The sequence below is a fragment of the Saccharopolyspora endophytica genome (assembly GCF_018070075.1).
Taxonomy (GTDB): domain Bacteria; phylum Actinomycetota; class Actinomycetes; order Mycobacteriales; family Pseudonocardiaceae; genus Saccharopolyspora; species Saccharopolyspora endophytica.
Genome location: NZ_JAGPXE010000008.1, coordinates 1 through 57,671, shown reverse-complemented (window position 1 = coordinate 57,671; position 57,671 = coordinate 1). Strand labels below are relative to the sequence as shown.

Here is a 57,671-nt window from a genome sequence, read left to right as displayed (position 1 = left end):
GCCGCCATGCCCGCGCCGACGAAACCGGAACTCCAGAAGACGACGAAGGCGATCGGAAGCAGTGCTCGCATGTCGCTAAGTAACCATACCGGTCGGTATACTCGCAGTGTCCTGTTGGCAGGCGAGGGAGTGATGATGGCGAGGACGGCGAATCCGGACACGCCCGCGGGGAGGAAGATCCTCGAAGTCGCTGGGGTGCTGTTCTACGAGCGAGGCATCGGCGCGGTCGGGGTCGACCTGATCGCCGAGGAGGCGGGCACCACCAAGAAGACCCTCTACGACCGCTTCGGCTCGAAGGACGCCCTGGTCGCGGCCTACCTCAGGCGTCGCGAGCAGCGCTGGGAGGAGTTCCTCGATGAGTGGATGCGCGCTCATCGCCCCGAGTCGGGGCTCGACCGGGTGCTGGCCGTGCTCGACGCCGAGGAGGCGTGGTGGGCGGGCAGCAGGAGGGGCTGCGCGTTCGTCAACGCCCACGCCGAACTCGGCGAGAGCGACCACCCCGGCCGTGACGTGCTGCGCGAGGGCAAGCGCCGCGCCCGCGCGAAGTTCGTCGCCCTGCTCGCCGAATCCGGGGTTCCCGACGCGGAAACCCTCGGGGCCCGGGTCCACATGGTCTACGAGGGGGCCATGGTCAACCTCACCGTCGGTGGGATGACGGACGCCTTCGACGAGGCGAGGGAGACGATCCGCGTCCTGGTCGGGGAGAGGTGAGGCCTGCTCAATCGGTCGCGACCTGAACCTTCTCGCCGCCGGTGAGCATCATGAGCTGGTTGAGGTCGAGCGGGAAGACGGTGTGCGGCGTGCCGGCGGCGGCCCAGATCGTCGAGTAGTCGCTGAGCGCCTCGTCGATGACCGTGCGCACGGGCGCCGGGTGCCCCACCGGCGCCACGCCGCCGATGGCTTGGCCGGTCACAGCGCGGACCTGCTTCGCGGAGGCCATCCGGATCTCGCGGGCGCCGACGTTCTCGGCGAGGAGGTCGGTGTCGACCCTGTGGCGCCCGCTGGTCATCACGAGCAGTGGCTGCTCGTCGGCGAGGAACAGGAGGCTGCTGGCGATCGCGCCGACCTCGCATCCGAGCGCGGCGGCCGCCTCGGCGGCGGTCCGCGCGGAGTCGGGCAGTTCGCGCACCTGGGCGGTCACCCCCGCGTCCGACAGCTGCTGCTGCACGACCCGACTCCGCTCGGGCAGGTGCTGGTAATCGATCATCCGCGACGACTCCTCTCGGCGTCAGGTCGTGCTGCTGACTCCCTCGGACGGGCCCGTCGGCACAGCGAAAGGTTCACCCCTGATGCAGCGAAACTTACATCTGGATGTACGAAACGCTGTGTTGAGGTCGTAGGTTTCGCTGTACCTGCCCGCCCGTCGTGATTCCGGTCCTGTTTGGGTTTTGCGGGTGCTGTTGGCCCATATCCTGGGGCGGCACATTCCGCTGAACGGGGGAGCGCAGTTCGTTGGTCGAGACGGTTGGCGACAGGTCCGGGTACTTCGAGCGCACCGGGGAGGGCCGGTACAAGCCGACCGCTCACGTGGGTGGGGCTTGGCGGGCCGATGAGCAGCACTTCAGCCCCCTCGGTGGCCTCATCGTGCACGCCATCGAGCAGGCCCGGGCCGCTGAGGGGCGTCCGGAGCTGCTGATGAGCCGGATCAGCTTCGACATCCTCGGCAAGATCGCGCTGGAGGAGTTCGACGTCCACGTCGAGACCGTCCGGCCGGGCAAGACGATCGAGCTCACCGAGGCCACCGTCGTCATCGGCGGGCGGGCCGTCGTGCGGGCGCGCGCCTGGCTGCTGGCGGCCGTGGACACCGACGTCGTCGCCGGTGGCGGGCCGGACGCGCTGACCCCGCCGGAGCAGTTGGAGCCGTGGGCGATGGGTTCGGTGTGGTCCGGCGGTTTCATCGAGTCGCTGCACACCCGCGTCGTCGGTCGGCCGCAGCCCGGGCGCACCACCGCGTGGGTGACCACCGGCCACGCCCTCGTCGAGGGCGAGGAGGTCAGCCCGCTCGCCTCGTTCGTCGCGCTGATCGACACCGCCAACGGCATCGCCGTGCGCCAGGAACCCACCGAGTGGATGTTCCCCAACGTCGACCTGACCATCCACCTCCACCGCCAGCCCGAGGGCGACTGGACCGGTCTCGACACCCGGGTCACCTTCGGATCCAGCGGTCAGGGCTTGACCAGCACCGATCTGCACGACGTCCGCGGTCCGGTGGGTCACGCCGAGCAGATCCTCACCGTGCGTCCCCTGGCGACCTGAAGCGGCGCCCCGCGCTAGGGGTTGCTGCGGGGTGGGGCGTGGGCCGCCTGTGCCGCGGCGGGTCGGCCGTCTGGACGGCGGGATTCGACCGGAGCGTGGCTTTTGTGGTGAATTCCTGACAGAGCGTCGAGTTCGCCGGTCTCTTCCGGGAGTATCCGCAGCTGCAGATGATCCTTTGCAGCGAGAGGTGTCCCGCATGAAGACCCGATTAGCCGGTGTGACCGCCGCCCTCGTGGCCGGTGCCGTCGCATCCTTCGTCGCGCCCGTGGCGGTCTCGGCCCCGGCCGCTCCCGCGCCGACCGCCGACGGCTGCTACTCCTGGAGCAAGACCCTGAGCGAGGGCGCCTCCGGTGACGACGTGCGCAACCTGCAGATCAGGGTGGCCGGGTACCCCGGCAGCGGCGGAAGCCTCGCCATCGACGGCGTTTTCGGCCCCGGCACCAAGGACGCCGTCGTCCGGTTCCAGCAGGCCTACGGCCTGCCCGCGGACGGCGTCGCCGGCGAGTCGACCTTCGCCAAGATCTACGAGCTGCAGGACGACGACTGCTCGCCGGTCAACTTCGACTACTCCGAGCTCAACACCTGCAACTCCGACTGGTCCGGCGGCAAGCTCTCGGCCGACGAGGCCAAGGCCAACGCGCTGGTGACCATGTGGAAGCTGCAGGCCATGCGGCACGCGATGGGTGACGCGGCGATCCAGGTCAACGGCGGCTTCCGCAGCGTCTCCTGCAACGACTCCGTCGGCGGCGCCCCGAACAGCCGCCACCTCTACGGCGACGCCGCCGACCTCGGCGCCGGATCGCAGGGCTTCTGCGCGTTGGCGCTGCAGGCCCGCGACCACGGCTTCGGGGAGATCCTCGGACCGGGCTACCCCGGCCACGACGACCACGTGCACGTCGCCGGTGGAGCCGACACCTGGTCGGCGCCGGACTGCGGTCTCTGACAAGCGCTTTCGCGCTGCGGGCACCCGGGTTCGCCGGGTGCCCGCGCTGCATCGGTAGGCGAACGACAGGTGTTCGCGCGATGACGGAGAGGTGTTACGCGGGTGTGGCGGGCATGACGTGTGACGCGACTATCCGCGGTCATCGCTAACAACTCCGCGCCATGTCCGACATACTGGTTGAAGCTTCCACGGTGTCGTTGGGAGCGATCCGCGGGAAGCCGGCCACCCGGACAGGTGCGCAACGCCGCTCCCGCCGTCACCACGAACTGCCGACCGCGGTTCGCCGCGCCCGACAGCGGTGGACCGGTGTACGACCCTGCCTCCCCAGACCTCCGCTCCTCGTCGTGCGCCGCTGGCGTGGGGAGCGGAGACGCGGGCCGCCCCGCTCCACCGCGCGGCCCGCCCTGACCGGGCGCGGACCGAACCCCCAGTCGGACCCCCGGTCAGCGGAAACGAGGCGGGACCCTGTTCCCCCGGGGTCCCGGCTCGTGAATCCCCAGTGGGGATTGAGCGGGCCGGACGGAGTGATTCCCCCCAACCTCCGATCCGGCCCGTTCACCTTCAGCGCCGAAATGCGCGGCCGCTTCCCGAAAAAGGGCGGATTCGCCGCTCAAGCGGGGGGTTCGATGCCTCGGATGTAGCCCTTGCCCGTGCACTGGGGGCAGGTGCGCCACTCGGCCATGGTCATGCCGGTCTGCATCTCCTCCGTCGCCTGGATCATGTACAGGCGCGGATCGCTGATCTTCTTGAGGCCGCCGCAGGTGAAGCACAGGGCGTTGGGCCCGTTGGCCTCGATACCGGCGTCGTCGCCACCCTCGTCCGACATGGGGTTGATCCTCACACGGGCGGCCCGCCACCTCGCTGTCGGCCCGGGGTTTCCCGGCAGTAGGGGCAGCGCCCCAAGGCCATCACCGTGGACACCTCGCCGGTGTCGAGCGCCAGGAACCGCCGGGCCACCTTGATGTTGCCCGTGCCGCTGCACCCTCGGCATTCCGAGTCCTCTTCCTCGGACATCCGCGCTCACCTCCGTCGCTCCGACGCTACCTCCGGGTGGTTCACCCCGTCGATTTCGTCAACCAACGGTTGACGAATCGGCGAACGTCAACCTATGGTTGACGCATGACGGACAAGCGGCAGATCCCGGGAACCATCCGACTGGACGACCTCATCGAGGGGATCAAGAAGGCCAACGACGACGCGCTCTCCCAGCTGGAAGGGGCGGTCATCGTCGCGGACCACCTCGGCGAGCTCGCCGACCACCTCATCGGCCACTTCGTCGACCAGGCCCGCCGGTCCGGCGCGTCCTGGACCGACATCGGGCACAGCATGGGAGTGTCGAAGCAGGCCGCGCAGAAGCGCTTCGTGGCCAAGGGCTCTGACGACCCCGGCCTCGACTCCGGCGCCGGTTTCAGCAAGTTCACCCCACGCGCGCGCAACGTCGTCGTGCTCTCGCAGGGAGCCGCGCACGAGGCCCGCAACGACGAGATCCGGGTGGAGCACCTGGTCCTCGGCCTGCTCGGCGAGCCGGAGGCCGTGGCCGCCAAGGTGATCCAGGCCCAGGGCGCCGACCTCGAGGCCGTCCGCGAGGCCGCCGCGGCCGCGCTTCCCGACGGCGTCGAGACCATGCCCGCGCTGATCCCCTTCGACGCCTCCGCGAAGAAGGTCCTGGAACTGACCCTCCGCGAGGCCCTGCGGCTCGGCCACAACTACGTCGGCACCGAGCACGTCCTGCTCGCGCTGCTGGAGCACGAGGACGGCGACGGCCTCCTGTCCGGCTTCGGCATCGACAAGCGGACGTCCGAATCCCGGATCACCGCCATCGTCGAGGAGATCGTGCGCCGGCAGCCCTGAAGCTGGGCCGTTCGGCCGCTTGTTCTCCTCCGCAGGCCGGGTGAGGCTACGCGGTGGAGGGGCGATGTGGGTTTTGCGCGTGATCGGCACCCTGGTGTCGGCAGGTCTGCTGGTCGTCGCGGGACTGGCGCTGCAGCCGACCGAGACCGTGTCGTTGCCGATCATCGACCCGGTGCCGCAACCCGCACCTGAACCGCCGCCGCCACCGCCACCGCCGCCCGGACCTCCGGTGCTCGCGGTCAAGATCGACAACGCCCCGCAGGCGCGCCCGCACACCGGGACCGGTGCCGCCGACGTGATCTACGTCGAACCGGTCGAGGCCGGGATCAGCCGCTTGATCGGCATCTTCGCCTCGCGCACACCGCCCGTGGTCGGTCCGGTGCGCAGCGCTCGGCAGACCGACCTGCGCCTGCTTCCCCAGTTCGGCAGACCCACGCTCGCCTTCTCCGGCGCCGCGCCGGAACTGCTGCCCGAGATCGGGCGGTCCTCGGTCAACAACGCCTCGCAGCAGACGGTTCCCGGTGCCTTCTACCGGGGTTCGGGCGTGGCTCCGCACAACCTGTTCGCCCGGACCGACCGGCTGCCGCTCGGCGCCGGCTGGTCGCCGGCCTCGCCGCTGGTGTTCGGACCCGCCCCGGCGGCCGGCGGGGTGCCCACCGGCCACGAGGAGATCGCCTACCGCTTCGCGCGCGTCGGCTTCGACTGGGACGGCGGGCGCTGGCTGGTGTCGATGGACGGGCGGCCCTACGTGACCACCGACAGCGGCCGCGGGGCCGCGAGCACCGTTGTGCTGCAAGAGGTCCCGGTCTTCAGCTCACCGTTCCAGGACGTGTCGGGCAACGTCTCGCCGTTCGCCGAGACCGTCGGCGGCGGGCGGGCCGTGGTGCTGCGCGACGGGCTGAAGTTCAACGCCCACTGGAACCGCCCGGCGCCGGAAGCGGGCACGTCGTTCACCACCGAGGCGGGGGAGCCGATGTCGTTCGCGCCCGGCCAGGTGTGGGTCGTGCTCGTGCCGAAGGCCCCGTGAGCGCGCGACGAACGCCACATCGCCCGCCCCTGTCGGTGTCAGTCGCTACTCTCGGATTACATGAGCGATCGCCGTTTGCTGCTGGTTCACGCCCATCCCGATGACGAGGCCACCGGGACCGGCGCCACCATGGCCCGCTACAGCGCCGAAGGCGCCACCGTCAGCCTCGTGACCTGCACCAGCGGAGAACTGGGCGAGGTCATCGACGACGGCCTCGCGCACCTGCGCGACAACCCCCAGGCGCTCGGGGAGTACCGGCGCGGCGAGATCGAGCGCGCCCTGGTCGAGCTCGGCGACATCCGCCAGCACTGGCTGGGCGGCCCCGGCCGCTTCCACGACAGCGGCATGGCCGGGGAGGAGTCCAACAACGCCGAGGGTGCCTTCGCCACCGCCGACCCGGCCGAGGTGACCCGCGCGATGGTCGCGGTCCTGCGCGCCGAGCGCCCGCAGGTGGCCGTCACCTACGACCAGAACGGCGGCTACGGCCACCCCGACCACATCGCCGCCCACAAGGCGCTCATGGGTGCCCTCGGCCCCGCCGCCGACCCGGACTACGAGCCGGACCTCGGCGAGGCGTGGGACGTTCCCAAGGTGTACTGGACGGCGATGCCGCGCTCGCTGCTCAAGCGCGCCGTCGACGAGGGCCTGCTGTCCGAGGAGGCGGTCGCCGCCTTCGAGCCGAGCACCGTCCCCGACGAAGACCTGACCACGCAGATCGACGGTCGCGAGTTCCACGCCAACAAGCTCGCGGCCCTGCGCACCTACCGCAGCCAGGTCAACATCGATGACGACGGCTTCTTCGCGAAGATGGTCAACGACCCCGAGTTCGGCCGCGAGCACTACCTGCTGGTCCGAGGTGAGCGGGGACCGGGCGAAGGTCCCTTCGACTGGGAGACCGATCTGTTCTCCGGCCTCGGCTAGGAGCTGTTCGGGAGTTCGGCGGAGCCGGTGTTCCCGGTTCCGCCACTGGCACCGCCGAGCAGAGCCGCTCCTAACCGGCGGCGAGCCGGGATCGGTCGGGTGGGGCGGCGGGCCGCGGCCACGGGCCGAGGTCGGGCAGGTCGCCGGTGGGCAGCCGCTGGGCGGGCCGCCCGGCCAGCCACGCCGCCAAATCCTGCGCCCTGCCGGTGATCTCGGTGTCGGCCACGGCGCTGATCTCACCGGCGGCGGACCAGCGGCGCGGGCCGTCGGTCTGCCGCAGCGCGACACCCGCCGGCAGGCGGGGCAGCAGGAATTCGATGGTGTGGTGGCAGAACTCCTCGGTCCACTCCTGCGGTCCCACGCCCAGGTCCAGGTCCACCAGGTGGATCCACACCTCGCGCCAGCGCATCAGCACGATCTCGGACAGCTCGCCGTTGCGGAAGCGCACCGGGCGCTCCCAGTCGGCGGGGGAGGCGTGCGACCACACGGCTTCCAGCACGCCGATGTGGCGGTTCAGGCCGTCGTGGTGGGAGAAGGCGTTCCCGCCCGACAGCCCTTCGATGATGGCGTCGCGCTCGGCCTGCCCGCCTTCGTAGGCGTCGACGAGTTCGCCGTTCAGCGCCAGCGAGCAGACCCGTGCGAAGGCCCGGGCGTTGTCGGTCAGATGTGCCAGCACGTGCCCGCGGGACCAACCCGGTAGGAGCGAGGGGGCGGCCACCTGCTCATCGGTGAGCATGGCGGTGAGGCCGAGCAGCCGCCGGTGGCCCTCTGCAACAGCTTTCAACGGAGGCATCACGCGGCGTGATCCTAGGGGCGGATCGGGGATTTGAAACCACCTCGGCTCGATCGGTACCCGAAAGAGGCTACTGGGACGGTTATCAAACCGTGTTGTCGCGAAACAGGATTCGTGCGTTCTGCGGTGTCGAAGATCCTCTTCGGATTGTTTGATCTGCGAAAGATCAAGCAGCTGAGAAGAGGAGGGTGCGCGTGGCGAAGCGACGCGTGCGATTACGCAGAGCGCTGGCCGTCGCGGCGAGTGCGCTGGTCACGGGGACCGCCGTGGTCGCGGGTACGTCGGTGGCGCAGGCATCACCGGTGTCCTGGGGACCGTGCGACCGGGCCGCGCTCGACGAAGTTCCGATCACCGAACGGCATCTGTTCAGCTGCGCGAAGTACCCGGTCCCGGTCGATCACGCCGATCCCGGCGGGGGAACCGTCGACATCGCGATGATGCGCCGGGCCGCGACCGAGCAAACCGGACGAATCGGCTCGTTGTTCCTCAACCCCGGTGGCCCCGGCGGTGCCGGGTTCGACATGCCGGTCGGCGCCGTGGACCGCTTCGACCCGGCCGTGCTGAAGCGCTTCGACATCATCGGGTTCGACCCGCGCGGCATCGACCGCAGCACCCGGATGCGCTGCTTCGGCAACGCCGAGCAGGCGGAGAAGGTGCTGGGCCGCATGTCGTCGGTGCCGGTCACCGGCGAGCAGATCAGCAGCACCGTGGACGCCTACGGCGATTACGGCGACGCCTGCGCGAAGAACGCGGGCGAGCTGCAGCGGCACATGAGCACCGCCGACGTCGCTCGCGACCTGGACCTGATGCGCGCCGGAGTCGGCGACGACCAGCTCAACTTCGTCGGCTTCTCCTACGGAACGCTGCTCGGCGCGACCTACGTCGCCACGTTCCCGGAGCGCAGCCGCGCGATCGTGCTCGACGGCAACGTCGACCCGGCGCTGCGCACCACCGACGGCGTGCAGCACGACCGGGAGCGCGCGGGTGGTTTCGAGCTCGCGCTGGACGGTTTCCTCCAGCGCTGCGCCGCTGAGGCGAGCAAGTGCGCGTTCGGTGAAGGCGACGTGCGGGCGAAGTTCGACGAGATCCGCGACGTCCTGCGGCGGGGTCCGATCACCATGCCCGACGGCTCGAAGATCGCCCTGGACCAGTTCACCGACGGCGTCAGCAGCGCGCTGTACGACCCGGAGCGGTTCCGGCAGCTGGCCGGCGATCTGCAGGCCCTGCACCTGCAGCTGCATCCCCGGGCGGGGCTGATCCCCGACCTGCTGCGGGTGCTGCACCTGCCCTCCGGCAAGCACCGCTTCGACGGTGGCGCTGAGGAGTCCTACGTCGACGACTCGTACTTCGCGGTCAACTGCACCGACAAGCCGTTCCCGAAGGCGCCGGAGCGGGTTCCGGCCATCGCCGCGCAGTGGGAGGCCGAGTTGCCGACCTTCGGCCGCACCCAGGCGTTCAGCGATCTCGCCGGCTGCTCGCAGTGGCCGCCGACCAGCCCCGACGTGCACCGCGGTCCGTGGGAGAACCGGGCGGCCCACCCGGTGCTGCTGTTCGGCAACTTCTACGACCCTGCGACGCGGTACGAGTTCTCCCGGCGGATGGAGAAGGAGTTGGGCAACGCGCGACTGGTCAGCGTCGACGCCTTCGGGCACTGCATCCTCGGCGACAGCTCCTGCGCCGACAGCCGCGCCGCCGACTACCTGATCAACCTGCGCGTCCCGCGGCCCGGCGAGGTCTGCCAACCGGACGAGCAGCCGTTCTGACCTCCGGGTCGTGGCAGGAACCAGACGAGGCCGTCGCTCCGAGGAGAAGGAGCGACGGCCTCGCATTGGTAGGGGTCGATGCGCCGGTCGCCTCTCGGCGATAGGCGCGACGCGGCTCCAGCCGGACGGTATTCCGCGAAGGCGGTTGATGAGGCCCGGGGACACGGAACGCATCGACCAACGGGTTCAACGGGCCGGGCCGCGGTGTTGTTCCGGGCTCCTGCGGTGACCCCGCTCTCATCGCTCCGGCGCATTCGACTTTGCGGGACGCCGAAAAGCGCGTTTGGTGAAATGGAAATAGAAATTCCTCCGCGCCCCGCGCTTTTACGATTCCGATGCTTTCGGTAAGGTCATCTTCGATTGAAGGGGAGTAGTCCGCGAATTCGCGGTCGACATGATGGTGCGCCGTTCTCGCACCCGGTCGCGAGCCTTGCGTTCGAGGTGGGCGAGACCTTCGGAATTGCTGGAAGGTGTGTCTCACCATGCTCGGTAGTGTTGCCTTGAGCTCCGCTGCCATTTTCGTGGCAGAACTCGGGGACAAGTCGCAATTGATGGCGATGACGTTCGCCACCCGATATCGGTGGTGGCAGGTGCTGCTCGGCATCACCGTCGCCACCACTGCCGTGCACGCCATTTCGGTGGCGCTCGGATTCGGTCTCGGCGAACTGCTGCCGACCGAGTGGATCGCGCTGATCGCCGGGATCGCCTTCCTGTTCTTCGCGGCCTGGACGCTGCGCGGCGACCACCTCACCGAGGACGAGGAGCGCAAGGCCAACCGCCGGTTCGGCTCCGCGGTGATGGTCGTGACGCTGGCGTTCTTCCTCGCCGAGCTCGGTGACAAGACGATGCTCGCGACCGTGACCCTCGCCACCCACCACGACTGGCTCGGCACCTGGATCGGTTCGACGATCGGGATGGTGCTGGCCGACGCGCTGGCGATCGGCGTCGGGCTGCTGCTCGGGCGTCACCTTCCGGAGAAGGCCGTCCGCTACGGCGCCACAGCTCTGTTCGTCCTCTTCGGCGGCTGGCTGATCATCGACTCCCTCATCGCGCTGAACGGGTGATCGGCGATACGCCGGGCAACCCGTGACTCCGCGCAGCGGTGTTCGTTAGCGGGGTGAGCACGGCGAGAGGACCCGCGATGACCTGGATGATCTACGGCGCGAACGGCTTCACCGGACGATTGGTGGCCGATCTGGCGGTCGAGCGCGGCGAACGCCCGGTGGTCGCCGGCCGCGACCCGGGCAAGGTGGCCGCCTTCGCCGCCCCGCGCGGACTGGAATCGCGGATCTTCGACCTCTCCGAACCGGCGCGGGTCGCCGAGATGCTGCACGACATCGACGTCGTCGCGCACTGCGCCGGGCCGTTCTCGGCGACCTCGGCGCCGATGGTCGAGGCGTGCCTGCGATCGGGCACCCACTACCTGGACATCACCGGGGAGATCGACGTCTTCGAATCGATCTTCGCCCGCGACGCCGAGGCCCGCGACGCCGGTGTGGTGCTGCTGCCCGGCGCCGGGTTCGACGTGGTGCCCACCGACTGCCTCGCCGCCATGGTCTCCGCCGAGCTCCCCGGCGCCACCAGCCTCGACCTGGCCTTTCAGGCGGGCGGGCGGATCAGCCCCGGCACGCTCAAGAGCGCGCTGGAGGGCGCCGCGCTCGGCGGACGCGCCCGCGTCGACGGCGAGCTGCGCACCGTTCCGCTGGCGTGGCGGCGTCGCGAGGTGGCGTTCCCGTCCGGACCGCGCCAGGTGACCTCGCTGCCCTGGGGAGACGTGGCGACCGCCTACCGCAGCACCGGCATCGGCACGATCACGACGTTCACGCGGCTGCCGATCCCCGACCTCGGCGACGGGCTCGGGAAGATCAGCCAGTCGGTGCTGGGGTCGTCCCCCGTTCAGAAGGCGGGCAAGGCCGCGATTGGTGCCTTCGTCAAGGGGCCGGGGAAGGGGATCCGCTCGCACAGCTGGGTCGAGGTCTACGCCGAAGCCACCGACGACGCGGGGCGCTCGGTGTCGGCCGCCCTGATCGGGCCGGACACCTACGACATGACCGCCGACTCGGTGCTCCGCGCGGTTCACGCCCTCGCGGCCGACTCCCCGGCCCCGGGAGCGCACACCCCGTCGACCGCCTTCGGCCGGGACTTCATCCGCCGCCTGCACGGGGTCAAGATCATCGAACCCGCCTGAGGCGCGACCCGCTCAGTGCGAGAGCGGCCGGAGCATGCCGGGGTGGGGTTCCTCGTTGTGCAGGAACTCCAGGTAGGGGCCTTCGCCGGTGGGCGGGCGCAAGGAGGCGAACTCGCCGTGCTCGGCGATGATGTCGTAGTCGAGCTCCTCGGCCCACGCCCTGGCCTGCTCGCGGGGGTCGGTGGTCTCCACGACCACTGCGGCCAGCGGACCGGTGAAGGCGTAGACCTTGCGCGGTTCCAGGACGCACAGCTCGTTGCCCTCGACGTCGGCCATCACCACCCACGGGACCTCGGTGCTCTGCCCGATGTCGGCGAACCGCGCGCCGTGGTTGAACAGGCGTTCCACGAGGTGGGTCTGGTCGCCGTGCGACTCGCTGCGCAGGTCCAGGTGCACGTCGTTCTGCCTGCTCTTGGGCTCGGACGCGGGCACGAACCGCAGCGGGACGCCAGGCCCGTCGGGCCGCACCTCCGTCTCACCCACCATGTTCCAGCCGAGCACCTCGGCCCACCAGCGCGCCAGCCACTCCGGCTCCTGCGCAGCGAACTCCACCACCAACGGCATACCGGGAAACTACCCGAAACGGGCGCCGAAGCCGCGCCGGAAAACGGTTGGCACCCGAGCGGTCGATCGTCGAGGCTGGAGGCATGGAGATCAGGGAGGCCGCAGCGGCTGATTGGGATGCGATCTGGCCGTTCATGCGGAAGATCGTGGTTGCGGGGGAGACGTTCTCGTGGGAGCGGGACCTCGACGAGGAGCGAGCCCGGGAGCGGTGGTTCCCGGCTCCGCCGTGGCGGACCGTGGTGGCCGTCGAGGACGGCCGGGTGCTGGGAACGGCGATCTCCGGTCCGAACCGGGAGGGGCCGGGCGCGCACGTGGCGACCGCGAGCTTCATGGTCGACCCGGACACCGGCGGACGCGGTGTCGGCCGCGCCCTGGGGCGTCACGTGCTGGAGCGGGCCGAGGCGGACGGATTCCGAGCGATGCAGTTCAACGCCGTCGTCGAGACCAACACCCGCGCCGTCGAGCTGTGGAAGTCCCTCGGCATGGAGATCGCCACGACCCTCCCCGAAGCCTTCCACCACCCGACCCAGGGCTACGTCGGCCTCCACGTCATGTACCGGCGCTTCTGACACCGAGCAAGAAGTCCGCTGGGTTCGGGCGTGTCCGCGCAGGTCAGGGTGGTGGCGTTCGAATTTCGCGCGAATTTCGAATCGGCCGGGTCAGAGGCCGTTGCGGAGGTCGGTGAGGAGGGGCTGGAGGGTCTGCTCCTCCTCGATGGCCCTGGACGTGGTGGACATGAGGTCGGCGAGCTGCGGGTCCCACGGTGTGGGGACGGGGCTGCCGATGAGGTTCGGGAGGTCCATGCGGTCCTGGGCCGCTCGGTCGAGGGCCGCGCGGTAGTCGTCGCCGGACATGCGCCACGGGATGGCGCCGTGGCGTTGGGCCGTGAGGGCGGCGGCGATGCCCGGCCAGTCGAAGTCGGTGTGCACGTGCAGGACGGCGCCGTCGCCGGACAACCGGTCGAGCAGTTCGCGGGCCGTCGTCGAGGGCAGGCCCGACAGGCAGATCACCGGGTGGCGCAGGCCCTCCCGGACGGCCGCCTCCAGGACGCGGGGGTGCTCGCAGACCGCGATCGCCGTCCCGTCCGCGACCAGGCTGGCCGGGGCGGCGTCCAGGTCCAGGTGCGTCAGGTGCACCGGCAGTCCCAGTTCGGTGCGGGTGCGGACGCCCGCCGACCAGGCGTCGTCGCCGAAGACCGGCAGCGCCCAGGTCAGCACCGTGGACGACACGGCGTCGGGAGCGACGCCGCAGCGCTCCCAGAGGGCCCTGCGGTCGCGTTCGTTGCCGGGAGGGTCGATGCCCTGCGCCAGGGCGGCGGCCTTGAGCACGACCCTGCTCAGCGCGGTCCCGTCGTCCAGCGAGTGCGGGAACCCGGTCCGCCCCGCCAGCGCCGCCCGCGAGGTCCAGGAGCGCGGCGGTTCGGTCAGCGACATCGCCGTCAGCACCCGGGCGGCGGCGTGCGTGATGCCGGTCAGCTCGGACTCGGCGATCCGCCCGTACTGCCGCACCCACCGCAACCACGGCACCGCCCAGGACGCGCCCGCGAGCCCGTGCTCGTCGAGCACCGGCAGCAGCTCGTCGGCCGTCTCCGGCGCGGGCTCGGCCACCGCGACCGAGCCGTGCAGCGCCTCGATCACCTGGGAGAGCCCGACGCCGAACCGGTTCCGCAGCGCTTCGTCCAGTTTGGACACGCTGATCCGGGTGCCCTCGCCCCACATCGGGCGCCCGTAGAGCTCGCCGACCGCCGCGCGGGTGGCATCGTCGGGCAGCTCCAGCCGGAACGTCGGCTTCGACCCCGCCATCGCCTCCCGCGCAGCCGCCCACAGGCCCTGCAACTCCGCGACGTCGAGCGCGTCCCTGACCTCGTCCATGCCCGCCACGGCGAACCTCCGATCGATTTCCCGGTCAGGCGTTCGGACGCTGCAGGTCCGTGCCCGTCCAGGTGGTGTGCGTGGTCGCGATGCCGTGGCCGCTGCGCGGGCGCAGCACGTCGTAGATGTGCATCTTCGGGATCTTCGGCGACACGCCCCAGCCGCTGGGCCAGGTGATCAGCCAGTCCATGTCCAGATCCACCAGCAGGCCCAGCATCCGCGCGATCGTCGGGTCGTCGAGCCGCTCGAACGCCTCGTCCAGCAGCACCAGGCGCAGCGGACCGCGCCCGTCCGAGGCCACGCTGACCGCGTCGTAGAACGCCGCCGCGGCCGCGAACAGCGTCACGTACGAGATCAGCCGGGTCTCGCCGGAGGACAGCTGCCGCAGGCGGCGGACGCGGGGCTTGCTGTCCGGTCCCGTGTCGCGCACCCGCACCGTGAAGGCGAACCACGACCGGTAGTCCAGCGCCCGCGACAGGATCTCCGCGTAGCCGCCGGAGGCGCTGTCGCGCTCCGACTCGATGAGGTCGGTGAACACCCGGCGCAGCAACGCGTCCTGGTCATCGCTGCGGTTCGCGAACGGCGTGCGCACCAGATCGATGGCCTGCTTGATGTCGTCGCCCAGCGCCGCCGACGGCTGCCAGTCCAGCTGGACGTGCACGCCCTGGCTGGACCGGGCGCCGTCGAGGACCTCGTTCATGCGGTTGCACAGGTCCTCGGCGATGGTCATCTGCCCGCGCAACCGCTCCGCCAGGTCCCGGATCAGGTAGTCCGCGAAGATCGACTGGTAGCGCTCGTTGAGGTAACCGCGCTGCTCGCCGAGCCGCTCGGACACCCGGCGCGCGGCCTCGGCGACCGGCTGCGGGCCCTCCTCGCCGGTGACGGTCACGGTGAGCAGGCCGTGCTGGTCGGAGGCGGTGATGTCGTAGTTGCCGCTGAGCGAGTGCTGCAGGGTCTGCAACCGGTTGAGCACCGTCGATTCCGTCGAGCCCTTGCGGTCGGAACCGGCCAGCAGCTCCGCGGCCTCCTCCGGCTCGCCGGGCACCTCCTCGGCGACGTCGGCCGCGGTCCACAGGCCCGGGATGCCCAGCGCCTGGCGGAAAGCGGTGGTCGCCGACTCGGCGTCCTGCTCGCGTCCGGCCAGCTGCGCCTGCTTGTTCTCCAGCTGCGTTTCCAGCCGGGCCGCGGCCTCGCGCAGGGTGCTGATCCGCTCGCGCTCCTGCGGCAGCCGCTCGCGCAGCTCGGCCCGCTCGCGCTCGAAACCGCTGACCTTGTCGGCGACTTCCTGCGCCGCGCCGCCGACCGCCGAGGTCAGCTCGGTGAGACCGCCCGCCTGCTCGGCGTATTCGGCGCACCGGCGCTCGGCCTGCGACTCGGCCTCCATCCGGTCGGCCACGGCGACGTCGTGGTGCAGCGAGATCTCGCGCAGGTCGGCCAGCGTCGGCAGGCAGCGCGACTCGATGGCCTCGCGCAGCGCGTCGATGCCCGAACGCGCCTCCACGGCCGCCCGGTGCGCCGCGTCGAGCGCCTGCGTCTCGGCGGGCAGCCCGGCCTCACCGGCAGAGCGGACCAGCTCGGACTGCGAGGCCTGCCAGCGCTGCTCGATCTCCAGGTGCTGCTCGCGCAGCTGCACGACCTGGCGTTCGGCGTCCTCCGCGGTCTCGATCGCGGTCGTCAGCTTCGCCTGCGCGGTCAGCAGCTCGCCGTCGTCGGGGAAGACCTCCAGGTGCTGCTCCAGCGCGGCGGCGTGCTCGCCGGTCTCGCGCTGGCGCCGCTCGGCCTCGCCGATCGCCTCGCGCAACCGGGCCAGCTCGTCCTCCAGCTCGGCGATCCGGCGGGACCGGGCGTCCTCCCGCGCACCGGCACCGACGTACTCGGCGGCGTCCTTGCGCCACGTCCCGCTCAGGACACCGGCCTTCCAGGAACCGTCGGTGGACACCGACAGTCCCGTGCCACCGCCGGTCGACACCGTCGCCAGCAGCCCGGCGACCCGCTCGCGGGGCACCGGCGAATCCGCCACGGCGGCGGGGGAGAGCAGCGCCGCGAGCGTCCCCCCGGTCGTGGGATCGACCGGAGCCGCCGGGGCCGCCAGCAGGTCGGCGAGACCGGGCACCTGACCGTCGGCGGTGACCCAGGCGTTGAGCAGCCCGCTGGACTGCAACGCGGCCTCCAGGCCCGCGCGGTCGGCGTCGCTCAGCGACGGGGCGAAGTCGACCAGCTCGTAGAAGGCCCGGCCCTGCGACGGATCGCGCTCGCCCTCGGCCCAGACGGGCAGCTCCGGGCGGCGCTCGTGACCGGCGCGCAGCTCGGCGAGTTCGCCCTCGCGCATGCGGTTCTCGGCGCGCAGCTCGGTGATCTCCTGCTCCACCGCCGACACCGCGCGCCGCGCCTCGTGCAGCTGGGGGCGCGCCCACTGCCGGGCCTGCTCGCGGGCCTTGCGGCTGGCGGCCCGGTCGTTGATCAGGTCCTCCACGTTCGGCGGTTCCGGCGCCGGTTCCTCGGACGCGGCGGGCCACTCGGTGGCCCACTTGCGGGCCAGCTCCACCCACACCGCGGCGGCGTCGGCGAGCTCCTGCTGCGCCTGGTTGCGGCGGCCGGCGGCCTCGGTCGAGGTCAGCTGCGACTGCCGGGCGTTGCGCTGGAGCTCGGCCACCTGCGCCTGCTCGGCGTCGAGCTCGCGGGCCTGCTGGTGCAGCGCGAGCGTCAGCGCGGCGCGCTCCCGGGCCTCGGTGGCGGCTTGCGCGGAACTTCCCACCACGGCGCGGAACTGGGCCGCCAGCGCGTCGGCGTCCAGCTGCGGCGGCTGGTAGCGGTCCACATCGGTCGGTTCGGCGTCCGGTTCCGGTGAGGTGCGCACGGAATCGGACTCGGAGACCAGCTCGGCGGCCGGAACCGGCGGTGGTTGCGGCACGCCCGCGCCGCCCAACCCCGCGGTGCCCAGCTGCTGCCCGGCGCGGGTCGCGGCCTGCCCGGCGGCCTCGGCGTCACCGACGAGCCTGCGCAGCACGCCCAGGACCGACTCCGCCGACCGCGTCTCCTGCGCCCGGTGCCGGGTCGCCGTGTCGAGCGCGGAAACCGCTGCGGCGCGCGAGCTCTCGACGAGCTTCTCCCGGTCGCGCAGGTTCTGCAGCTCCGAGTAGGCCGGGTGGGAGCGCAGCGCGTCGATGCTCGACTCCAGCTCGCTCTCGCGCTGCTCCAGCTCGGCGATGGTGCGCTGCGCGGTCTCCCGGTCCTCGCGCTTGCCGGTGAACTGCTTGTCCAGGCTCGCGAGCTCCTTGCGCAGCGACGCCAGCTTCTGCTGCGCGGTGCGCATGGCCTCCGCGCGGTCGCGCAGCGCGCCGAACGCGTAACCGGAGTAGGTCGACAGGAACGCCGTCAGCGCCTTGTCCGCGCCGGTGAGCCGGACGATGTTCTCGCGGATCGACTCCAGGTCGTCGAACGAGGTCGCCAGCCGCTCGATCAGGCCCGCGTCCAGCGGCGGCAGCGCGTCGGACAGGATCTGCTCCAGCTGCCCTTCCAGCACCTTCAGACCCACGTCGGGGTTGCGCAGCGTGCGCTGCAGGTGCAGCAGATCGCCGTAGCGGGCGGCCGGAACGCCGTAGACCGTGGCCGCGACCTTCGCGCGGAACGACTGGTCGTCGAGCACGCAGTCCGCGCCCAGCAGCTCCCGCAGCTGAGCGGCGCCCAGCGGAACCCGGTCCGCGCCCACCAGGTGCAGGTTGATGCCGACCCGGCGGCTGGTGATGAACCGCCACGAGTCGCTGATCGACTGCGACGTCTTCGACGCCTTCACGCCGAGCCCGCAGGTGAGGAATTCCTCGCCGCCCTCGGGGGTTTCGCGGCGCAGCTCGATCCAGGCGTAGCCGATGCGGTTGGGTCCCCCCGGGTACTCGTCGAGCATCAGCCGCCGGATGCTGACCGTGTCGAAGCCCTTGGAACCCAGCTGCCGCAGGTCGCCGTCGAGGCACAGCGGCAGCAGCAGCTCCAGGGTCCGGGACTTGCCGGAACCGTTGGTGCCCTGGAAGATCGCGCGCCCGCCGTCGAGGTCGAACGTCGTCTCGGCGTACTGCCAGATGTTGACGATCCCGCCGCGGTGCAGTCGCCACCGGTTGGCGGTCTCCGCAACGGCCGCTTCGGTGTTGTGTGCGCTCAACGGGCCGCCTCTTCCATCTCGTCGAACAATGACCAGCCCGGTGCTTCGGGCGCAGGTGGTTCGGATTCGCGCTGCTGCTGCGCCGGTGTCGCGTCCGGCTGCGGGAGCCAGCGGTGCGCCGCCGGGCTGAGCAGCCACGATCCCTCGGACTCGCGCAGCAGGCCGAGCCTGCCCAGCAGGTCGATGACCGAGCGCACCAGGTCCTGGTGGTCCTCGGTGGCCGCCCGCGACCACGCCGACGGGTACGCCTCGACCAGGTCCTGGCAGACGTCGGCGAAGTCCTGCCAGCCCACCGGATGCCTGCCCGCCGAGTCCGGCTCGCCCCGGTCCAGCAGCTCCGGCAGGGCCAGCAGCGCGATGCGCGCCACCGTGCCGGGGCCGGGGAAGGCGAGGTCGGTGAGGTAGTCCTCCGGATCGCACACCACGACGCCCTCGGCGCGGGCCTCGCCGACCAGGCCGAAGAACCGCTCCAGCAGGCGGGATTCGTTGATGACGTGCTCGCGCAGCCAGGTCGCCTGCTCCGGCGGCAGGTCCGCGTAGAGCACCACCGGGTCCTCGATCAGCTTGCGCCGCACCGCGTGCTCGGTCCGGCGCGGGCCCGCCGCCGAGGCCAGCTCCACCAGCTGCTGCGGGTCGCTCGCCTCCGCCAGCGGCCCGGCTACCAGCTGGCCGAGCATGTCGGTGTCGATGGTGATCAGCGCCTCGGCGGTGGACTCGGCGGTCACCGAGCCCTCGGTCTCGGTGATCACGCCCAGCGCGACCAGGTGCCGGAGCGCGGCGGTCAGCGCGCGCCGGTCGGCCGGGTCGTCGGCGATCTCGATGCCGGCTTCGGACGCCGCCGCGCGCACGTCGCTGACCAGCCGCGACAGCAGCACCTGGCGGCCGATGCCGGTCAGCGCGGCCAGGGTGAGCGCGAAGTAGGCGTAGCCGCGCGGGCTCAGCGACTCCACGCCGCGCCCGGCGTCCTCGCCCGGACCCGACTTGTACAGCCGCGCGAATCGGCGCTCCACCACCAGCCGGTAGCCCAGCAGCCCGGAGAAGACGTCCTGCAGCGCGGTCCGCTGGCGGTAGATCATCGGCAGCAGGTCGCCGTCGGGGCCGTCGGCCCGCAGCAGCGGCCTGCGCAGCAGCACTCGGGCGCAGCGCACCACGTTCGCCGCGTCGATGTCGGGGAGCTCTTCGAACGTCGAGATCATCGGGCGGCTCCTCGGGCAGGTGCCTCGGGATCGGGCAGTCCGCCGTCACCGGCCAGTTCCAGGACCGTGTCGCGCAGCGTCAACTCGCCTGCGGCGCTGCTGATCCGGGTGTCCTGACCGGGTTCGGGGCGGATGGTCACGCGCAGCCGGTGCACCGGGTCCAGCGCCGTGCCCTTGTCGTCGGAGTCGTCGCGCTGCGCCATCGCCAGCGTCAGCAGCTCGCACAGCACGCCCAGCGCGTCCGGTGACAGCGTCCGCTCGCCGACGCGGGCACCGGCCTCGGCGAGCTCGGCCACCGCCGCGCTGCGCTGCTGATCGGCCTGGCGGGCCTGCTGCAGCAGCGTTTCCTCGGTCATCGGGTCGTCGAGCACCCGCGAGGTGCGGCCGCGCGCGCCGCGGTCGCCGCGGCTGCGGACGCTGACCGTCACGTCCTGCACCGGGCCGTCGCGCCACGGCACCTTGTCGTTGTCGGAGTCGTAGTCCGGGGCGGGCTGCAGGTGCCGCGCGGAGTGCAGGCCGAACGCCGCCGCGTAGAGCCGGTGCGAGGTGCTCTCGTCGGCGCGGTCGAACCACTTCGCCAGCTTCAGCAGCTCGCCGCGCCTGCCGGGAACCAGGCCGCCGCCGGAGGTGGCCCGCTTGACGCTGGCCAGCAGCGAACCGATGGCGCGCGCGGTCGCCTCGCGCAGCGCGGCGACCTGGCTGGGGCGGCCGGGGGCGTCGACGAACCAGTCCGTCAGCTCCTGCCAGTCGGCCGGGGTGCGCCCGCGCGCCCGCTCGACGTCGGTGCCCAGCTGGTCGGCGGGGCCGAGCAGCCGCAGCAGCTCGCCGCGCACGCCGGTCAGCCCGGCCAGCGAACCGGCGATGGTCTCGGTGTGCCGCAGCACGTCCTCCACGACCATCTGGATGTACTCGACCAGCAGGTTCCGGAACCCGGAGATCTCGTCGGGCGCGAGCTGGTGGCGGGTGACGACCTGGCCGAGGTACGCGTAGAAGTCGCGGACCGTGGCGGCGAGCTCGGCGTGCTGCAGGAACACCGTGGTGACCTGCTCCGCCAGCCGCTCGCGGGCCTGCCGCGCGGGTTTGGTGCTCGGGTCGTGGCGCTCGGCGGCCAGCGCGTCCGACAGGGCCTTGCCGATGCCGGCCAGACCCCGGTCGATCGCGGGCAGCAGCTCGCGGGAGACCTCGCGGGCGCCTTCGGGCACCCGCAGCAGCGCGTCGACGTCCCGCTGGACGCGGACGGCGAGCTTGCTGACCTGGTACCGGACGCTGCCGTGCTGGAACTCGGCGATGCTGGAGGCGATCGTCTCCCGGCGGCCGACGACCAGGTTGCCCCACTTGACGAGCTGCTTGAGCCGGTCGATCACGGTGTCCACATCGGACTCGCCGGCGGCGACCCGGCCCTCGCGCTCGGCCGCGGCCAGCGCGGCGGCTACCTCACCGGCCGACAGGTCCGCCAGCAGCGTCGAGGTGAACAGCCGCATGATCGCCAGGTAGGTGCGGTGCTCCGGGGCCTGCAGGTAGACGAACAGCTGCAGGCGCTGGGCGTCGTCCAGCGGCGTCTCGGCAGCAGGCGGCGGCACGTCGGTCGCGTTTCCCGCGACACCGGCGCGCAGCACATCGGCTTCGTGATCAGGGGCCGTCACGGTCCGCCACGATATCCCGTCGCCCGGACACAGCCGGTCACCTGGGATGCAGTGATCGGTCACAGCCGCTCGCGGGGTAGCGTGCGGTGCTGCTTTTCGAGGTGGTCGAGATCCTTTCCTTCGGGTGCTGGAGGTGCCGGTGAGCGCGGGACGAGCGGTCGGGCTGCTGCTCGGCGTGGCGGCGGACGCGGCGTTGGGCGACCCCCGGCGCGGACATCCGGTCGCGCTGTTCGGACGCGCGGCGCAGACCGCGGAGAAGGCGCTCTACCAGGACCGCCGTTCCTCGGGCATCGTCTACACCGGCGTGCTCGTCGGCGGCACCGCCGTGCTCGGAGCCCTGGTGCAGCGCGCCGCCCGCCGCAGCCCCGTGCTGGAGGCGGCCGCGACCGGGGTGGTGACCTGGGCGGTGCTGGGCGGCACGTCGCTGGCCGACGAGGGGACCGCCATGGCGCGGCTGCTCGACGCCGGTGAGATCGACGCCGCGCGCGACCGGCTCGGCAACCTCTGCGGGCGCGACGCCGCCGTCCTCGACGGGCAGGGCCTGGCCCGCGCCACCGTCGAGTCCATCGCCGAGAACACCTCGGACGCCGTCGTGGCGCCGCTGGTGTGGGGAGCCGTCGCCGGGATTCCGGGGCTCATGGCCTACCGCGCGGCCAACACGCTCGACGCGATGGTCGGTCACCGATCACCGCGCTACCGCGAGTTCGGGTGGGCATCGGCCCGGCTGGACGACCTGCTGAACCTGCTGCCGTCCCGCTTCGCCGCCGCGCTCACCGCGGTGTGCGCACCCGTCGTCGGCGGGTCCGGCAGCGGTGCCTGGCGCACCTGGCGGCGCGACGCGGCGGCCCACCCGAGCCCGAACGCGGGGCAGATCGAGGCGGCCTTCGCCGGTGCCCTGGAGATCCGCCTCGGCGGGCGCACGATCTACGGTTACGTCACCGAGCAGCGCCCGATCATGGGCGAGGGCCGCACGGCCGACGCCGGCGACGTGACGCGCAGCGTCGAGCTCTCCCGCCTGATCGGCACGGTCACCGGAGCCGTCGCGGCCACCGCAGCAGTCCTCCGCCACCGCTGACCCACCGCATCCTGGCGCGTGGTCGCACGCCTCGACGTGCCGGTGGCAGCGATCAGTCGGTGGGCTTGTCGAGGGATTCGGTCTCGCGGCGCTCTTCCTCCGCGATGGCCTCGGCCACCGAGAGCTTGCGGCGGCGCTTCCGGGTCGAGGTGTGCGATCCCGCGTAGCGCGACCCGCCGTCGCGGGAGCGCGCGGGCGAACCGGACTCGGAACCGCCGCCGGCTTCCTCGTCGGCGTCGCGGCGCCACGCCGGGGCCGCCTCGGGCCTCAGCTCGGTGTAGATGAGGTAGCCGATGGCGACGATCGCCATGATGCCGAAGGCGATCCACTGCAGGGCGTAGGAGAAGTACGGCCCCGACTCCAGCCGGGGCAGCGGCAGCGCGCCGAGCACGCCCGGCTGGCCCTCGGCGAGCGCGACGTAGCCCGGGCGCAGCGGGACGCCCGTGCCCTCGGAGATCGTCCCGGCGTTGACCGCGTAGGCCCAGCGGTGGCCGTCGTGGTCGAACAGCGGACGCTGCTTGCTGTCGGTCTCGTCGGCGCGGATCCGCGCCGTGATCGTCACCGGACCAGAGGGAGCGGCGGCGTAGTCGGGCGCCTGGGTGCCGTTGACCGGGCGCACGAAGCCCCGATCGACCAGCACCGTCGTCCCGTCGTCCAGCCGGAACGGCGTGAGCACCTCGAACGCGGGCTCGCCGAGCACCGTGCGCTGCCAGGCCAGCGTCTCGGCCGGGTGCAGGTACTGGCCGGTCAGCAGCACCTGCGACCACTCGGTGGTGACGTCGGGCGCGCGACCTGCGGGCAGCACCTCGTTCAGCGGCTTCGGCGAGGCGTGGAAGGACTCCGCGATGGCCTTGTTGCGGATCTCGGTTTCCTCGCTGCGCCCGAACTGCCACGGCGCGAGCGTTGTGAAGCACAACGCGGCGAACACCACCACCAGCGCGATCGCACCCAGCCACCCGGGCCGCAGCAAGAACTTGAGACGCACACCCACACGGTAGGCGGCCCCGCCAGGGGAGAGTCTGAGACCCCGTCTCAGTGTGACCGCGACGCCAGCGCGCGCCGGGCGGACCGGGCGGCCTGACCGCCGTAGCCCGAGCCGAAGAGCACCGCGTGGACCAGCAGCGGGAACAGCTGGTGCAGCGCGATCCGGTCGCGCCACCCGTCGGCCAGCGGACTGACCTCCTCGTAGGCGGCGACGATGCGCTCCAGGTGCGGGCAGCCGAACAGGTGCAGCATCGCCAGGTCCGTCTCGCGGTGACCGCCGTGCGCCGCGGGGTCGACCAGCCAGGCCCGCTCGGAGCCCCAGTGCACGTTCCCGCTCCACAGGTCCCCGTGCAGCCGCGACGGCGGCTCGGCCGGACCGGCGAGCTCGGTGATGTCCTCGCAGACCTGGTCCAGCACCGTCGCCGACTCCGAGTCCAGCGCCCCCTCGTCGACCGCGCGGCGGACGTAGGGCTGGACGCGGTGCCGGGCGTAGAAGGTCGGCCAGTCGTCCTCGGGGTCGTTGCGCATCGGCGCCAGCCCGATCCAGGCGTCGGCGGGGCCGCCCGGAGGCGGGCTCCCGAACGCCGGAGCCCCGGAGGCGTGCAACCGGGCCAGACCCCGTCCCAGCTCCTCGGCCGCCCGCGCCGTCGGTGACGAGGCGGGGACGTGCTCGGTGACCAGGCAGTTCGCGCCGTCGCCGAAGACCTCGGGCACGGCGACGGCACCGGGCTCGGCGAGCCACCGCAGCGAGGCCGCCTCGGCCTCGGCCGCGCCGGGCATCGACGGCGAGGCCGACTTGGCGAACACCTCGGTGCCGTCGTCGAGGCGCACCGCGAACGCCGCCGCGGTGTCCCCGCCCGACAGCCGCCGGGTCTCGGCGACGCCGCGCCCGGTGATCCGGGAGACCTCGTCGGCGATCACAGCCGCTCCCGCACCCACGCCATCAGTCCCGGCATCGCCGCCTCCACCATCGCCAGCACGTCGTCGAACCCGTTCGGCCCGCCGTAGTAAGGATCGGGCACCTCGGTCCCGTCCGCGTCCGGGTCGAAGGAGCGCAGCAGCCGCACCCGGTCCGGATCACCGGCCAGCCTGCGCACCGCGCGCAGGTGCCCCTCGTCCATCGCCACCAGCAGGTCGGCGCCCAGGTGCCGCTCGTCGATCTGCGCGGCGACGTGGTCGGTGGGGTAGTCGTGGGAGGCCAGCACCTTCTCGGTGCGCGGATCGGCGGGCTCGCCGACGTGCCACGGACCGGTGCCCGCGCTGGAGACCTCGACCCGCGAGTCCAGCCCGGCCCGGCGCAGTTCCTCGGCGAAGATCAGCGCCGCCATCGGCGACCGGCAGATGTTGCCCGTACAGATAAAAGACACATGCACGCCCCGAGGGTACGGATGCCCCTTCGTCTGGACTCGCCTTGCGTGGCGGTGCGGGTGGCGGAACCTCAGCAGTCCTCTGGGTCCGGGCGCCACTCCTGATGTCTTCCGCTTACCCCAGGGTGGACATCGGCGTCGCGGCGTCCTCCACAGAGAACCGCTGAGAACCCGCGGCGGTGCCAGTTGCGAGAGTGGTCTTCACATCTCGCGGCTACGCCGCTTGCACGCAGTTCGAGGCGGCCTCTGAAGCGTTCCGACGTGGACGTTTAAACTGCCCCCGATGAGCGGCGACGATCGAGAACTGCTGCGCCACCACGGCGATGTGGACGCGGCGCGCGGACTCGCCGACTTCGCCGTCAACGTGCGGCTGGAGCGGCCACCGGAGTGGCTGCGCGCCCGCCTCGCCGAAGCCCTCGACGACCTCGGCTCCTACCCCTCGGCGGCAGCCGACGAAGCCGCCCGCCGAGCCGTCGCCACCAGGCACGACCGGCACCCCGACGAGGTCGTGGTGCTGGCCGGAGCCGCCGAGGGGTTCGCGCTGCTGCCCGCGCTGCGCCCGAAGCTGGCCGCGCTGATCCACCCCTCGTTCACCGAACCCGATCTGGCCCTGCGCAACGCCGGCGTCGAGGTCGAGCGCGTCGTCCTCGACCCCGCCGACGGCTACCGGCTGCACGCCGACCAGGTCCCCGACGAGGCGGACATGGTCGTGCTCGGCAACCCCACCAATCCGACCTCGGTGCTGCACCCGGCCGACGAGATCCGGAAACTGCTGCGGCCCGGCCGGGTCGTGGTCGTCGACGAGGCGTTCATCGACACCGTGCCCGGCGAACGCGAATCCCTCGCGCACCTCGCCGATCCGGGACTGCTGGTGCTGCGCAGCCTCACCAAGATGTGGGGTCTGCCCGGCCTGCGCGCCGGTTACGCGCTCGGCGCCCCGGAACTGCTCGCCGAGCTCGGCCGGAACCGTCCTCACTGGCCGGTCAACTCGCTGGTGCTCACCGCGGTGCGCGCCTGCTGCGAACCGCACGCGATCGACGAATCGCAGCGCGCGGCCGCCGAGTTCACCGAGCACCGGGCCGGGCTGCTCGCCGAGCTCGCCGACCTGCCCGGCGTCGACGTGGTGCGCACGGCCGAGGCACCGTTCCTGCTGCTGCGGGTGCCGGGCGGGCAGGAGGTGCGGGAAGCGCTGCGGGACCGCGGTGTCGCGGTGCGCCGGGGAGACACCTTCCCCGGTCTCGACACCGATCACCTCCGGGTCGCGGTGCGCGCGCCGGAGCAGAACTCGTTGTTGGTCAAGGCTTTTCGAGATGTTGTGGAACGTGGGTGACACGGTGCGTATTCGGGACGTGATCGGCGCGCTGGAGAAGGCGTACCCCACCGGGCTGGCCGAGGACTGGGACGCCGTCGGCCTGGTCTGCGGGGACCCCGACTCGGTGGTGCAGCGCGTGCTGTTCTGCGTCGACCCGATCGAGGCCACGGTCGACGAGGCCATCGACTTCGGCGCGCAGCTGCTGATCTCGCACCACCCGCTGCTGCTGCGCGGCGTGCACGGCGTCCCGGCCGACGACCACAAGGGACGCGTGGTGCACCGGCTGATCCGCTCCGGCATCGGCCTCTACTGCGCCCACACCAACGCCGACAAGGCCAACCCCGGCGTGTCCGACGCGCTGGCCGGTGCGCTCGGCCTGACCGCGACGCGCCCGCTGGTGCCCACCGCACCCGGCGCCGACACCGGGCTGGGCCGCATCGGCGAACTCGCTCGGCCCGAACCGTTCCGCGCCTTCGTCCGCCGCGTCGCCGACGGCCTGCCCACCACCGCGTGGGGCGTGCGCGGAGCCGGTGATCCGGACCGCGAGATCCGCCGCGTCGCCGTCTGCGGCGGAGCCGGCGACTCGTTCCTGACCACCGCCGCCGAAGCCGGGGTCGACGCCTACGTCACCGCAGACCTGCGCCACCACCCCGCGGGCGAGCACCTCGCCCAGGCCGACGTGCCCGGCACCTCGGTGCCGGCCCTGGTCGACGTGGCGCACTGGGCCAGCGAATGGCCCTGGTGCCAGCAGGCCGCGGACCTCGTGTCCGCCGCGCTGCCGGATACAGTCGAAGTCCTCGTATCCACCCGACGCACCGACCCGTGGACCGTGCACGCCGGTGCGACACCAGACCCAGGGAGGGCGCTCGCGTGAAAGCCGACCCCGCCGTACAACGACGGCTGCTCGATCTCGCGGATGCCGACGCGGAGATCAACCGCGTCGCGCACCGCAGGCGCACGTTGCCGGAACTCGAGCAGATCGGTGCCGCCGAGCGGGAGGTCCAGACCAAGCGCGACGAGCTCGTGGTCGCCCAGACCGCGTTCAACGACCTCGACCGCGAGGTCAAGCGGCTGGAGACCGAGGTCGACAACGTCCGCAAGCGCGAGACCCGCGACCGCGACCTGATGGCCGCGGGCGGACCCGCCAAGCAGCAGGAGGAGCTGGAGCACGAGCTGCAGACCCTCGCCCGCAGGCAGGCCGTGCTCGAGGACGAGCAGCTGGAGGTCATGGAGCAGCGCGAAGCGCTGGAGACCAACGTGACCAAGTCCCGCGAGGCCGTCAGCGAAGCCGAGCAGCGGCTCGGCGACATCCAGTCCCGCCGCGACGAGGCGCTCAACGAGCTCGAGGTCGCCGAGACCCGCAGGCAGAACGAGCGCGACCTCATCACCAAGTCCCTGCCGGACGACCTCGTGGCCCTCTACGAGCGGGTCCGCGCCCAGCGCGGGATCGGCGTCGGACTGCTGCAGGGCGCCCGCTGCGGGGCCTGCCGCATCGAACTCGACCGGCACGCCCTCAACGAGGTCCGCGAAGCCGCCGCCGACGACGTGGTCCGCTGCGAGGAGTGCGGCGCGATCATGGTCCGGGAGAACAAGTGAGAGTCGTCGTCGAGGCCGACGGCGGATCGCGCGGCAACCCCGGCCCCGCCGGCTGCGGCGCGGTCGTGCTCGACGCCGACACCCGCGCCGTCCTCGCCGAACGCGCCATCGGACTCGGCGAGACCACCAACAACGTCGCCGAGTACCAGGGGCTGATCGCCGGACTCCGCGCCGCCGGCGAGCTCGGCGCCGCGCAGGTGTCGGTGCGGATGGACTCCAAGCTGGTCATCGAGCAGATGGCCGGGCGCTGGAAGGTCAAGCACGCCAACCTCCAGCCGCTGCACGCCGTCGCGCGCGAGCTCGCCGCCGACTTCGAGCGGGTCGACTACGAGTGGATCCCGCGCGCCGAGAACTCCGCGGCCGACAAGCTCGCCAACGACGCGATGGACGGCAACACCGTCGAAACCGGGCAGGTCACCGAGACCGAGAGCGCCTCGGCGCGCACCCGCCCGTCCGGCTGGCAGAACCTGCAGGGCGCACCCACCAAGATGCTGCTGCTGCGGCACGGCCAGACCGCCATGTCGGTCGACAAGCGCTATTCCGGTCGCGGCGACGTCGAGCTGACCGAGCTGGGGGAGCGGCAGGTCCGCGCCGCCGCCAAGCGCCTCGCCGCCATGGACGGCGTCGTCACCCCCGACGGCACCGCCCCCATCATCGCCTCACCGCTCACCCGGACCCGCCAGAGCGCGCAGGCCGTCGCCGACGCCACCGGCGGTGAACTGGAGCTCCACGACGGCCTGATCGAGACCGACTTCGGCGAGTGGGAGGGCCTGACCTTCCTCGAAGCCGCCGACGCTTACCCCGACCTGCACCGGAAGTGGATCGGCGATCCCGCCGTCGTGCCGCCCGGAGGCGAGAGCCTCGCGGCCGTCCACCAGCGGGTCACCACCGCCCGCGACGACCTCGTCGAGCGCTACGCCGGCAAGACGATCATCGTCGTCAGCCACGTCACCCCGATCAAGTCCCTGCTGCGCATGGGCCTGGACGTCGGACCCGAGGTCTTCTACCGCCTGCACCTGGACCTGGCGTCGCTGTCCATCGTGGAGTTCTACCCGGACGGCAACGCCTCGGTGCGGCTGGTCAACGACATCTCCCACTGGGCCTGAACCCCGGGCTGGCCGGAACGAGGAGCGGGCACGGCGGTAAAATCGCCGGTGCGGAAGAGTCGGTCGGGTGACCGCGGCGGGTCACGACCCGTCGAGGAAAGTCCGGACTCCACAGAGCAGGGTGGTTGCCAACGGCAACCCGGGGAAACCCGCGGGACAGTGCCACAGAAAGCAGACCGCCCGGCGCTCGCGCCGGGTAAGGGTGAAACGGTGGTGTAAGAGACCACCAGCACCTCGGGTGACCGAGGTGGCTAGGTAAACCCCACCTGGAGCAAGGCCAAGATGGGCGTTCCGACGCCTGCGCGGACGTTCGAGGGTTGCTCGCCCGAGGTTCGCGGGTAGGCCGCACGAGCTCGTCGGCGACGGCGGGCCTAGATAGATGGTCACCGAACGGCTGGTCGTGAGACCACCGGGAACAGAATCCGGCTTACAGACCGTCTCTTCCGCATTCTCTCGAGTTTCGTCCTCGCGCTCGGGGTGCGTTCGGCTCGGGCGCGTCAGACCCGGGTGGCTCGATCGTACTGATCAACTGCTCTGTGGTCTTCGTGCGTGGCGGTGCGGGCAGCGGAACCTCAGACGCTTTCTGGCTCCGGGATCCGAGACTCATGTATGCCGAACACAGCGCTTCGGCTGTCCTCCCCAGAAGACGTCTGAGAACCCGCGGCGGTGCCGGTTGCTCTGGTGGGGCACTGAGGAAGCACCTTCGTCGCTTGCCTGACGGTGGTTGGTTGCGGGGTGTCGGGGAAGCACCTCGGTGCCCGTCGGACGGCGTTGGTCCGTTTGTCGCAGCGGTTTTCGTGCTTGTGGGCTACGGGTCGCAACCCATGCCCTGGGGGGAACTCTTCGTGCGGGTGCCGTTACCCTGATTCCTGCGCGTCAAGATCACCTCGTTCTTTCGGGTTCGGCGATCACGTCGAGTGATCCAGTCGGGTGCTTCCTGGCGCGATGTGCGGAAATCCACTGGACCACCGGAACGTTCACGGTGCGTTACGAAGGGGCTCGCAAGCGGGTGAACAGCCACGAGGATCAGGCTCGAAACCGGCCGAACGGGCGCCTATTCCGCGATGACCAGCCCGTGGGGGCTTGCTCGAATGGCCTATTCACCGCGTGATGTCCGTTTCGCCGTCGCGCTGTAACCCGCCACACCCGAGCTCGCAACCACTACTTCTGGTGACCATGTCATGTTCTACTCGTATCTGCGCGTTGCGGATCACCGCCACGCGTTGAGGTACCGGCCCGCAGACACTCCGCGTACTCAGGGGTAAAGAGATGACCGCCATGCCGCTGGAAACACTGGCGCACCTGGACGTACTCGCTCAGCAGACACAACTGGGCACCGACGGCATCCGCGGTTGGATCCTGAACAACGTGCTACCGCTGCTGCTGCTCACGGTGGCGATCCTGCTGCTGTGGCTCGGTGGCGGCAAGGGCGACAACGCCGGCGTGATGCGCCGCGTCGGTGGTGTGCTCGTCGCCCTGGCCATCGTCGGCATCGCGGTCACCAACGCGGGAATCGACATCGGCACCTTCATCGCACAGCTCTTCAGCACCAACGGGTGATGTCCAGTGCGGATACGCACCGATGACGAGGTTTACCGGGTAGACGCCGTCTGGCTCGGCCCGCCGAAGGCGACCTTCCCCTGGCGTGCGCGCTACGTGGCGTGGGGCGTCGGCACGGTGGTGTTCCTGCTGGTGCTGGCCATCGAACGCCGGATGAACATCGGCTTCGGGTTCTTCTCCACGGCGTGGGCCCTGGTCATCACGGTGGCGTTGACCAGGCTCATCTGCGCCAAGATCGGGCACGAACGCCCGCTCGGCGCGGTGATGCAGATGTGGATGCGCGAGCTGACGGCACCCCGCGAGAAGTCGCAGTCCACCGGCGGGGCGGCGAGCGCCGCCCGGGTCCGGGTCCGGCGGCGTCGTCCCGTGCCCAAGAACAAGCGCTCCCGCCGCGGACAGCAGCGGCAGGGGCAGGCCCCACGACAGTCGCAGGCCAGAAGGCAACAAGCCCGGCAGGCGCAGCCGCGCTCCACCCGGACCGGGCAGCAGGTCGGAAGCAGGCGCACGCGTAGCAAGGAGGTTCGCGGTGTTCGGTCGCCGTCGAGGCGGTGAGCAGCAGCCGCAGCAGGTACCCCGCGGCTCCAGCGGCAAGATCCGCGGTGCCAAGGGCAACGGCAAGCCGCGCAAGCGCGCACGAGGTCTGGGTGATGAGCAGTCCATCCCGACCTACACCCCGTCGATCGCCGCGCGCACCATCGACGGGCACCTGCTGCGAACGGGCCAGGACGTCTTCGCCTGGTACCGGCTCTCCCCGCAGCGCTGGTCCTTCCGCTCGGATTCGCAGCGCCAGGACCTCGTCGCGGCCATCGCGGGCCAGTACGCGGAACTGCAAGGGCGCTGGCTGCACCTGCGGGTGACCAACCGGCCGTACCCGATCCGGATGTGGGCCGAGGCGCACGTGCACAACGCGCGCAACCCCCTTCCCGACGCCGACGGCGCGCTGTCCTTCGACGACTACATGGTCGGCGAGCAGCAGCAGCTGATGGGCCGGTCCATGGCGGAGAAGGAGGTCTACCTGGGTGTCCAGGTGCAGACCCGCAACGTCGTGGACCGCGCGGTGGAACGCGCCGCCCCGCTGCTGCACAAGGTCTTCCCGGAAGCCGTCGACGCCGAGCTCGTCGCGCTCGACAGCGAGATCGAGCACCTGGACCAGGTGATCGGCTCCGCCGGGCTGGACGGCCGCCCGGTGACCGCCGAGGAGATCTCCTGGCTGATGCACCGGTCCTGCTCGCTGGGCCTGCCGGCTCCGCGCAACCTGCCCGCGGTGCCCGGAGCGCCGTGGGAACCCGAGGACCTCGCGTCGTTCACCGACGCCTCCGACATGCACCAGGACCCGTACTCGCCGACGGTGACCGTGCGCGGCCGGACCGGCTCCAACGCCGGTGTCACCCGGCACGTCGCGGTGCTCACCGTGGGTCAGACGCACGGCCTGCAGATCCCGGAGATCGACGACCCGTGGATGCAGCACTCCGACCGGCTGCCCGCTCCGGTGGAGTGGTCGGCGCGGATCTACGTGCGGCGTCCCGAGGACGTCGGCGGCGAGCTCCAGCGGCAGATGAACAAGGTCCGCTCCCAGGTCCGGCACTACACCGAGGAGCACGGCCTGGAGCCGCCGACCTCGCTGGCCCGCCAGGCGGGCCGGGTGCTGGAGATCGACGACGAGATGACCTCCGGTTTCACCGCCCTGGCCACCCGGGTCAAGTCCTGGTGGCGGATGTCGGTGTCCGGCCCCACCGAGCGCGACGCGCTGCGGCTGGCCCAGCAGATCCTCGACCTGTACAAGCCGAAGGTCGCCATCGAGCACCCCGAGGCGCAGTACGCGATGGCGCGCGAGTTCATCCCGGGCGAGCCGCTGGCCAACACCGCCTACCTGCGGCGCGGTTCGGTGGTGTGGGCGGCTTCCGCGGTGCCGCAGGCCACGGCCGAGGTCGGTGACCGGCGCGGCATCCTGCTCGGCGAGACCTGCACCGCCACCCGGCGTCCCGTCGCCTGGGACCCGTGGATGGCGCAGGAGGTCCGCGACGCCTCCGGTCTGACGGCGATGGTCGCCGGGCTCGGTGGCGGCAAGTCCTTCCTCGGCGGCGGCATCGTCTACAAGACGCTGCGGGCCGGCGCGCACTGGACGCTGCTGGACCCGTCCGGGCCGCTCTCCGAGCTGTGCAACCTGCCGGAGCTCAAGCCCTACGCGCGCAACATCAACCTGCTCAACGCCCAACCCGGCATCCTCAACCCGTACCGGGTGGTCGCCGAACCGGAGCTGGAGCACTTCGTCGACGAGGAGGACCCGGAGCGCGGCTGGCGGCGCGAGCGCGCGCTGGCCGCCGCGACCCGGCGCCGCCTGGTGCTCGACGTGCTCACCGGCCTGCTGCCCTACGAGGTCGCGAAGCTGCCGCAGACCCGGATCGTGCTGCTGCGCGCGGTCCGCGCCGTCGGCGGACGCGTCGATGCGCACCCGGGCATGGTCTTCGAGGCGCTGCGCCGAGACGCCAGCGAGCACCACGAGCACGCGGTGGTCGTCGCCGACTTCCTCGACGAGATCCGGGAGCGGATGGCACTGCTCATCCCGGAGAGCAACGCCGACCCGTACTCCGAGACCCGCGACGACCGGCTGACGGTGCTGACCATGGCCGGTCTGACGCTGCCCAAGGACGGCGTCGGCCGCGAGCACTGGACCGACGCCGAAGCCCTCGGCGTGGAGATGCTGAACCTGGCGGCCTGGCTGACCCAGCGGTCGATCTACGAGCGGCCCAAGGGCGAGCGCAAGGGCGTCTGGATCGACGAGGCGTTCTTCCTCTCCGAGGTGCCGACCGGTCGAGTCCTGATGAACCGCTTCGCGCGAGACTCGCGGAAGTGGAACGTGCGAGTGCTGCTGTCCAGCCAGATCCCGGCCGACTTCCTGCGCATCCAGGGCTTCGTGTCGCTGCTGGACTCGGTGTTCATCGGCCGGCTCGACGACGAGAGCGCCCAGGCCGACGCGCTGCGGCTGCTCAAGGTGCCGGTCGACGCCGGTTACGAGCAGGTCGTCTCCGCGCTGGGACGCCGTCCCGGACCGGCGCGCAACGCCACCCAGCGGGACCGCGCGCCGCGCCAGTTCATCTTCGGCGACGGCGCGGGCGGCGTGGAGAAGATCCGCATCGACTTCTCCGGCCCGCACCTGGAGCACCTGCGCGATTCCCTGGACACCACACCGGCTTCCGAACCCGACGCCGAACCGCGGGCGCTGAGCCCGGCACCGGACGGCGACGGCGTGAACTCCGACTCCAGCACGTCCGCGCTGAACCCGGCGGAGGACGACTACGGGGACGATTTCGAATCGTTCGACGAGTTTGAACTCGAAAGCGTCGGCATCGGTTTCGATGACGGCACCGAGAGCTCGACCCGCCGGCCGGGCGAGCGGGGTGGGGACGACGCGAGGTGAGCGGCGCGGTCGTGAGCATCGTGGTGATCGCCGCTGCGCTCGCAGCGGTGGCCGCCGTGCTGGTGGTCAATCGCCGGACGCGTTCGGCGGAAGTGCTGACGCCCCGTCGCCGTAGGGCCTACCTGCTGATCGCGGGCCTGCTGGCGATCCAGTCGCTGATGGCGGTCCCGGCCTGGGGCCAGAGCCTGGACTGCAAGGAGGCCCCGAACCCGGAGCGCCCCGGCTCGGGCATGGTGGGCGCGCTTGACCCGGCGCCGATGGGCGCGGGCAACCCGGGAAGCGCCTACGACGAGGTCGGCTACGCCGGTCTGATCTGGCACACCTACGACCTCGGCTGCGGCCCCCAGGGCGTGACCAACCCGAACGCGCTGGTCGACACCTGGGTCGGCAACGAGCTGTTCAACCTCGCCAAGAACCTGGTGGGCGCCACCAACGGGCTGCACTACGCGCTGCTCAACGGCGACCTGATGGACCCGCTGGACGAGGTGATCGCCACCGGCACGGTCGCGCTCTACGACAGCGTGTTCGCGCCCTGGTTCGGCCTCGTCGCGCTGGTGCTGGCGGTCGTGCTGTTCCGCTACATCTGGCAGGGCGACCTGGCCAGCATCGGCAAGCGCGGCATGTGGGCGCTGGCGGGGTTGTGGTTCGCCTCGGCGACCTACCTGACGCCGCTGGTCTACACCCACGCGCTCGACGAGATCGTGATCACCGGGACCTCCGCAGTGCAGGCCGGTTTCCTGCACGAGGTCGGCGTCGACGAGGCCAACGCGCTGCCGACGCTGCTGCACGATCAGGTGATCTACCGCAACTGGCTGCGCGGCGAGTTCGGTTCGCCGGACTCCCCGCAGGCCCAGCAGCTCGGCCGGGAACTGCTGCGCGCCCAGGCCTGGACCAAGCAGGAGGTCAACGCCGGGGCCGACGGCGGTTCGCCGGAGGGCAAGAAGCAGGCGTTCGAGGACGTCGCGGGCAAGATGGGCAGCGCCTACGGCTACTTCCAGGGCATCGACGGCAGCCGCGTCGGCGCGGGCGTGCTGGGCAGCGTGCAGTCGCTGGCCTACGCCTCGTTCCAGCTTCTGGCCAAGGCCACCATCCTGCTGGCGCAGGTGCTGCTGCGGGTGCTGATCCTGGCCGGTCCGCTGATCGGCCTGATCGCGCTGGTCTACCACCAGATCCTGCGGATGATCGGCCGCGTCGCGGGTGCGGCGGTGCTCAACGTCGTGATGGTCTCGGCGCTGGCCGGTCTGCACACCCTGCTCCTGACCTGGATCTTCGACCCGACCCGCGGTTTCTCCGCGCTCACCCAGATCCTGCTGGCCGCGCTGATCACCATCGTGTTCCTGATGATCGCCAGGCCGATCCGGCGGATCGCGCAGATGGTCGAGCTGTCGGTGGGCACGGTCGGACGCGCGGAGCCGCGCGCGCAGGGCGGGATCTTCGCCCGCTTCGGCAGGCGGGGCGAGAACCCCTCCGGCGGCGAGTTCTGGGAGCAGGTCCGCGACAGCGATCCCGAGGACGAGTACGGCGACCGGCCGCGCCGGAGGCGCCCGGAGGCGCTGCTGCCCGCCGTCGCCCAGCGGCTGGACCGCGACGACGACTCCGCGCCGCAGGGCTCCATCGGCTCGGGCGGTGCGGCGGCCGGAGCGCTGCCCGCCGGCGGCGGTTCGCCGCGCCGACCGGGCGGCATGCAGGGCGTCCCGGAGATGCGGGCGGCCAGTCGGGTGGTCGATACCAACCCGGTGGCGGATGCCAAGTGGGACGGGAACGACGAAGATCCGGTGTTGATCCCGTCGCGGGCGACGGTGGAGCGCGTGTCGGACCAACCGGCCGGCGCCGACTCGCCGCGCCTGGCCGACCGCGAGGTCGTGCAGGGACGTCCGGTGCACGTGATCTACCGGCCGTCCCGGGGACTGGAAGTGGCCGATGGCTGACCACACGAGGGGGAGCTGATGCCGATCCGGACGCACCGCGGGCGAGCCGCGGTGTACCGCAGGTTCTGGGGCTGGCCGCTGCGCTCGCCCAAGCACCTGGCGGCCACCCTGGTCGTGGTGGGCGCGGTGGCCACCGTCGTCGGACTGCTGCTGCCCGAACCACCGCCGAGCCGCAACGAGGCCGCCGGTGGGCGGACGACCGAGTACACGCTCCCGCCGCAGCGCTCCGCCGTGGTGCCCACGACCAAGCGGCCGCCGACGATCTCCGTGCCGCAGGCCGGTCCCACTCCGACCGCGCCGGACCCGGCGGGTGTGGCGATCGTGGAGAAGTGGGGCGAGGCGTGGGTGAACCACCCGGTCGGTGCCGACCGCCAGCAGTGGCTGAACGGGCTGCGCCCGCTGACCACTGACGAGTTCCTCACCGAGCTGTCGACCGTCGATCCGGTGAACGCGGGCAACGTGATCACCGGAGCGCCGTCCGCGGTGAGCTCGACCGAGGGCTCGATGATCGTCCGGCTGCCCAGCGACATCGGGGTGCTGAACGTGACCGTGAACAGGACCCCGTCCGGTTGGCGGGTGGCACAGTACGACAAGGAAGGTTGACGCGCATGCGCAAGCTCGTGGTCGCTTTCATCGTGCTCGCGGGTTTCGCAGGAATGATCGGTCTCGGTGCGCTGACGATGCTGATCAGCAGCAGCAGCGGCGGCAACCAGGGCTGGTCCAACTGCAGCGCCAACCTCGGGCCGTGGGGCAACGGCGCCGGGAGAGGTGAGCAGGACGCCGGTTCGCTCAAGCCGGAGTCCGTCGCGCTGGCCAAGCGCATCATCGAGGTCGGCAAGCAGCGCGGGCTGCCGCCGCGCGCGTGGCAGATCGCCATCCAGGCGGGCAAGACCGAGTCGAACCTCGCCAACCTGACCCACGGCGACCGCGACTCGCTGGGCATCTTCCAGATGCGGCCGTCGATGGGCTGGGGATCGGTCGCGCAGGTCACCGACGTCGAGTACCAGATCAACAAGTTCTACGACGTGCTGCTGGCCGTTCCCGGCTGGGAGGAGCTGCGGCCCGGTACCGCGGCGCAGCGCGTCGAGCGCTCCGCGTTCCCGCTGCGCTACCACCGCTGGGAGCCGATGGCCGCGCACCTGGTCAGCGTCGAGGGCAACGTTCCCGGCATCTCCGGCTGCGAGGACCTGCCCGGGGCCAGCGTGCTCGCGGGCCAGGCCCTGTCGTACGCGAAGGCCCAGCTCGGCAAGCCCTACGTGTGGGGTGCGGCGGGTCCGGCGTCGTTCGACTGCTCGGGCCTGACGCAGCAGGCGTGGAAGGCGGCGGGTGTCGAGATCCCGAAGTACTCGCAGACCCAGTACTTCCAGGGCGGCGTCCACGTGCCGCTGGCACAGGCCCAACCGGGTGATCTCGTGTTCTGGGGATACGGCCGCGATCCGAACGGAATTCACCACGTCGGGCTCTACTTGGGCGACGATCAGCTGCTGCACGCACCGCAACCGGGTGAATCAGTCGAGGTCACGAAGTTGTGGGACGGCGGGCAGCTGCTGCCGATGGTCGTCCGGCCCGCAGCGGACACGCCCGCGCCGCCCGGCGCGGTACCCGCCGCCGGAGGCGCCCGTTAGGTAAGAATGGCGTCGGCCTGCTGAAACTCCGGAAAGGGTTGCTCATGTTCACTCCGGACCCGATCCCGCGGCCGACCGGTCCGCCCGCGTCGAGCACGCCGCTCGGTGACTACCTGAACCAGTCCCCACCCGGAAGTTCCTCGGGTTACGCGGTGTTACCGCGTTCGCTCGCCGAGGCGATGCCGCTGCCCTGGCAGCACCAGATGCGCAACCTGCTCGCCGAGTTCCACCAGGCGTTCGGGCACGTGCAGTGGCCCGTCTACCGGGTGGTGCCGTCCCGCTACGAGCGGCTGGCCAATCTCGACGACGACCAGCTGGCCGAGGTCGGCTGCACCGTCGAGGTCGGCGACGACGGCGAGCTGGAGTACCGGATGCGCGACGGCCGCCGGATCGAGAACCCGGAGGACCACCAGGTGCTGGTGTCCTGCCTGGACCCGATCCCGCCGCGCGGCGTCCAGCCCCCGGCGGCCCCACCGCCACCGCCGGCCTGGTGACGACTCGTGACGGCCGTTCGGACATCCCGGTCGATCCGGCGCGCGAAGCGTGACAGGCGGGCGCTGTCGTGCGAGGCTCGGGGCATGGCCCGCGGAGGTTGGTACTTCTGTTTGAAGCATCGGCAGGTCGAGCCCAAATCGGGCTGCCGTGCCGCCGACCGCTTGGGCCCGTACCCGGACCAGCAGACCGCTGCTCGCGCTCTTGAGATAGCCGAGGAGCGCACCGAGGCGGCCGATGAGGCCGACCGCCGCTGGAAAGAAGAGGACTGAGTTCTCGTGGCGGCGGCGGAGAGGTCCCCGGACGGCGTCCACGCTGTTCCTCCCGTTGCCGCGCACCCGTTGGGGCTGGACTTCGCCGCCGTCCGGCGTGAGCTGAACCTGCCCCGCGACTACCCGACGAGCGCGCTCGCCGAGGTCGAGCAGACCGTCGCCCAGCCGCTGCCGACCGGATTCCGCCACGACGCCACCGACCTCCCGCTGGTGACGGTGGACCCGCCGGGCGCCAAGGACCTCGATCAAGCGGTGCTGCTGCGACGGCGCGGCAGCGGGTACCGGGTGCACTACGCCATCGCCGACGTCGCCGCGTTCATCCCGCCCGGCGGTGCCCTCGACCGGGAGGCGCGGCGCCGGGGGCAGACGCTCTACCTGCCGGACGGCAACATCCCGCTGCACCCGACCCTGCTGTGCGAGGACGCCGCGAGCCTGCTGCCCGACCAGGTGCGCGTGGCGGTGCTGTGGACCATCGACCTCGACTCCGACGGTTCTCCGGAGCGGGTCGACGTGCGCCGCGCGCTGGTGCGCTCGGTCGCCCGCCTGGACTACGACGGCGTGCAGCGCACCCTGGCGCACGGCTGCGCGCACCCGTCGATCGAGCTGCTGCCGGAGATCGGCAGGTTGCGCCGCGAGCAGGCGTTGCGGCGCGGTGCGATCGAGCTGGGGCTGCCCGAGCAGCAGGTGGAGTCCGACGGCGAGGGCGGCTGGCGGCTGGCGCTGCGGCCGAGGCTGGTCGTGGAGGAGTGGAACGCCGAGATCTCACTGCTCACCGGCATGTGCGCGGCGGAGATCATGCTGGAGGCCGGCGTCGGTGTGCTGCGCACCGTGCCCGAACCCGATGCCGCCACCGTCGACGTGCTGCGGCGCTCGGCGAACCAGCTCGGGGTGCACTGGCCGGTCGGCTTGTCCGCGGCCGAAGCGCTCGCCGAGCTCGACCCGGCACGCCCGGAAGCGCTGGCGGTGCACGTGGCGGCCACCCGGCTGCTGCGCGGCGCCGGCTACACGGCGTTCGACTCCGGCGCGCCCGCCAAGTCCGGGCACGCGGGCATCGGCGCCTCGTACGCGCACGTGACCGCACCGATCCGGCGCCTGGTGGACCGGTACTGCGCGGAGATCTGCCTGGCGGTGACCGCAGGCCGCGAGATCCCGGAATGGGTCACCGAGGCGCTCGGCGAACTCCCGTCGGCGATGGGCGGCTCGGACCGGGTCGCAGCGCAGGTCGAGCGGGCCTGCATCGCCCAGACGTAGGCGTGGTCGTTGGTCTCGCGCGTGGGCGAGGAGTTCCCGGCGACGGTGCTGCGGGTGCCCAACGGCGTCGCGGGTGAGGTCTTCGTCGCCGATCCGCCGATCATCGCCCGCTGCACCGGCAGCGGCCTGGGCGAGGGCCAGCAGGTTCGCGTGCGGCTGGTGACCGCCGATTCGGAGCGTCGCGACGTCGAGTTCGAAGTGGCCTGACGCACACCTCGTGGCATTCTCGTGGCCAGTGGGTCGATTGTGGATCGTGAAGGTCGATGGCGACGAGAGGGGCCGTGAAGGTGACTGGCGTGCGGGAGATGACCGTCGGAGTGTTGGGCGGTACCGGAGCTCAGGGCCGGGGGCTGGCGATCCGCTGGGCCAAGGCCGGGCTGAAGGTCGTGATCGGGTCCCGCAACGCGGAGCGAGCTCAGCAGGCCGCCGATGAGATCAAGGAGATCGCGGGCGGCGACGTCACCGGCGCCGACAACGCGGGCTGCGCGGCGGCCTCGGACCTGGTGCTGGCGGCACTGCCGTGGGAGGGCCACGCCGACACGCTGAAGTCCCTGCAGACCGAGCTGGCGGGCAAGATCGTCATCGACTGCGTGAACCCGCTCGGTTTCGACAAGAAGGGCCCCTACGCGCTGCCGGTCGAGGAGGGCAGCGCCGCCCAGCAGGCGGAGCAGATCCTGCCCGACTCCCGGGTCACCGCGGCGTTCCACCACGTCTCCGCGGTCACCCTCGCCGACCTCGCCGTCGACCACGTCGACCTCGACGTCCTGGTCCTGGGTGACGACCGCGAGGCCACGGACACCGTCCGCGAACTGGCCGACGTCATCCCCGGCGTCCGGGGCATCTACGGAGGTCGCCTCCGCAACGCCCACCAGGTCGAGGCCTTCACGGCCAACCTCATCGCCATCAACCGCCGCTACAAAGCCCACGCAGGCCTCCGAATCACCGACGTCTGACCTGCGCCGCCAACCCACCGCCCCAAGCCGACCCCCGATTTCAGTGGAACTCCGAACCCGAAGTTCAGTGGAAATCCGGGGCCGGGGGCCGGGATCTCGGTAAATGTCTGGCGTCGAGATCCGGATTTCAGTGGAACTCGGGCCCCGATTTCAGTGGAAGTTGGGGTGAGTGGGAGTGGCGGGATCGTGGCACGGTGTGGGCGGAGGTGGTGTCCGTGCTGCCGGAGGAAGCGAGCTGTTGGAGCGATGACGAGCGGGAGCGGGCGGATGCCCTGCTCGACGGGCACGCGGTGGTGATCAACGTTCGCAAGGACGGACCGCACAAGCACCTGGTCCCGTGGCTCGTCGAGCAGGACCTGGTGACCTACGTGGGACATTCCGGCCCGAGGCACTCGTGGCCGCAGTCGGACTTCGCCAGCCCGTTCGTCTCCGAGGCCAAGACCGACCGCGAAGCCATGGTCCGGCACTACGAGCAATGGCTCGACGGCCGCCCGGACCTCCTCGAACGCCTCCGCGAAGGCGAGCTCGCGGGCAGGGCGCTGGGCTGCTGGTGCGCTCCCAAGCCCTGCCACGCGGACGTCCTCGCCCACCGAGCGCACTGACGACCGAAAGCCGGGGCGTGCCAAGCACACCCCGGCTTCAGCGGGTCAGTGGAAGGAGTGCTCCGGGCCGGGGAAGGTGCGGCCCTTGACCTCGTCGGCGAACTGCTCGGCTGCGCCGGAGAGGATGCCGCCGAGGTCGGCGTACTTCTTGACGAACTTGGCCGTGCGGCCGGTGTTCATGCCCGCCATGTCGGTCCAGACCAGGACCTGGGCGTCGCAGTCCGGGCCGGCGCCGATGCCCACGGTGGGGATGCGCAGCTCGTTGGTGACGCGCTTGGCGGCTTCGGCGGTGACCATCTCCAGCACCACCGAGAACGCGCCGGCCTCCTGCACGGCCAGGGCGTCGTCGAGCAGCTGTTCGGCCTGGTCACCGCGGGCCTGCACGCGGTAGCCGCCGAGGCCGTGCTCGTGCTGCGGGGTGAAGCCGATGTGGGCCATCACGGGGATGCCCGACGAGGTCAGCGCCTCGATCTGCGGGGCGAAGCGGCGACCGCCCTCCAGCTTCACCGCGTGCGCGCGGCCTTCCTTCATGAACCGGGTCGCGGTCTCCAGCGCCTGCTGGGGGGAGGCCTGGTAGGAGCCGAACGGCAGGTCGGCGACGACCAGCGCGTGCTCGGCGGAGCCGGTGACGGCGCGGGTCAGCGGCAGCAGTTCGTCGACGGTCACCGGAAGCGAGGTCTCGTAGCCGTAGACGTTGTTGGCCGCCGAGTCACCGACCAGCAGGACGGGGATGCCGGCCTGGTCGAAGATGCGGGCGCTGTACATGTCGTAGGAGGTGAGCATGGGCCACGGCTCGCCGCGCTCCTTGAGCTGCTGGAGGTGGTGGATGCGCACCTTGCGCCGGGTCGGTCCCGATCCGTACGGCGCCGCGGTCTCGCCCTGGTTGTGGGCAGCAGTCATCGTTGACCGTCCTTTTCCCTCGAGGCCCGAAACGGGTCCCCGGGTCGTTGCGGATGGTTGTACTCGCCAGCGTCGCACGCGGACCCCGGCGAGGCGATGACTGCTGCCTCACATCACAGCCGGTCAGCCGATCCAGGGAGCGGCGAAGCGCTGGTAGGTGCCGTCGTGGCGGGCGATGTCGAGGTAGTGGTCGACCCACTGCTGGAAGGCCACGTCGCCCTGCGGCAGCAGGTAGGCCTTCTCGGCGAAGGTGAACGGCTGATCCGGGTGCACCGGGCACAGCTCCGGGTGCTGCCGGGACTGCCAGCGGGTTTCCGAGGAGTCGGTCATCATCAGGTCCGCGTGGCCGTCGATGATCTGCTGGAAGATCGTGTTGTTGTCCGGGTGGTCGACGATGGTGGCCCGCTCGAGGTTCTGCTTGGCGAACTTCTCGTTCGTGCCACCGGGGTTGACCACCGCGCGCACGCCGGGCTGGTCGATCTGCTCCAGCGTCTGGAAGCGGGAGACGTTCTCGCAGCGCGTGATCGGCGTCTTGCCGTCCACCCCGAACGACGTGCTGAAGAACGCCCGCTGCGCCCGCTCCAACGTCACCGACACACCGCCGACGGCGATGTCGCAGCGCTGGGTGAAGTCGTCCATCAGCGTCTTCCACGTGGTGGGCACGATGGTGGCGCGCACGCCGAGCTTCGCCGCCATGTCGCGGGCGACGTCGATGTCGATGCCGCTCCACGCCCCGGAGGCGTCGCGGTAGGTGAACGGCCGGTAGTCGCCGGTGCTGCACACCCGCAGCTCACCGCGCTGCTCGACCTCCTGCAGGCGGTTCGGCGCCGCCTGCGGCGCAGGCGGTGGTGCGGAGCACCCCACCGTCACCGCCGTGGCCATGACCAACCCGATCCCGAACTTCACCCAGCGCATGCGGCCTCCCGATCTCCGTGCAGGACAAGGCATAACCCGCCGGCGCCGGGAAAGCCAGACCCGGGGCTGTGAGGTTCGGTAATAACGGGAAATCCCGGCAGGCAACCTCCTGCGGGGGGAGGCGTCTCACGGTTGGAGCGCGTGGGAGTCGTGCCGAGTCGGGGAGGGGAGCCACCTGGGGGTACTCCCCTCCCCGCAGCGCTCAACCGGTGAACGCCCGGTACGCCGGCCGCAGCAGGTCGGTGACCGCGGTGCCGTTCACCTTCAGCGGCAGCGGCTCCAGCTCGTCGAGCACGGGTGTCCCGCTAGTGGCGGACTCGGGGGTTCCGGCGGGGGAGGGGCTGGTCCAGAAGTCGTGGAGGTGGTCCGACAGCGGTGCCTCCTCCGAGGTCTCCTCGGGCGTGACCTGCTGGGTGCCGCGCAAGGCGCGCAGCCGGTCGAGCAGCTCCTCCCGGCGGCGGCCGCGCCACGCCAGGATCTGGAACGGGTCCTCGTCGAAGGACTCCGCGAGCAGGTAGCAGGTCGCGGCCAGGTGCTTGCACGGAATCTCCCAGTCCGGGCACGTGCAATCCATGGTCAGCTCGCGCATCGTCGACGGGAACAGCTCCAGCCCCAGCTCGGCGAACACCTCCTCCAGATCGGTCGGCATCTCCCCGGCCAGCAGCTTCGCCGCGTACAGCGCCTGGCCCGCCAGCTCCCGCTCGATGTGCGCCCACTGCTGCGAGGAGAACGCCTTGATGCCGATCCGCGCCCGGTACGGCTCCTGCCGAGAGCCCTGCACCAGGCCGACGACGACGCTGGTCGACAGGGTCATGTTCAGCACCTGGCCCGAGCGCGCGTAGTTCTTGCCGCGCTGCAGCCGACCGCCCATGCCGAAGGACTCCAGGACCTCGATGAACCGCTGCGACCACCAGGTCTGCGCGATCGTGCCGCGCTTGCTGCGCGCCTTGATGCCGCCGGTGACCCGGATCGGTCCGCGCGCCTCGAACTTCCACTGCTCAGGCACCGGTCGCCTCCGCGTCCAGCGTGACCAGCTCGCGCAGCTGCTGGGTGGACAGCTCGGTCAGCCAGTTCTCGCCGCTGCCCACCACCAGCTGCGCCAGCGCCTTCTTGTCCTCGATCATCTTGTCGATCTTCTCCTCCAGGGTCCCGATGCAGGTCAGCTTGCGCACCTGCACGTCCTGGCGCTGGCCGATGCGGAACGCCCGGTCGGTGGCCTGGTCCTCGACGGCCGGATTCCACCAGCGGTCGAGGTGGATGACGTGGTTGGCGGCGGTCAGCGTCAGTCCGGTGCCGCCCGCCTTCAGCGACAGCAGGAAGATCTTCGGCCCCTCGGGGTCCTGGAACCGCTCGACCATGGCGTCGCGGGCCTTCTTCGGCGTCCCGCCGTGCAGGAACGGCACCTCGGTGTCGAAGCGCGCCGACAGGTGCGGCACGAGATGCCCGCCGAACTCGGCGAACTGGGTGAACACCAGGGCCTTGTCACCTTCGGCGAGCACGGATTCGAGCAGTTCCTCCAGCCGCGCCAGCTTGCCGGAGCGGCCGGACAGCGCCGAGCCGTCGCCGAGCAGCTGGGCGGGGTGGTTGCAGACCTGCTTGAGCTTGGACATGGTCGCCAGCACCAGCCCCCGGCGCTCCATGCCCTCGCTCTCGGCGATGCGGGCGAGCATGTCGTCCACCACCGCCTGGTAGAGCGTGGCCTGCTCGGAGGTGAGGTTGCACAGCTGCTTCATCTCGATCTTGTCCGGCAGGTCGCTGATGACCGCGGGATCGGTCTTGACCCGCCGCAGCACGAACGGGCCGGTGACCCTGCGCAACCTGGCCGCCGCGTCGGTGTCGCCGTCGCGCTCGACCGGAACGGCGTAGCGGGCGCGGAAGGTGCTCAGCGAACCGAGGATCCCCGGGTTCGCGAAGTCCATGATGGACCAGAGCTCGGCCAGCCGGTTCTCCACCGGCGTGCCGGTCAGCGCGAGCCGCTGCCGGGCCGACAGGCCGCGAACCGCCTTGGCCTGGCGGGAATTGCTGTTCTTGATGTTCTGCGCCTCGTCCAGGACCACCCGCTCCCAGCGGATCTCGCGCAGACCCTCGGAGTCCCGCGCGGCCAGGGGGTAGGTGGTGATCACCAGGTCGTAGCGCTCCACCTCCTCGCGCAGGTCCTCGCCGCTGAGCCTGCGGCCGCCGTGGTGGACGTGCACCCGCAGCCCGGGCGCGAAGCGCTCCGCCTCGCGCTGCCAGTTCCCGACCACCGACATCGGGCACACCAGCAGCGTCGGAGGGCGGGACTCGTCCTGGCGGGTCAGGGCTTCCAAGGCGAGCAGCTGCACGGTCTTGCCCAGGCCCATGTCGTCGGCCAGGCACCCGCCGAGGCCGAGCCGGTTCAGGAACACCAGCCACGCCAGCCCGCGCCGCTGGTACGGGCGCAGCGTCGCTCCGAAACCGGCGGGCGGGTCGACGGGTTCGAGGTGCTGGTCGGCCTGCCCGGACATCAGCTCGCCGAGCCACCCGGTGGCGTTGACCTCCACCACCGGCAGCGGCCGCTGCTCCTCGCCCTCGCCGCCGGCCTGCTTGAGCAGGTCGAGGGCGGTCATCTGGCCGGTCGCGTCCTGCTCCAGCATCGCCAGCCCGGCGGCGAGCCGCTTGCGGTCGACCTGCACCCAGCGGCCGCGCATCCGCACCAGGGGGACCTTGGCGGCGGCCAGTTCGGCGAGCTCGTCCTTGGTCAGGGTCTCGTTGCCCAGCGCCAGTTCCCAGCGGTAATCGATCAGGGCGTTCTTGTCGATGCCGGATTCCTTGGTGACCGTGCCCGCGGTCCCGGAGCTGGTGGCGTTGAGCTTCAGCCCGAGCTGGCGCTGACTGCGGCCCCACCAGGACGGCAGCAGGACGGCGAATCCGGCCTGGTCGAGCTGGGCGGCGCGGCTGAGGAACTCGTAGGCGCCCTCGGTGTCGAGCACCAGCTCGGTCGGGTGCGAGGAGCGCAGCGCGGTGTCGAGCTCGGGGCAGATCCGGCTGGCCCGGCCGAGTTCGGCGAGCAGCAGTTCCTGCGGCTGATCCACCCAGCGCCGCAGCACCTGGGTGTTGTCGGCCCACACGTCCTGGGCGGAGATGAGCACGCCCGGGTCGTCGACGGCCTGCAGCATGAACTCCACGATCCAGTCGGGATCGTCGTCTTCCGGTGCGTGCAGCCGGAAGCAGGTGCGCAGCGGGCTCTGCCCGGCGAGGCCACTGCGCCAGGACTCCAGCTGGTGGGCGAGCTTCCGCAGCTGGGCGCGGTCGCCGTCGAAGTGCGCTTCACCGGACAGCGCGTTCAGCCAGGACGCCGTGACACCCCTGCCCTCGGTCATCTCACCGGGGAGCCTGCTGCGGGCGATGCCGTCGACCAGCGCGTTGAGCGCCGCGTGCAGGACCCCCTCCGGGGCGTCGCCGTCGGCGGCGCGCAGGGCGTGCGGCATGGACTCGCGCAACGCGACGAACCGGGCCGAGTCGGAACCCGACAGCGCCGGGGCCCAGCGCGCGGCGGGCCGCTCGTACTCGAAGACCAGCGAGGGCAGCACCCGGCCGCCCGCGACCAGGGCTTCGGCGAAGTCGGCGAGCTCGCGCAGGAATCGGGCGTCCGACCCGATGCGGCACCCGGGCAGCTCGGCGGCGAGCAGTTCGGGCAGGTCGGAGGGCCGGATCGCCACGGCGGGCACCTGCCAGTGCCGCAACCGCAACTTCCCGCGCGGTGCGGCACCGGCCGTCAGCGGGTCCCGGACCAGCTCCGGAGACGCCACCGGCGCGGCGGCGAACGACGGGAGCGCCAGCTCCACGCCGTCGACGGCCGCGCCCTCGACCGCGAGCGCCTCGAGCAGCTCGTCCGCGGGGACCCCGAACGGATGCGCCAGGACCCCGGCGGGAGCCCGGCCGGGCGACCGAGCGGGCCGCTCCGAGTCCTCCGCCCACACCAGCAACCGGTCCGCGGAGTCGCACAGCGCATGCACAACCCACACAACCGGCCCCCAATGCCTCGGACGAAACGCGGTCAGCCGCTCAGCGGCTCCCCGGAACGAGTTCCCGCGAGTCTAGGGTCCGCGCTTCCCCTCACGTTCGGGTGGCGGCGGTGGGAGCAGGGCGAACTCCCTCGTGCCCGGCCGGTCCGGACCGAGGCGCGACGCCTACGGCGCGATCTCGCGCCAGCGGTTGGTGATGGGCAGGCGGCGGTCGCGGCCGAACGCCTTGAACGTGATCTTGGTGCCCGGCGGGTACTGCCGGCGCTTGAACTCAGCCCGGTCGACCATCCGCAGCACCCGCTCGACCAGCTCCGCGTCGAAACCGTCCGACACCAGGTCCTGGTAGCCCTTGTCGCCCTCCACGTAGCCGTCCAGGACCACGTCCAGCACGTCGTACTCGGGCAGCGAGTCCTGGTCGGTCTGATCCGGGCGCAGCTCGGCCGACGGGACCTTGCTGATCGAGTTCTCCGGGATCGGCGGCACCTCGCCGCGCTTCTCGGCGGCGTCGTTGCGCCACCGGGCGAGCTTCCACACCAGCGTCTTCGGCACGTCCTTGATCGGCGCGAACGCGCCCACCGCATCGCCGTAGATCGTCGAGTAGCCCACCGCCAGCTCGGTCTTGTTGCCGGTGGCCAGCACCAGGTGGCCGTGCTGGTTCGACAGCGCCATCAGCAGCACGCCGCGGACCCGGGCCTGCACGTTCTCCTCGGCGAGCCCGGTCAGCTCCAGCTGCCGCACGTAGATGTCAACCATGTCGGCGACCGCGTGGGTCTCGTAGTGGCAGCCGAGCCGTCGAGCCAGGTCGGCGGCGTCCGAGCGCGAGTGCTCCGAGGAGTACACCGACGGCATCGACACGCCGTGGACCGAATCGGGGCCCAGCGCGTCGACGGCCAGAGCCGCGCACACCGCCGAGTCGATGCCGCCCGAGAACCCGAACGTCACCGACCGCGCGCCGTTCTTGTGCACGTAGTCGCGCAGGCCGGTCACCAGCGCGCCCCACACCTCGTCCTCGTCGGACAGCGGTTCGGCGGGCACCGGCAGCGGACGCGGTTCGAAGCTCGGCACCGGTTCGGGCTGCAGAACCGTCCGCTTCACGTCGAAGGCGGGCATCCGGATCGGACCCGGCTCGGCCGGAACCGTCGTCGAGGTGTGCCCGCCCGAGGTCAGCTCCAGATCGGCGACCAGCAGGTGCTCGGCGAACTGCGGCGCCCGCGCGATGATCCGCCCCTCCGCGTCGGCGATCAGCGAATCGCCGTCGAAGACCAGCTCGTCCTGCGCTCCCACCAGGTTCACGTAGGCCAGCGGAGCACCCGCCTCGACCGCGCGGGCCGACACCAGCGGCACCCGCTGATCGTCCTTGGACCGCTCGTACGGCGAGGCGTTGATGCACACGACCATGTCCACGCCGACCTTGCCCAGCGCCGCCACCGGGCCGCCGTTCTGCCAGATGTCCTCGCAGATCACGACACCGACGTCGACGCCGTGCAGCTTGACGATCGGCAGCTCGAAGCCGGGCGCGAAGTTGCGCGCCTCGTCGAAGACGCCGTAGTTCGGCAGGTGGTGCTTGTTGTAGGTGGCCACGACCTCGCCGCTGTAGAGCAGCGACGCGGAGTTGCGCGGCCCCTCGTCGTCCCGGCCGAGGTGGCCGACGACGACCAGCGCGTCACCGCATCCGTCGGCCTGGAGATCGCGCGCCAGCTGCTCGAGCGCGTCGCGGTTCGCGGCGGCGAACGACTTGCGCAGCGTCAGGTCCTCGATCGGATAACCGGACAGCGTCATCTCCGGGAACGCCACCACGTGGGCGCCGTCCTGCACAGCCCGCCGGGTCCAGTCCCGGACCATCGAGCTGTTGCCGGCGACGTCGCCGACACACGTGTTGACCTGTGCGAGTGCGATCCGCAACTGGGGCATGCGCCCATCTTCGCGCACCCACCCAGGTGGTGTGCCCCTGCCCGACATGAATCACAGGGGCATGTTCATGTCACGATCTCGGAATGGCCCGACCACACCGAGTGCTCACCGCGATGACCCTGCTCGTGCTGGTCGCCGGAGGATGCGTCCAAGGCGATCAGGCCCTGCAGCCGCACAACGAGCGCAAGGGGCCGGTCGGCCCGATCCCCACCGGACTCGACCGGTACTACGGCCAGGAACTCGCGTGGGGCCCGTGCTCGGACTACGCCACCACCTCCGCCGACCGGACCGCGTTCCAGGACCCGGCTCTGGAGTGCGCGCGGCTGGAAGTGCCGATGGACTACGCGCAGCCGGAAGGCAAGACGATCCGGATCGGCGTCCTGCGCAAACCGGCCACCGACCAGCAGTCGCGCATCGGATCCCTGATGGTCAACCCGGGCGGCCCCGGCGCGTCGGGGATGAGCGCGGCGGCGAGCCTGACCACGAGCGTCAGCGACAACGAGCTGGGGGAGCGCTTCGACCTGGTCGGCTTCGACCCGCGCGGCATCGGCGCCTCCGAACCCGCGGTGCGCTGCCTGAACGACTCCGAGCGCGACACCGAACGCCTCGACTCCGACGCCGACACCTCGCCGGCCGGCGTCGCCCAGTCCGAGCGGGAGGAGCGCGAGTACGCGGGCAAGTGCGCCGAGCGCACCGGCGTGGACATGCTCGCCAACGTCGGAACCCGCGACGTGGTGCGAGACCTCGACGTGCTGCGATCCGCGCTGGGCGAGCCGAAGCTGAACTACCTCGGCTACTCCTACGGGACCCGGATCGGCTCGGAGTACGCCGAGAGCTTCCCCGGCAACGTCCGCGCGATGGTCCTCGACGGCGCGATCGATCCCGGGCAGACCACCGTGGACGCGCTGGTCGCGCAGGGCGCCGGCTTCCAGCGCGCCTTCGACGACTTCGCCGACTGGTGCGCGGCCCGCTCGCGGTGCGCGCTCGGCCACGACCCGCAGCAGGCGGTCCAGCGGTTCCAGGGCCTGACCCGCCCGCTGGTCGACAACCCGGTGCAGGCGGGCTACGGCCGCGAACTGTCCTATCCGGACGCCACCATGGCGGCGATCCAAGCGCTCTACGCACCGACGCTGTGGGAGACCCTCGACACCGGGCTCGCCGAACTCGAGCAGGGCCGCGGCCAGACGATGCTGAGCCTGGCCGACAGCTACTTCGGCCGGGACTCCAGCGGTCGCTACAGCAACACCACCGACGCCTTCGACGCGATCCACTGCGTCGACGACAAGCGGGTCACCGATCCCGAGGAGGTCCGCAAGGCCGACCGCCGCTACCGGGAGGCCGCGCCGTTCCTCGACGACGGCAACCAGCCGAGCTCTGCCCGCGACATGTGCGCGTTCTGGCCGGTCCCGGTGACCGGCGAGCCCACCCAGCCGCAGGTCGGCGAGCTGCCGCCGGTGCTGGTCATCTCCACCACCGCCGACCCGGCCACGCCGTACGAGGCCGGCGTGCAGCTCGCGCAGGCGCTGCACGGCAGGCTGCTGACCTACGAGGGCACCCAGCACACCGTGTACCTGCAGGGAGTGAGCTGCGTGGACGACGCCGGAACCAGGTACCTGGTCGACCTCCAGGTTCCGCCGGAGGGAACCCGCTGCACGGGTTGATCGATCCGCTCGGAGCCAGTGGTGGTGAATCAGGTCACATGGCGCCTATCGTCGGCACATGGATCATGCGGACAAACCGGGCGGGAAGCCCGCTGAGCAGAGCGTGACTTCGGTGCTGCTCTCCGGCAGCACGTACAAGAGCCTCGGTGAGCAGGTGCTCTCCCCGGCGGAGGAGCGGTTCGAACGCGCCCGCCGCACCACCGGCCTGTTCCTCGCCCCGGCGCTGACCATCCTGTTCCTGCTCCTGCCGACCCAGCTCGAACCCGCCCAGCACAAGCTCGCCGCCGTGCTGCTCGGGGTGATCGTGCTGTGGGTGTGCGAACCGGTGCCGATCCCGGTGGGCGGGCTGATCGGTGTCGCGGCGGTCGTGGTCCTCGGCGTCATGCCGCCCGACGACGTGCTCGAACCGTTCGGCTCCTCGACGGTGTTCACCTTCATCGGGGCGTTCATCCTCGCCCAGGCGATGCTGCGGCACGGCGTGGCCAGGCGCTTCGCCTTCACCATCCTGTCGCTGCCCGGCGTCGGCAAGAGCGCCTGGCGGGTCATCACCGCGTTCGGCGTGATCACCTGCCTGCTCTCGGCCGTGGTGTCCAACACCGCCACGGTCGCGATGCTGCTGCCCACCGCCGTCGGCATCCTCGCCGTCATCGCCGAGCTCGTCCGCAAGCAGCTGCCCGAAGGGGCGCCCTTCGACCCGCTGCGGCTGCGCGTCGGCGTCGCCCTGATGCTCATGCTCGCCTACGGCGCGAGCGTCGGCGGACTGCTCACCCCGATCGGCTCGCCGCCGAACCTCATCGGCCGCGGCCTGATCGAGGAGGTCACCGGCCAGCGCATCTCCTTCCTGCAGTGGATGGCCATGGCGGCACCCGTGTGCCTGGTGATGTTCGCGGTGCTGGCCGTGGCGCTCCTGCTGCTCAACCGCCCGGAGATCACGAAGCTGACCGGCGTCGAGGAGTACGTCGCCGAGGAGCGCGCCAAGCTCGGTTCGCTCTCGCGCGCGGAGAAGAACACCCTGATCGCCTTCGCGATCACCGTCGTGCTGTGGGTGACACCGGGATTCGTCGCGCTGATCGCGGGCAACGACTCGGCCGCCTACGACGCCGTCAGCGACCGCCTCGACGAGGGCATCGTCGCCGTCCTGGGCGCTTCCCTGCTGTTCCTGCTGCCCACCGACTGGTCCCAGCGCCGCTTCACGCTCACCTGGACCGAGGCCTCCCGCATCGACTGGGGAACGGTGGTGCTGTTCGGCACCGGCATCATCTTCGGCTCGCTGCTCGCCGACACCGAGCTCGCCAAGACCATCGGCGAGGGAACGGCCGGGGCGCTCGGCCTGAGCAGCGGCGTCGCGATCACCGTCTTCGCGATCGTGCTGGCGGTGCTGGTCTCCGAGACGACCTCCAACACCGCCGCCGCCTCGGTGGTGGTGCCGATCGTCATCCCGGTGGCCCTGGCGGCGGGAACCAATCCGTTCGTGCCCGCCCTGGCCGCCACCTTCGCGGCGTCCTTCGGGTTCATGCTGCCTGTCTCCACACCCCAGAACGCCGTGGTCTACGGCTCGGGCGCGGTCCCGATCACCAAGATGATCCGCTCCGGCGCGGTGTTCGACGTGGCCGGCGCGCTGGTCATCGGGCTCGTGCTGCCGTTGATGGTCGCCGCCATCGGCTTCGGGTGAGCACCTCGGCACCTGGCCACGCCGATCACGACGATCCCGAGGCCAGGAAGTTAGAGTGCGGCTATGAACCGCCAGCAGGAGTTTGTGCTCCGCACCCTGGAGGAACGTGACATCCGCTTCGTGCGGCTGTGGTTCACCGACGTCCTCGGCATGCTCAAGTCAGTGGCGATCTCGCCCGCGGAACTGGAGGGCGCCTTCGCCGAGGGCATCGGGTTCGACGGCTCGGCGATCGAGGGCTTCGCCCGCGTCTACGAGTCCGACATGGTCGCCAAGCCCGATCCGAGCACGTTCCAAGTGCTGCCTTGGGAAACCGCCGACGGCGAGCACTACTCGGCCCGGATGTTCTGCGACATCCAGATGCCCGACGGATCACCCTGCTGGTCGGATCCGCGACACGTCCTGCGCCGGACCCTGTCGCGCGCCACCGAATCCGGCTTCACCTGCTACGTGCACCCCGAGATCGAGTTCTTCCTGCTCAAGGATCTTCCCGGTGACGGCAGCGAGCCCGAGCCGGCCGACTCCGGCGGCTACTTCGACCAGTCCAGCCACGACGCCGCCCCGCACTTCCGCCGCAACGCCATCGAAACCCTCGAAGCGATGGGCATCTCCGTGGAGTTCAGCCACCACGAGGGCGCGCCCGGCCAGCAGGAGATCGACCTGCGCTACGCCGACGCGCTCACGATGGCCGACAACGTGATGACCTTCCGCTACGTGGTCAAGGAAGTCGCGATCACCCAGGGCGTGCGCGCCTCGTTCATGCCCAAGCCCTTCAGCCTCCAGCCGGGCTCGGGCATGCACACCCACTTCAGCCTCTTCGAAGGCGACCAGAACGCCTTCTACCACCCCGAGGACCCGTACGAGCTGTCCGAGACCGGCCGGGCGTTCCTCGCGGGCATCCTGCACCACGCGCGCGAGATCAGCGCCGTGACCAACCAATGGGTGAACTCCTACAAGCGGCTCGTCGTCGGCGGCGAAGCCCCGACCGCGGTCTGCTGGGGTCACGCGAATCGGTCCGCGCTGGTCAGAGTGCCGATGTACTCGCCGGGCAAGTCCTCGTCCCGTCGCGTCGAGGTCCGCAACCCCGACTCGGCCTGCAACCCGTACCTGGCCTACGCGGTGATCCTCGCCGCCGGCCTGCGCGGGGTGGAGAAGGGCTACGAGCTGCCGCCGGCGACCGAGGACGACGTCTGGAGCCTCACCGAGTACGAGCGCAAGGCCGCCGGCTACGCCAACCTGCCGCAGAACCTCACCGAAGCGCTCGGCGAGATGGAGAACTCCGAGCTCGTCGCCGAAACCCTCGGCGAAGAGGTGTTCAACTTCTTCCTCCGCAACAAGCGCGAGGAGTGGAACAACTACCGAAGCCGAGTCACCCCGTACGAACTCTCCTCGATGCTCCCGGTTCTGTAGAAGGGCAGCCCGTCAGGCAACCGGCGAAGCCGGTTTCTCCTTGCCCCACCTGAGCAGCTGGCACCGCCGGGGGTTCGCCAGCCGTGCTGTGGCGAGCACGCCGCGACGCCGTGTATTGGCATACATCAGGAGCGGCGCGCGGAGTCCACAGCGCGGCTCAGGTTCCCCCACGTGCACCGCTGAGCAAAGGGACCACAGAGCTCTGCCAAGCAAAGGGACCACGGAGTACTTCTGAGAAGCGTGGGGCGATAGGTTGCGGGCGTGACTGATTCGCAGCCGCATTCCGAGCACGACGAAACGCGCTCCGGCGAGTCCGCCGTCGAGCTCCAGTCGGGCGTTCTGGAGCAGTCGTCGGAGTCCGTCGAACCCGAGTGGCCCGCCGAGCAGCCGGCCGCGGGCCGGTCCTCCTCGATCACCCTCCTCGGCTGCACCCTGGCCTGCCGCGACCAGCTGCCCGCGGCGCGCGTGCTGCGCAAGAGCTTCCGCGAGCACCACCCCGGATCCGGGTTCGTGCTGCTCATCGTCGACGAGCCCGGCGCCGTCCGCGAGGAGCCCGACGCGCTGTCGATCACCGACATCGGCGTCGACCCGCAGGAATTCGCCAGGCTGGCCATCGGCTGCACCGCCGAGCAGCTCCGCGGCGTGCTGCGCCCGCGACTGCTCAAGCACCTGCTCCGGTCGGGCTCGACCGTGCTGCACTTCGAACCGTGGGTGCAGGTCTTCGGTCCGTTCACCGAACTGCTCACCGGGCTGACCGCGGAGCGCCCGGTCGCCTTGGTCCCCCGCGTGCTGCACCCGCTGGCCGCCGACGGACTGCGCCCCAGCCCGGCCGACCTCGCCGACTCCGGCACCTTCGACTCCAGCGCCTTCGCGGTCCGCCCCGGCGCCGAGGACCTGCTGACCACCTGGATCGAGCAGCTGCGCCACGACCCGACGATGACCGCGCCCGTCCTCGACGGCGCTCCCGCGCTCGTCGACCACAAGGTGATCCGCGATCCGGGCGTCGGCCTGTCGGTGTTCAACGCCGCGCAGCGCGAACTGGACGTCGCCGACGGCGAGCACGTCGTGGACGGATCGGCGCTGCGCAGCGTGCACTTCGACGGCTTCCAGCCGCAGCGACCGTGGCTGCTGTCGGCCGATTACGCCGACAACCCGCGACTGCTGCTGTCGGAGAACCCGGTGCTGGCCGGCCTGTGCGCGAGCTACCGCAACGCCCTGGTCGACGCCGGCTACAGCCGCGAACAACCGCACCCCTTCGACGCCCTGGCCGACGGCGTCCTGCTGCCCGACAGCCTCCGCAGCCAGTACCTCGACGTCTGGCTCGGCGACGGCGACGCGCCGCCGAGCCCGTTCGAACCCGACGGTGCCTCGGCGTTCAAGGAGTGGGCCTGCGCCCCGGCCGACGACCGGCAGCGCACCTCGGGCGGATCCCGCTGGACGGCGTCGGTCTGGGCCGACGACGACCTCCTCCGCCGCGACTACCCCGATCCGTTCGGCGCCGACGCCGAGGCGTTCCACGAGTGGTGCGCGGGCGTCGGAGTGGCCAGCGGTCGGGTGCCCGCCGAGGCCGTGCACCGCCGCACCGGCGGTGACCTGGCGCTCGTGGACCAGCTCGGGGTCGCCGTCCTGGGCAGCGGGCCGCTCGCCGATCTGATGCGCACCGCCGTCGGAGCCTCCGGCCTGCCCTCCGCCGACACCGCCTACTACCCGGTGGTGCTGCGCTGCGCGCCCGGTCTGTCCGTGCCGGCGGGCCGCTACGTCATCGACGTGCACACCGGCAGCGGCGGCCTCGACTCGGACGCGGCCGAGACCTGGGTCCTGTCGGAGAGCAGCCGCGCCGCGGTCCGCCGGAACGGCGTCAAGACGCGCGTGGTCACGCTGCCCGCACCGGAGCGCGACCGAATCGACCTGCCGACCCGCAAGGGAGCCCGCGCGCGGTTCGAGCTCTCCGACGAGTTCGTCATCGCCGCCCACGTCGACCACGCCGCCGAGCGCGCGGACAACGCGCTGGGTCTCGTCTCGGCGTTCCTCACCGCCTTCGCCGAGCGCGAGGACGTGCGCCTGCTGATGGCGGTGAACGGCGCTTCCCGCCACCCGGAGGCCGCCGAACGGCTCCGCCTGGCCACCGCCGCGGACCCCCGCGTCAGGCTCGTCGAAACCGACGTCGACCTGCACGCGCTGCTCGCGGCCGCGGACTGCTTCGTCTCGCTGCACCGGGGCGACGCGGGTGACGAGCACGCCCTGCGGCTGTTGGAGGTCGCCGCGCACGGCGTGCCGGTGATCGCCGGTGAGCACGGCGCGGTCGCCGAACTCCTCGGCGCCGAGTGCGCGCGCCTCGTGCCCTGCCAGGGCGTCAGCGAACCGGACGTCGAGGCCGCCGCCGAGATCATGCGCGACGCCGCCGACGACCCCGAGGGCACCGCGGCATTCGGCGTCGCGGCCAGGGAGACGTTGCTGGGCACGCACACCGTGGCCCGCGCGGGCGCCCGCCTGCGGGAACGCGTCGAGCACGCCTACCGCAACTGGCGCACCAAGTGGTCCGGCGACAAGCACGGCCAGTTCGACGACCCGCTGCGCCCGCTGCTGGTGGCGCGGCACGCGCTGCACCGCGCCCCGGACGTGGGGCAGAGCAGCAACGCGATCGCACCCACCCTGCGCAAGGCGGTGCTGCGCGCGCTGAGCCACTACGACGACCACATCCGCGACGTGCTCCGCTCGCTGGTCGACGGGGTCGAGCAGACCGCGGGCGAGCTGCTGCGCCGCCAGTACGAGTCGGACGGCGACGGCGACGTCGAGGGCATGCGCGCCGAGCTCGCGCAGCTGCTGCGCAGGCAGGACCAGTTCGGCGCGCAACTGGTCGGCACCGACGACGGCCTGGTTCGCGCTCGCGCGGACCTCGCCGATCAGCACCGCAGGCTCAGGCGCCTGGAGGAGTCCGGCGTCCCGGCGAGCACCGGTGGTGCGGACGAGCGGGTCGACGCGCTCGCCGAACGCATCGACGGCCTCACCGGCGCGCTGGAGAAGGTCCTCGACCGCATGGACGCGATGGAGGCCAGGCAACCTCGGCACGACCTCGAATCCGGGGTCCGCAGCGCGGCGGGCGACGCGGCGAACGCGTTGCAGCGCACCGACGTGCTGCAACGGATCCTGCTGCGCGAGCACGAGCGCGCCACCGGGGGAGGGGACGGCACCACGACGCCGGTGCTCTGCGACGCAGGCCTGATGCGCCTGCCCGCGGACGACGCGCTGATGCTGCCGTGGTTGTCGTCGAACCCCTCCTGGGACGCCGACACCTCCGCGCTCATCGATTCCCTGCTCGAACCGGACGGCGTGTTCCTCGACGTCGGCGCCTACGTCGGTTACCAGACCGTGCGGGTGCTGAGCAGGCTCGGGAACAGCGGTGCGGTCGTCGCGGTCGAACCCAGCCGGCAGGCTCGCGCGCTGCTCAAGCACAACGTCGAGATGAACGTGCCTTCGGCGTGGGCCAACCGGCTGCTGCTCATCGAGGGCGCGGCCTGGGACGGCCCGGGGGAGTTGGCGGAAGAGCCCGCACTCGCCGGCGGCGTGTCGGTCAGCCCGGTCGCACCGGATGCCGGTCAGGAACAAGGTGACCGGGTGCCGGCGTTCCGGCTCGACAAGGAGCTGGAGAGCCACGCCTCGCTGGAGAAGCTCAAGCTCTCCGTGGTGCACGTGGACGTGGGCGCCAGGGTGCACCGGGTCCTGGGAGGCCTGGTGCGGATGCTGCGCCGCGATCGTCCCTCGATCGTGTGCTCGTTCACACCGGACGCGATCAGCGGGCTCGGCGATGATCCGGCAGCTGCGCTCCGTGAGTTCGGAACGTGGGGTTACGAGCTCGTGCCGGTCGGCCGCGACCGTCCGGTCGAGGCCTCTGACCTGCTGGAAGCGATGAAGGCCGCCGGCGGTGGAAGCAGCGTGAAGCTCTGGCTGCGGCCGAAGCAGAAGTGACCCCGCGCTGGGCCGAACGGGTGGCGTCAAGGTCTGACCAGGCGATTTGACATTGACGCAGAGTGTGCGTAACTTTCTCTTCGTCGCACGGAAAGCCGAACGACGCGGAGTGTTCGCGGCGAACGGCACCGGGAGCGCCACGAGGTCCCGAACTCGGTTCGGGCTCACGTGACAGCGCAAACCGGTTCGGGGCGCGCGGTTTGACACCGCGAAGCGCACCAGGTAACGTAAGGCGGTCGCTGGGTAGAGGCGGAGCTCCGGTTCCGCGTCCGACCGGCAGTTGATAACTCGAATAGGGCTCGCGCTTCCGGCGAGAAAGTAAGGGGACCCCCCTGAAAACGCCGAAAAGAGAGCCTGCTAGAGTTACCAACACAAGAACGAGGAAATGACTCCCCGGAGTTTGCGGCCCTGTGAAGGGGTTGTGGCGATGGTGTGGGTGTGTTCTTTGAGAACTCAACAGTGGACTGTTTTGGTTAGTGTTCTTTTATGCCCCTGACCAGTGATGCGAGTGATCGTGTTGGTGGTTGGTGGTTTCTTTGAGTA

Annotated in this window: 47 protein-coding genes, 1 other RNA gene and 1 pseudogene (1 of these 49 running past the window's edge); 31 read left to right on the top strand and 18 right to left on the bottom strand. The window is 71.2% G+C overall.

Going from position 1 to position 57,671, the window contains the following annotated elements:
* Window positions 1-71, bottom strand: partial view of a DMT family transporter gene (locus KBO27_RS19080; protein WP_210971279.1) — the beginning only. The gene continues 976 nt to the left of window position 1, outside the view; the window shows 71 of its 1,047 coding nt (coding positions 1-71); its start codon is at window positions 69-71; its stop codon lies off the left edge, out of view.
* Between the two features lie 64 nt (window positions 72-135).
* Between KBO27_RS19080 and KBO27_RS19075 the strand changes: the two genes are divergently transcribed.
* A complete protein-coding gene (locus tag KBO27_RS19075) occupies window positions 136-711 on the top strand; it encodes a TetR/AcrR family transcriptional regulator (protein ID WP_210971278.1) in 576 nt (191 codons plus the stop codon).
* A 7-nt stretch (window positions 712-718) separates the two neighbouring features.
* Here KBO27_RS19075 and KBO27_RS19070 read toward each other — a convergent pair whose 3' ends face one another.
* A complete protein-coding gene (locus KBO27_RS19070) occupies window positions 719-1,207 on the bottom strand; it encodes a YbaK/EbsC family protein (RefSeq protein WP_210971277.1) in 489 nt (162 codons plus the stop codon).
* A gap of 245 nt (window positions 1,208-1,452) precedes the next feature.
* Between KBO27_RS19070 and KBO27_RS19065 the strand changes: the two genes are divergently transcribed.
* Both KBO27_RS19065 and KBO27_RS19060 read left to right on the top strand, forming a co-directional pair.
* Window positions 1,453-2,256, top strand: a complete 804-nt coding sequence (locus KBO27_RS19065; RefSeq protein ID WP_210971276.1) for a thioesterase family protein — start codon at window positions 1,453-1,455, stop codon at window positions 2,254-2,256.
* A gap of 196 nt (window positions 2,257-2,452) precedes the next feature.
* On the top strand, window positions 2,453-3,199 hold the full coding sequence (locus tag KBO27_RS19060; protein WP_210971275.1) for a D-Ala-D-Ala carboxypeptidase family metallohydrolase: 747 nt from the start codon (window positions 2,453-2,455) through the stop codon (window positions 3,197-3,199).
* Between the two features lie 610 nt (window positions 3,200-3,809).
* Here the strand turns inward: KBO27_RS19060 and KBO27_RS19055 are convergent.
* A complete protein-coding gene (locus KBO27_RS19055; protein ID WP_132626080.1) occupies window positions 3,810-4,025 on the bottom strand; it encodes a hypothetical protein in 216 nt (71 codons plus the stop codon).
* An 11-nt stretch (window positions 4,026-4,036) separates the two neighbouring features.
* Window positions 4,037-4,213, bottom strand: coding sequence for a hypothetical protein (locus KBO27_RS19050; protein ID WP_165943724.1), 177 nt, complete (start codon window positions 4,211-4,213; stop codon window positions 4,037-4,039).
* A 105-nt stretch (window positions 4,214-4,318) separates the two neighbouring features.
* On the opposite strand from KBO27_RS19050, the gene KBO27_RS19045 reads away from it, so the two are divergent.
* From KBO27_RS19045 to mshB, 3 genes are all read left to right on the top strand, one after another.
* Window positions 4,319-5,050, top strand: coding sequence for a Clp protease N-terminal domain-containing protein (locus tag KBO27_RS19045; protein ID WP_210971274.1), 732 nt, complete (start codon window positions 4,319-4,321; stop codon window positions 5,048-5,050).
* Window positions 5,051-5,114: 64 nt separating this feature from the next.
* Window positions 5,115-6,077, top strand: coding sequence for a DUF3048 domain-containing protein (locus tag KBO27_RS19040; protein WP_210971273.1), 963 nt, complete (start codon window positions 5,115-5,117; stop codon window positions 6,075-6,077).
* Window positions 6,078-6,155: 78 nt separating this feature from the next.
* Window positions 6,156-6,998 carry an N-acetyl-1-D-myo-inositol-2-amino-2-deoxy-alpha-D-glucopyranoside deacetylase gene (gene mshB, locus KBO27_RS19035; RefSeq protein WP_210971468.1) on the top strand — a complete coding sequence of 281 codons (843 nt, stop codon included), beginning with the start codon at window positions 6,156-6,158 and terminating at the stop codon, window positions 6,996-6,998.
* A 70-nt stretch (window positions 6,999-7,068) separates the two neighbouring features.
* Here mshB and KBO27_RS19030 read toward each other — a convergent pair whose 3' ends face one another.
* Window positions 7,069-7,791: a maleylpyruvate isomerase family mycothiol-dependent enzyme gene (locus KBO27_RS19030; RefSeq protein ID WP_210971467.1), complete on the bottom strand. Its 723-nt coding sequence runs from the start codon at window positions 7,789-7,791 to the stop codon at window positions 7,069-7,071.
* A 194-nt stretch (window positions 7,792-7,985) separates the two neighbouring features.
* Between KBO27_RS19030 and KBO27_RS19025 the strand changes: the two genes are divergently transcribed.
* The 3 genes from KBO27_RS19025 to KBO27_RS19015 all read left to right on the top strand — a co-directional run bounded on the left by KBO27_RS19025 (window position 7,986) and on the right by KBO27_RS19015 (window position 11,742).
* The gene (locus tag KBO27_RS19025) at window positions 7,986-9,554 is read left to right on the top strand and encodes an alpha/beta hydrolase (protein ID WP_307870487.1); all 1,569 of its coding nucleotides are present in this window, start codon (window positions 7,986-7,988) and stop codon (window positions 9,552-9,554) included.
* 482 nt (window positions 9,555-10,036) lie between these two features.
* Complete coding sequence (locus tag KBO27_RS19020; RefSeq protein WP_210971272.1) at window positions 10,037-10,618, top strand: TMEM165/GDT1 family protein; 582 nt, start codon at window positions 10,037-10,039, stop codon at window positions 10,616-10,618.
* Window positions 10,619-10,695: 77 nt separating this feature from the next.
* Complete coding sequence (locus KBO27_RS19015; protein ID WP_210971271.1) at window positions 10,696-11,742, top strand: saccharopine dehydrogenase family protein; 1,047 nt, start codon at window positions 10,696-10,698, stop codon at window positions 11,740-11,742.
* Window positions 11,743-11,754: 12 nt separating this feature from the next.
* Here the strand turns inward: KBO27_RS19015 and KBO27_RS19010 are convergent, their stop codons facing one another.
* Window positions 11,755-12,306: a VOC family protein gene (locus KBO27_RS19010; RefSeq protein WP_210971270.1), complete on the bottom strand. Its 552-nt coding sequence runs from the start codon at window positions 12,304-12,306 to the stop codon at window positions 11,755-11,757.
* Between the two features lie 83 nt (window positions 12,307-12,389).
* On the opposite strand from KBO27_RS19010, the gene KBO27_RS19005 reads away from it, so the two are divergent.
* A complete protein-coding gene (locus tag KBO27_RS19005) occupies window positions 12,390-12,875 on the top strand; it encodes a GNAT family N-acetyltransferase (RefSeq protein WP_210971269.1) in 486 nt (161 codons plus the stop codon).
* A 90-nt stretch (window positions 12,876-12,965) separates the two neighbouring features.
* Here KBO27_RS19005 and KBO27_RS19000 read toward each other — a convergent pair whose 3' ends face one another.
* The 4 genes from KBO27_RS19000 to KBO27_RS18985 are packed head-to-tail and all read right to left on the bottom strand — an operon-like array spanning window position 12,966 to window position 21,169.
* Window positions 12,966-14,177 (bottom strand): DUF2399 domain-containing protein, encoded by a 1,212-nt coding sequence (locus tag KBO27_RS19000; RefSeq protein WP_210971268.1) that lies wholly within the window; start codon window positions 14,175-14,177, stop codon window positions 12,966-12,968.
* Window positions 14,178-14,211: 34 nt separating this feature from the next.
* Window positions 14,212-18,330: a TIGR02680 family protein gene (locus tag KBO27_RS18995; RefSeq protein WP_210971267.1), complete on the bottom strand. Its 4,119-nt coding sequence runs from the start codon at window positions 18,328-18,330 to the stop codon at window positions 14,212-14,214.
* Window positions 18,327-19,526 carry a TIGR02678 family protein gene (locus KBO27_RS18990; protein ID WP_210971266.1) on the bottom strand — a complete coding sequence of 400 codons (1,200 nt, stop codon included), beginning with the start codon at window positions 19,524-19,526 and terminating at the stop codon, window positions 18,327-18,329. Before KBO27_RS18990 ends, KBO27_RS18995 begins: the two co-directional genes overlap by 4 nt.
* Entirely contained in the window at window positions 19,523-21,169 is a 1,647-nt protein-coding gene (locus tag KBO27_RS18985) for a TIGR02677 family protein (RefSeq protein ID WP_210971265.1), read from the bottom strand. The genes KBO27_RS18990 and KBO27_RS18985 overlap by 4 nt, the downstream gene beginning before the upstream one ends.
* 139 nt (window positions 21,170-21,308) lie before the next feature.
* Here KBO27_RS18985 and KBO27_RS18980 point away from each other — a divergent pair, with 139 nt between their 5' ends.
* A complete protein-coding gene (locus tag KBO27_RS18980; protein WP_210971264.1) occupies window positions 21,309-22,244 on the top strand; it encodes a cobalamin biosynthesis protein in 936 nt (311 codons plus the stop codon).
* A 52-nt stretch (window positions 22,245-22,296) separates the two neighbouring features.
* On the opposite strand, the gene KBO27_RS18975 is transcribed toward KBO27_RS18980, so the two are convergent.
* The 3 genes from KBO27_RS18975 to KBO27_RS18965 are packed head-to-tail and all read right to left on the bottom strand — an operon-like array spanning window position 22,297 to window position 24,601.
* Entirely contained in the window at window positions 22,297-23,229 is a 933-nt protein-coding gene (locus tag KBO27_RS18975) for an SURF1 family cytochrome oxidase biogenesis protein (RefSeq protein ID WP_210971263.1), read from the bottom strand.
* Between the two features lie 47 nt (window positions 23,230-23,276).
* A complete protein-coding gene (locus KBO27_RS18970) occupies window positions 23,277-24,146 on the bottom strand; it encodes a fructosamine kinase family protein (protein WP_210971465.1) in 870 nt (289 codons plus the stop codon).
* Entirely contained in the window at window positions 24,146-24,601 is a 456-nt protein-coding gene (locus tag KBO27_RS18965) for a low molecular weight protein-tyrosine-phosphatase (protein WP_210971262.1), read from the bottom strand. Before KBO27_RS18965 ends, KBO27_RS18970 begins: the two co-directional genes overlap by 1 nt.
* Window positions 24,602-24,878: 277 nt before the next feature.
* Between KBO27_RS18965 and cobC the strand changes: the two genes are divergently transcribed.
* The 16 genes and pseudogenes from cobC (at window position 24,879) to KBO27_RS18885 (ending at window position 40,710) form a co-directional block, all read left to right on the top strand.
* Complete coding sequence (gene cobC, locus KBO27_RS18960; RefSeq protein WP_210971261.1) at window positions 24,879-25,925, top strand: Rv2231c family histidinol phosphate aminotransferase CobC; 1,047 nt, start codon at window positions 24,879-24,881, stop codon at window positions 25,923-25,925.
* Window positions 25,918-26,781 (top strand): Nif3-like dinuclear metal center hexameric protein, encoded by an 864-nt coding sequence (locus KBO27_RS18955; RefSeq protein ID WP_307870486.1) that lies wholly within the window; start codon window positions 25,918-25,920, stop codon window positions 26,779-26,781. Before cobC ends, KBO27_RS18955 begins: the two co-directional genes overlap by 8 nt.
* Window positions 26,778-27,503: a zinc ribbon domain-containing protein gene (locus tag KBO27_RS18950; RefSeq protein ID WP_210971259.1), complete on the top strand. Its 726-nt coding sequence runs from the start codon at window positions 26,778-26,780 to the stop codon at window positions 27,501-27,503. Before KBO27_RS18955 ends, KBO27_RS18950 begins: the two co-directional genes overlap by 4 nt.
* Window positions 27,500-28,609, top strand: coding sequence for a bifunctional RNase H/acid phosphatase (locus KBO27_RS18945; protein WP_210971258.1), 1,110 nt, complete (start codon window positions 27,500-27,502; stop codon window positions 28,607-28,609). Before KBO27_RS18950 ends, KBO27_RS18945 begins: the two co-directional genes overlap by 4 nt.
* A gap of 55 nt (window positions 28,610-28,664) precedes the next feature.
* Window positions 28,665-29,055, top strand: an RNA gene (gene rnpB / locus KBO27_RS18940) — RNase P RNA component class A.
* Between the two features lie 823 nt (window positions 29,056-29,878).
* Entirely contained in the window at window positions 29,879-30,169 is a 291-nt protein-coding gene (locus KBO27_RS18935; protein ID WP_132626116.1) for a hypothetical protein, read from the top strand.
* A gap of 6 nt (window positions 30,170-30,175) precedes the next feature.
* Window positions 30,176-30,721, top strand: coding sequence for a hypothetical protein (locus KBO27_RS18930; RefSeq protein ID WP_132677069.1), 546 nt, complete (start codon window positions 30,176-30,178; stop codon window positions 30,719-30,721).
* Window positions 30,696-33,587 (top strand): ATP-binding protein, encoded by a 2,892-nt coding sequence (locus KBO27_RS18925; protein WP_372448862.1) that lies wholly within the window; start codon window positions 30,696-30,698, stop codon window positions 33,585-33,587. The genes KBO27_RS18930 and KBO27_RS18925 overlap by 26 nt, the downstream gene beginning before the upstream one ends.
* An 11-nt stretch (window positions 33,588-33,598) precedes the next feature.
* Entirely contained in the window at window positions 33,599-35,515 is a 1,917-nt protein-coding gene (locus KBO27_RS18920) for a hypothetical protein (protein ID WP_307870485.1), read from the top strand.
* Between the two features lie 18 nt (window positions 35,516-35,533).
* Window positions 35,534-36,118, top strand: a complete 585-nt coding sequence (locus KBO27_RS18915) for a hypothetical protein (RefSeq protein WP_210971257.1) — start codon at window positions 35,534-35,536, stop codon at window positions 36,116-36,118.
* 5 nt (window positions 36,119-36,123) lie between these two features.
* On the top strand, window positions 36,124-37,140 hold the full coding sequence (locus tag KBO27_RS18910; protein WP_210971256.1) for a C40 family peptidase: 1,017 nt from the start codon (window positions 36,124-36,126) through the stop codon (window positions 37,138-37,140).
* Window positions 37,141-37,184: 44 nt separating this feature from the next.
* Window positions 37,185-37,634 carry a hypothetical protein gene (locus tag KBO27_RS18905; RefSeq protein ID WP_210971255.1) on the top strand — a complete coding sequence of 150 codons (450 nt, stop codon included), beginning with the start codon at window positions 37,185-37,187 and terminating at the stop codon, window positions 37,632-37,634.
* 111 nt (window positions 37,635-37,745) lie between these two features.
* Complete coding sequence (locus tag KBO27_RS18900; RefSeq protein WP_372448861.1) at window positions 37,746-37,904, top strand: hypothetical protein; 159 nt, start codon at window positions 37,746-37,748, stop codon at window positions 37,902-37,904.
* 6 nt (window positions 37,905-37,910) lie between these two features.
* Window positions 37,911-39,362 (top strand): annotated as a pseudogene (locus tag KBO27_RS18895) (RNB domain-containing ribonuclease).
* 80 nt (window positions 39,363-39,442) lie between these two features.
* On the top strand, window positions 39,443-40,108 hold the full coding sequence (npdG, locus tag KBO27_RS18890; RefSeq protein ID WP_210971254.1) for an NADPH-dependent F420 reductase: 666 nt from the start codon (window positions 39,443-39,445) through the stop codon (window positions 40,106-40,108).
* 194 nt (window positions 40,109-40,302) lie between these two features.
* Window positions 40,303-40,710: a DUF4326 domain-containing protein gene (locus KBO27_RS18885; RefSeq protein WP_307870484.1), complete on the top strand. Its 408-nt coding sequence runs from the start codon at window positions 40,303-40,305 to the stop codon at window positions 40,708-40,710.
* Window positions 40,711-40,755: 45 nt separating this feature from the next.
* On the opposite strand, the gene panB is transcribed toward KBO27_RS18885, so the two are convergent.
* The 5 genes from panB to KBO27_RS18860 all read right to left on the bottom strand — a co-directional run bounded on the left by panB (window position 40,756) and on the right by KBO27_RS18860 (window position 48,422).
* A complete protein-coding gene (gene panB / locus KBO27_RS18880; RefSeq protein ID WP_210971253.1) occupies window positions 40,756-41,610 on the bottom strand; it encodes a 3-methyl-2-oxobutanoate hydroxymethyltransferase in 855 nt (284 codons plus the stop codon).
* A 123-nt stretch (window positions 41,611-41,733) separates the two neighbouring features.
* Window positions 41,734-42,525, bottom strand: coding sequence for a transporter substrate-binding domain-containing protein (locus KBO27_RS18875; RefSeq protein ID WP_210971252.1), 792 nt, complete (start codon window positions 42,523-42,525; stop codon window positions 41,734-41,736).
* Between the two features lie 202 nt (window positions 42,526-42,727).
* Window positions 42,728-43,531 carry an SWIM zinc finger family protein gene (locus KBO27_RS34635; protein ID WP_210971251.1) on the bottom strand — a complete coding sequence of 268 codons (804 nt, stop codon included), beginning with the start codon at window positions 43,529-43,531 and terminating at the stop codon, window positions 42,728-42,730.
* Window positions 43,524-46,511: a DEAD/DEAH box helicase gene (locus KBO27_RS18865; protein WP_210971250.1), complete on the bottom strand. Its 2,988-nt coding sequence runs from the start codon at window positions 46,509-46,511 to the stop codon at window positions 43,524-43,526. Before KBO27_RS18865 ends, KBO27_RS34635 begins: the two co-directional genes overlap by 8 nt.
* A 165-nt stretch (window positions 46,512-46,676) precedes the next feature.
* Window positions 46,677-48,422 (bottom strand): NAD+ synthase, encoded by a 1,746-nt coding sequence (locus KBO27_RS18860; protein ID WP_210971249.1) that lies wholly within the window; start codon window positions 48,420-48,422, stop codon window positions 46,677-46,679.
* Between the two features lie 83 nt (window positions 48,423-48,505).
* Here KBO27_RS18860 and KBO27_RS18855 point away from each other — a divergent pair, with 83 nt between their 5' ends.
* From KBO27_RS18855 to KBO27_RS34630, 4 genes are all read left to right on the top strand, one after another.
* A complete protein-coding gene (locus KBO27_RS18855) occupies window positions 48,506-50,083 on the top strand; it encodes an alpha/beta hydrolase (protein WP_210971248.1) in 1,578 nt (525 codons plus the stop codon).
* A 58-nt stretch (window positions 50,084-50,141) separates the two neighbouring features.
* The gene (locus KBO27_RS18850; RefSeq protein ID WP_210971247.1) at window positions 50,142-51,755 is read left to right on the top strand and encodes an SLC13 family permease; all 1,614 of its coding nucleotides are present in this window, start codon (window positions 50,142-50,144) and stop codon (window positions 51,753-51,755) included.
* A gap of 63 nt (window positions 51,756-51,818) precedes the next feature.
* Window positions 51,819-53,162 carry a type I glutamate--ammonia ligase gene (gene glnA, locus KBO27_RS18845; RefSeq protein WP_210971246.1) on the top strand — a complete coding sequence of 448 codons (1,344 nt, stop codon included), beginning with the start codon at window positions 51,819-51,821 and terminating at the stop codon, window positions 53,160-53,162.
* Window positions 53,163-53,423: 261 nt separating this feature from the next.
* The gene (locus KBO27_RS34630) at window positions 53,424-57,128 is read left to right on the top strand and encodes an FkbM family methyltransferase (protein WP_210971245.1); all 3,705 of its coding nucleotides are present in this window, start codon (window positions 53,424-53,426) and stop codon (window positions 57,126-57,128) included.
* Window positions 57,129-57,671 lie beyond the last annotated feature (543 nt).

Excerpts from the sequence above, each read along its gene's own strand:
- KBO27_RS19075 (WP_210971278.1), top strand. The coding sequence starts at position 136 with ATGGCGAGGACGGCGAATCCGGACACGCCCGCGGGGAGGAAGATCCTC.
- KBO27_RS19070 (WP_210971277.1), bottom strand. The coding sequence starts at position 1,207 with ATGATCGATTACCAGCACCTGCCCGAGCGGAGTCGGGTCGTGCAGCAG.
- KBO27_RS19060 (WP_210971275.1), top strand. The coding sequence starts at position 2,453 with ATGAAGACCCGATTAGCCGGTGTGACCGCCGCCCTCGTGGCCGGTGCC.
- KBO27_RS19055 (WP_132626080.1), bottom strand. The coding sequence starts at position 4,025 with ATGTCGGACGAGGGTGGCGACGACGCCGGTATCGAGGCCAACGGGCCC.
- KBO27_RS19050 (WP_165943724.1), bottom strand. The coding sequence starts at position 4,213 with ATGTCCGAGGAAGAGGACTCGGAATGCCGAGGGTGCAGCGGCACGGGC.
- KBO27_RS19045 (WP_210971274.1), top strand. The coding sequence starts at position 4,319 with ATGACGGACAAGCGGCAGATCCCGGGAACCATCCGACTGGACGACCTC.
- KBO27_RS19040 (WP_210971273.1), top strand. The coding sequence starts at position 5,115 with ATGTGGGTTTTGCGCGTGATCGGCACCCTGGTGTCGGCAGGTCTGCTG.
- KBO27_RS19030 (WP_210971467.1), bottom strand. The coding sequence starts at position 7,791 with ATGCCTCCGTTGAAAGCTGTTGCAGAGGGCCACCGGCGGCTGCTCGGC.
- KBO27_RS19020 (WP_210971272.1), top strand. The coding sequence starts at position 10,037 with ATGCTCGGTAGTGTTGCCTTGAGCTCCGCTGCCATTTTCGTGGCAGAA.
- KBO27_RS19015 (WP_210971271.1), top strand. The coding sequence starts at position 10,696 with ATGACCTGGATGATCTACGGCGCGAACGGCTTCACCGGACGATTGGTG.
- KBO27_RS19010 (WP_210971270.1), bottom strand. The coding sequence starts at position 12,306 with ATGCCGTTGGTGGTGGAGTTCGCTGCGCAGGAGCCGGAGTGGCTGGCG.
- KBO27_RS19005 (WP_210971269.1), top strand. The coding sequence starts at position 12,390 with ATGGAGATCAGGGAGGCCGCAGCGGCTGATTGGGATGCGATCTGGCCG.
- KBO27_RS19000 (WP_210971268.1), bottom strand. The coding sequence starts at position 14,177 with ATGGACGAGGTCAGGGACGCGCTCGACGTCGCGGAGTTGCAGGGCCTG.
- KBO27_RS18990 (WP_210971266.1), bottom strand. The coding sequence starts at position 19,526 with ATGATCTCGACGTTCGAAGAGCTCCCCGACATCGACGCGGCGAACGTG.
- cobC (WP_210971261.1), top strand. The coding sequence starts at position 24,879 with ATGAGCGGCGACGATCGAGAACTGCTGCGCCACCACGGCGATGTGGAC.
- KBO27_RS18935 (WP_132626116.1), top strand. The coding sequence starts at position 29,879 with ATGACCGCCATGCCGCTGGAAACACTGGCGCACCTGGACGTACTCGCT.
- KBO27_RS18915 (WP_210971257.1), top strand. The coding sequence starts at position 35,534 with ATGCCGATCCGGACGCACCGCGGGCGAGCCGCGGTGTACCGCAGGTTC.
- KBO27_RS18910 (WP_210971256.1), top strand. The coding sequence starts at position 36,124 with ATGCGCAAGCTCGTGGTCGCTTTCATCGTGCTCGCGGGTTTCGCAGGA.
- KBO27_RS18905 (WP_210971255.1), top strand. The coding sequence starts at position 37,185 with ATGTTCACTCCGGACCCGATCCCGCGGCCGACCGGTCCGCCCGCGTCG.
- panB (WP_210971253.1), bottom strand. The coding sequence starts at position 41,610 with ATGACTGCTGCCCACAACCAGGGCGAGACCGCGGCGCCGTACGGATCG.
- KBO27_RS18875 (WP_210971252.1), bottom strand. The coding sequence starts at position 42,525 with ATGCGCTGGGTGAAGTTCGGGATCGGGTTGGTCATGGCCACGGCGGTG.
- KBO27_RS18860 (WP_210971249.1), bottom strand. The coding sequence starts at position 48,422 with ATGCCCCAGTTGCGGATCGCACTCGCACAGGTCAACACGTGTGTCGGC.
- KBO27_RS18855 (WP_210971248.1), top strand. The coding sequence starts at position 48,506 with ATGGCCCGACCACACCGAGTGCTCACCGCGATGACCCTGCTCGTGCTG.
- KBO27_RS18850 (WP_210971247.1), top strand. The coding sequence starts at position 50,142 with ATGGATCATGCGGACAAACCGGGCGGGAAGCCCGCTGAGCAGAGCGTG.
- glnA (WP_210971246.1), top strand. The coding sequence starts at position 51,819 with ATGAACCGCCAGCAGGAGTTTGTGCTCCGCACCCTGGAGGAACGTGAC.